39 protein-coding genes, 1 tRNA gene and 1 riboswitch are annotated in these 53,008 nt (G+C 62.6%); of the genes, 22 read left to right on the plus strand and 18 right to left on the minus strand.

The window, feature by feature from the left end; translation table 11 throughout:
* The 5 genes from GM79_RS14075 to GM79_RS14095 form a co-directional block, all read left to right on the plus strand.
* A partial coding sequence (locus GM79_RS14075; protein ID WP_035564937.1) for a SusC/RagA family TonB-linked outer membrane protein occupies positions 1-1,859 on the plus strand: 1,859 nt, incomplete at its 5' end.
* Between the two features lie 135 nt (positions 1,860-1,994).
* Positions 1,995-3,623: a RagB/SusD family nutrient uptake outer membrane protein gene (locus GM79_RS14080; protein WP_035564938.1), complete on the plus strand. Its 1,629-nt coding sequence runs from the start codon at positions 1,995-1,997 to the stop codon at positions 3,621-3,623.
* A 421-nt stretch (positions 3,624-4,044) separates the two neighbouring features.
* Complete coding sequence (locus tag GM79_RS14085; RefSeq protein WP_035564940.1) at positions 4,045-5,202, plus strand: T9SS type A sorting domain-containing protein; 1,158 nt, start codon at positions 4,045-4,047, stop codon at positions 5,200-5,202.
* Positions 5,203-5,262: 60 nt separating this feature from the next.
* Positions 5,263-7,374, plus strand: a complete 2,112-nt coding sequence (locus tag GM79_RS14090) for a glycoside hydrolase family 97 protein (RefSeq protein ID WP_035564942.1) — start codon at positions 5,263-5,265, stop codon at positions 7,372-7,374.
* A 199-nt stretch (positions 7,375-7,573) separates the two neighbouring features.
* Entirely contained in the window at positions 7,574-8,989 is a 1,416-nt protein-coding gene (locus tag GM79_RS14095; protein WP_235184067.1) for an alpha-amylase family glycosyl hydrolase, read from the plus strand.
* A gap of 135 nt (positions 8,990-9,124) precedes the next feature.
* Here GM79_RS14095 and GM79_RS14100 read toward each other — a convergent pair.
* Positions 9,125-9,197 (minus strand) — tRNA-Gly (locus GM79_RS14100).
* Between the two features lie 99 nt (positions 9,198-9,296).
* Between GM79_RS14100 and GM79_RS14105 the strand changes: the two genes are divergently transcribed.
* Genes GM79_RS14105 through GM79_RS14115 form a run of 3 tightly spaced genes read left to right on the plus strand, consistent with a single transcriptional unit; the run spans position 9,297 to position 11,232 of the window.
* On the plus strand, positions 9,297-9,572 hold the full coding sequence (locus GM79_RS14105; RefSeq protein WP_152559997.1) for a hypothetical protein: 276 nt from the start codon (positions 9,297-9,299) through the stop codon (positions 9,570-9,572).
* Positions 9,573-9,601: 29 nt separating this feature from the next.
* Entirely contained in the window at positions 9,602-10,147 is a 546-nt protein-coding gene (locus GM79_RS14110; RefSeq protein WP_051718904.1) for a GNAT family N-acetyltransferase, read from the plus strand.
* 23 nt (positions 10,148-10,170) lie between these two features.
* Positions 10,171-11,232: a hypothetical protein gene (locus tag GM79_RS14115; protein ID WP_152559998.1), complete on the plus strand. Its 1,062-nt coding sequence runs from the start codon at positions 10,171-10,173 to the stop codon at positions 11,230-11,232.
* Positions 11,233-11,392: 160 nt separating this feature from the next.
* Here GM79_RS14115 and GM79_RS14120 read toward each other — a convergent pair whose 3' ends face one another.
* Entirely contained in the window at positions 11,393-13,702 is a 2,310-nt protein-coding gene (locus tag GM79_RS14120; RefSeq protein WP_035564952.1) for a B12-binding domain-containing radical SAM protein, read from the minus strand.
* A 229-nt stretch (positions 13,703-13,931) separates the two neighbouring features.
* On the opposite strand from GM79_RS14120, the gene GM79_RS14125 reads away from it, so the two are divergent.
* Positions 13,932-14,285 carry a four-helix bundle copper-binding protein gene (locus tag GM79_RS14125; RefSeq protein WP_051718905.1) on the plus strand — a complete coding sequence of 118 codons (354 nt, stop codon included), beginning with the start codon at positions 13,932-13,934 and terminating at the stop codon, positions 14,283-14,285.
* A gap of 80 nt (positions 14,286-14,365) precedes the next feature.
* On the opposite strand, the gene GM79_RS14130 is transcribed toward GM79_RS14125, so the two are convergent.
* Genes GM79_RS14130 through GM79_RS14135 form a run of 3 tightly spaced genes read right to left on the minus strand, consistent with a single transcriptional unit; the run spans position 14,366 to position 15,960 of the window.
* Positions 14,366-14,938, minus strand: a complete 573-nt coding sequence (locus GM79_RS14130; RefSeq protein WP_035565005.1) for a helix-turn-helix domain-containing protein — start codon at positions 14,936-14,938, stop codon at positions 14,366-14,368.
* Between the two features lie 5 nt (positions 14,939-14,943).
* Entirely contained in the window at positions 14,944-15,303 is a 360-nt protein-coding gene (locus GM79_RS24945) for a hypothetical protein (RefSeq protein WP_152559999.1), read from the minus strand.
* A gap of 54 nt (positions 15,304-15,357) precedes the next feature.
* Positions 15,358-15,960 (minus strand): thioredoxin family protein, encoded by a 603-nt coding sequence (locus GM79_RS14135; protein WP_035564955.1) that lies wholly within the window; start codon positions 15,958-15,960, stop codon positions 15,358-15,360.
* Positions 15,961-16,117: 157 nt separating this feature from the next.
* On the opposite strand from GM79_RS14135, the gene GM79_RS14140 reads away from it, so the two are divergent.
* Positions 16,118-16,396, plus strand: a complete 279-nt coding sequence (locus GM79_RS14140) for a hypothetical protein (RefSeq protein WP_152560000.1) — start codon at positions 16,118-16,120, stop codon at positions 16,394-16,396.
* A 280-nt stretch (positions 16,397-16,676) separates the two neighbouring features.
* Here GM79_RS14140 and GM79_RS14145 read toward each other — a convergent pair whose 3' ends face one another.
* From GM79_RS14145 to GM79_RS14160, 4 genes are all read right to left on the minus strand, one after another.
* Entirely contained in the window at positions 16,677-17,750 is a 1,074-nt protein-coding gene (locus tag GM79_RS14145) for a DUF5074 domain-containing protein (protein WP_035564960.1), read from the minus strand.
* A 196-nt stretch (positions 17,751-17,946) separates the two neighbouring features.
* Positions 17,947-19,956 carry a TonB-dependent receptor gene (locus tag GM79_RS14150; RefSeq protein ID WP_035564963.1) on the minus strand — a complete coding sequence of 670 codons (2,010 nt, stop codon included), beginning with the start codon at positions 19,954-19,956 and terminating at the stop codon, positions 17,947-17,949.
* A 159-nt stretch (positions 19,957-20,115) separates the two neighbouring features.
* Positions 20,116-20,340, minus strand: a riboswitch (cobalamin riboswitch).
* A gap of 67 nt (positions 20,341-20,407) precedes the next feature.
* On the minus strand, positions 20,408-21,262 hold the full coding sequence (locus GM79_RS14155) for a transporter (protein ID WP_161787183.1): 855 nt from the start codon (positions 21,260-21,262) through the stop codon (positions 20,408-20,410).
* A gap of 246 nt (positions 21,263-21,508) precedes the next feature.
* Positions 21,509-22,876, minus strand: a complete 1,368-nt coding sequence (locus tag GM79_RS14160; protein ID WP_235184068.1) for an Nramp family divalent metal transporter — start codon at positions 22,874-22,876, stop codon at positions 21,509-21,511.
* A 398-nt stretch (positions 22,877-23,274) separates the two neighbouring features.
* On the opposite strand from GM79_RS14160, the gene GM79_RS14165 reads away from it, so the two are divergent.
* The gene (locus tag GM79_RS14165) at positions 23,275-24,267 is read left to right on the plus strand and encodes a cation diffusion facilitator family transporter (RefSeq protein ID WP_035564968.1); all 993 of its coding nucleotides are present in this window, start codon (positions 23,275-23,277) and stop codon (positions 24,265-24,267) included.
* Between the two features lie 25 nt (positions 24,268-24,292).
* Here GM79_RS14165 and GM79_RS14170 read toward each other — a convergent pair whose 3' ends face one another.
* The gene (locus GM79_RS14170) at positions 24,293-25,669 is read right to left on the minus strand and encodes a PQQ-dependent sugar dehydrogenase (protein ID WP_081867770.1); all 1,377 of its coding nucleotides are present in this window, start codon (positions 25,667-25,669) and stop codon (positions 24,293-24,295) included.
* Positions 25,670-25,867: 198 nt separating this feature from the next.
* Between GM79_RS14170 and GM79_RS14175 the strand changes: the two genes are divergently transcribed.
* The 3 genes from GM79_RS14175 to GM79_RS14185 all read left to right on the plus strand — a co-directional run bounded on the left by GM79_RS14175 (position 25,868) and on the right by GM79_RS14185 (position 28,484).
* On the plus strand, positions 25,868-26,320 hold the full coding sequence (locus GM79_RS14175; protein WP_035564971.1) for a GNAT family N-acetyltransferase: 453 nt from the start codon (positions 25,868-25,870) through the stop codon (positions 26,318-26,320).
* A 335-nt stretch (positions 26,321-26,655) separates the two neighbouring features.
* Positions 26,656-27,597: a DUF808 domain-containing protein gene (locus tag GM79_RS14180; RefSeq protein ID WP_035564972.1), complete on the plus strand. Its 942-nt coding sequence runs from the start codon at positions 26,656-26,658 to the stop codon at positions 27,595-27,597.
* A gap of 509 nt (positions 27,598-28,106) precedes the next feature.
* Positions 28,107-28,484, plus strand: a complete 378-nt coding sequence (locus tag GM79_RS14185; protein WP_152560001.1) for a hypothetical protein — start codon at positions 28,107-28,109, stop codon at positions 28,482-28,484.
* A 244-nt stretch (positions 28,485-28,728) separates the two neighbouring features.
* Here the strand turns inward: GM79_RS14185 and GM79_RS14190 are convergent, their stop codons facing one another.
* Positions 28,729-29,340, minus strand: coding sequence for a DNA-3-methyladenine glycosylase (locus tag GM79_RS14190; RefSeq protein ID WP_035564977.1), 612 nt, complete (start codon positions 29,338-29,340; stop codon positions 28,729-28,731).
* Between the two features lie 36 nt (positions 29,341-29,376).
* Entirely contained in the window at positions 29,377-30,378 is a 1,002-nt protein-coding gene (locus tag GM79_RS14195; protein WP_035564980.1) for an aspartate-semialdehyde dehydrogenase, read from the minus strand.
* A 228-nt stretch (positions 30,379-30,606) separates the two neighbouring features.
* Here GM79_RS14195 and GM79_RS14200 point away from each other — a divergent pair, with 228 nt between their 5' ends.
* The 4 genes from GM79_RS14200 to GM79_RS14215 all read left to right on the plus strand — a co-directional run bounded on the left by GM79_RS14200 (position 30,607) and on the right by GM79_RS14215 (position 37,295).
* The gene (locus tag GM79_RS14200) at positions 30,607-33,201 is read left to right on the plus strand and encodes a lamin tail domain-containing protein (RefSeq protein ID WP_051718907.1); all 2,595 of its coding nucleotides are present in this window, start codon (positions 30,607-30,609) and stop codon (positions 33,199-33,201) included.
* 216 nt (positions 33,202-33,417) lie between these two features.
* Positions 33,418-34,926, plus strand: coding sequence for a DUF1800 family protein (locus GM79_RS14205; RefSeq protein WP_035564982.1), 1,509 nt, complete (start codon positions 33,418-33,420; stop codon positions 34,924-34,926).
* A gap of 226 nt (positions 34,927-35,152) precedes the next feature.
* A complete protein-coding gene (locus tag GM79_RS14210; RefSeq protein ID WP_035564985.1) occupies positions 35,153-36,370 on the plus strand; it encodes a DUF1501 domain-containing protein in 1,218 nt (405 codons plus the stop codon).
* Between the two features lie 109 nt (positions 36,371-36,479).
* A complete protein-coding gene (locus GM79_RS14215) occupies positions 36,480-37,295 on the plus strand; it encodes an energy transducer TonB (RefSeq protein ID WP_035564987.1) in 816 nt (271 codons plus the stop codon).
* A 14-nt stretch (positions 37,296-37,309) separates the two neighbouring features.
* On the opposite strand, the gene GM79_RS14220 is transcribed toward GM79_RS14215, so the two are convergent.
* Positions 37,310-38,074: an alpha/beta fold hydrolase gene (locus GM79_RS14220; protein WP_035564990.1), complete on the minus strand. Its 765-nt coding sequence runs from the start codon at positions 38,072-38,074 to the stop codon at positions 37,310-37,312.
* A 106-nt stretch (positions 38,075-38,180) separates the two neighbouring features.
* On the opposite strand from GM79_RS14220, the gene GM79_RS14225 reads away from it, so the two are divergent.
* A complete protein-coding gene (locus GM79_RS14225) occupies positions 38,181-39,176 on the plus strand; it encodes a hypothetical protein (protein WP_051718909.1) in 996 nt (331 codons plus the stop codon).
* Positions 39,177-39,194: 18 nt separating this feature from the next.
* Here GM79_RS14225 and GM79_RS14230 read toward each other — a convergent pair whose 3' ends face one another.
* On the minus strand, positions 39,195-40,262 hold the full coding sequence (locus tag GM79_RS14230) for a LacI family DNA-binding transcriptional regulator (protein ID WP_051718910.1): 1,068 nt from the start codon (positions 40,260-40,262) through the stop codon (positions 39,195-39,197).
* A gap of 333 nt (positions 40,263-40,595) precedes the next feature.
* Between GM79_RS14230 and GM79_RS14235 the strand changes: the two genes are divergently transcribed.
* The 3 genes from GM79_RS14235 (at position 40,596) to GM79_RS14245 (ending at position 45,670) form a co-directional block, all read left to right on the plus strand.
* The gene (locus GM79_RS14235; RefSeq protein WP_235184069.1) at positions 40,596-41,633 is read left to right on the plus strand and encodes an arabinan endo-1,5-alpha-L-arabinosidase; all 1,038 of its coding nucleotides are present in this window, start codon (positions 40,596-40,598) and stop codon (positions 41,631-41,633) included.
* 96 nt (positions 41,634-41,729) lie between these two features.
* The gene (locus GM79_RS14240; protein ID WP_035564995.1) at positions 41,730-44,555 is read left to right on the plus strand and encodes a bifunctional transaldolase/phosoglucose isomerase; all 2,826 of its coding nucleotides are present in this window, start codon (positions 41,730-41,732) and stop codon (positions 44,553-44,555) included.
* 83 nt (positions 44,556-44,638) lie between these two features.
* On the plus strand, positions 44,639-45,670 hold the full coding sequence (locus tag GM79_RS14245) for a glycoside hydrolase family 43 protein (protein WP_235184070.1): 1,032 nt from the start codon (positions 44,639-44,641) through the stop codon (positions 45,668-45,670).
* Between the two features lie 177 nt (positions 45,671-45,847).
* Here GM79_RS14245 and GM79_RS14250 read toward each other — a convergent pair whose 3' ends face one another.
* From GM79_RS14250 to GM79_RS14265, 4 genes are all read right to left on the minus strand, one after another.
* Entirely contained in the window at positions 45,848-47,176 is a 1,329-nt protein-coding gene (locus GM79_RS14250) for a DASH family cryptochrome (RefSeq protein WP_051718911.1), read from the minus strand.
* Positions 47,177-47,405: 229 nt separating this feature from the next.
* Positions 47,406-49,454 carry a glycoside hydrolase family 127 protein gene (locus GM79_RS14255; RefSeq protein ID WP_035564997.1) on the minus strand — a complete coding sequence of 683 codons (2,049 nt, stop codon included), beginning with the start codon at positions 49,452-49,454 and terminating at the stop codon, positions 47,406-47,408.
* Between the two features lie 251 nt (positions 49,455-49,705).
* Entirely contained in the window at positions 49,706-51,778 is a 2,073-nt protein-coding gene (locus tag GM79_RS14260; RefSeq protein WP_035564999.1) for an alpha-L-arabinofuranosidase C-terminal domain-containing protein, read from the minus strand.
* Between the two features lie 33 nt (positions 51,779-51,811).
* Positions 51,812-52,924, minus strand: a complete 1,113-nt coding sequence (locus GM79_RS14265) for an IS4 family transposase (RefSeq protein ID WP_035560846.1) — start codon at positions 52,922-52,924, stop codon at positions 51,812-51,814.
* Positions 52,925-53,008 lie beyond the last annotated feature (84 nt).

Here is a 53,008-nt window from a genome sequence, read left to right on the forward strand (position 1 = left end):
CCGCGCGCTTCAACCCTACGCAGCCCATTCGCAGCGGCAACGACGCCCTGAACGGCTATTTTGAGTGGCTGGACCCGGCCGATGGCGCCACGCCGTATTCGCTGGCCGACCGCAACCCGGTGGCCCGCCTCAACGACAAGCGCGACCGCAGCACGGTGCTCCGCAGCATCGGCAACGTGCAGCTCGATTACTCGCTGCACTTCCTGCCCGACCTGCACGCCAACGTGAACCTGGGCTACGACATTTCGCGCAGCGCCGGCACGGTAGACATTCCGGCCTCGTCGTCGCTGGCCTACGTGGCCGACCCGTTGCTGCGGGGCGAAATGCGCCAGTACCAGCAAGAAAAAAACAACAAGCTGCTCGAAACCTACCTCAACTACACCAAGCAAATCGGCGACCACCGGATAGAGGCGCTGGCGGGCTACTCGTACCAGGACTTTTACACCTACAGCCCGTTCTACTTCACGCTCACGGCGGCGGGCACGCGGCGCGACCCTACGGCCCCGGCCGGCAACCCTTTCAAGACGCAGTACACGCTGCTCTCTTATTACGGGCGGGTGAATTACAACTTCAAGAGCAAATACCTGCTCACGGGTACGCTGCGGGCTGACGCTTCGTCGCGCTTCAGCCCCGAAACGCGCTGGGGCTACTTCCCGGCGGGCTCGGCGGCCTGGCGCATCAACCAGGAAGATTTTCTGGTCGATTCCAAAACCGTATCGGACCTGAAGCTGCGCGTGAGCTACGGCATCACGGGACAGCAGGACGTGGCGGGCGTGGCCGGCGACTACCCTTACCTGGGTGGCTACAAGCAGGAGGGCGGCTCGGTGCGGCAAATTCTCGGCAACGACACCATTTTCACGCTACGCCCCGCGCCCTACGACCGCAACCTGAAATGGGAGGAAACCACGACCTACGACGCGGGCGTCGATTTCGGCTTGTTCAGCAACCGCCTCACCGGCTCGGTGGACGTGTACCTGCGCAAAACCAACGACCTGCTGGCCGTGATTCCCATCAGCGTGGGCACCAACTTCAGCAACACGCTGCTCACCAACATCGGCAACCTGGAAAACCGGGGCGTGGAGCTGGCCCTGAACTACGACGTGCTGCGCGGCGAGCGCCTGAGCTGGTCGGTGAATTTCAACGCGACCATGAACCGCAGCAAAATCACGAAGCTGACCCAGGTGGAAGACCCCGCCTACCAAGGCACGCCCATCGGCAACGTGGGTAACTTCCAGTTTGTGCAGATAAATACCGTGGGGTACGCGCCCAACACCTTCTTCCTGTATAAGCAGAAGTACGACGACAACGGCCGGCCGGTGCAAGGCCCCACCAACAGCGCCAGCCCCCTGCAATATGAGGACCTGAACGGCGACGGCGAGATTAACGAGCGCGACCGGGTGCGCTCGGAGTCGCCCGCTCCGAAAGCCATTCTCGGCTTTAGCTCGAACCTGAGCTACGGCAAAGCCACGCTGGCCTTCACGCTGCGCTCCAACCTCGGCGGCTTCGTGTACAACAACGTGGACGCCGGCCAGGGCAACTACTACGGCCTGAACACCGGCCTGGGCTACTCGGCCAACGTGGTGCCCAACATCTACCTGAGCGGCTTCCGCGCCGGGCAGCCCTACAGCGACTTCTACCTGCAAAATGCCTCCTTCGCGCGCCTCCAGAACGTGACGCTGGGCTACGATTTCGGCAGCCTGGTGAAAGCCGGCTCCAACCTCCAGGTAACGCTGGCCGGCACCAACCTGCTGGTGCTCACCAAATACACCGGCCTCGACCCGGAGCGCGCCTTCGGCATCGACAGCAACTTTTACCCGCTGCCCCGCACCCTCACGCTGGGCGTCAACCTGGGCTTCTAGGTCAGTTGCTGGTTGTTAGTTGCCAGTTGTTAGATATTGATTGTCAGAATATTCAATCAATATAAGCTCAATGACTAACAACCGCTAACTAGCAACTGACAACTAAAAACCGACAACTAAAAACTAACCACTATCATGAAATCCCACCCCATCCTGCGCCGCACCGGCCTGGCCGTAGCCCTGGCAGCGGCCGCGCTCACGGGCGGCCTGGCCTCCTGCACCAAGGACCTCGACCGTCTGCCTTTCTACGACCTTAATACCGAGTCGGTGTACCGCGACCCGGCCAACCACATTCGGGTGCTGGCCAAGCTCTACGCCGGCTTCAACCTCTCGGGCGACCCCGGCCAGCCCGACGTGTTTGCCGGGCAGGGCAAGGACGAGGGCGAAACCTCCTACCTGCGGGCCTACTGGTACCTGCAGGAGCTGGTGAGCGACGAGGCCGTGGTGGCCTGGAACAGCGTGCCTTTGCAGGAGCTGAACCGCACCACCTGGTCGTCGAGCAACGACCTTATCAACAACAGCTACACCCGCATTTTTTACGAAATCACGCTCTGCAACGAGTTTATTCGCGAAACCAGCGACGACAAGCTCAGCACCCGCGGCATTACCGGCGTTGATGCTGAAAAAGCCCGCACCTTCCGGGCCGAGGCGCGGTTTCTGCGAGCCCTGGCCTACTACCACGCCCTCGACCTGTACGGCAATGTGCCCTTCGTGACCGAGGCCGACGAGCCCGGCAAGAACCTGCCCAGGCAAACCACCCGCGCGGCCCTCTTTGCCTACCTCGAAACCGAGCTAAAGAGCATGGAAGCCGGGCTGCTGCCGGCCCACTCGGCGCCCTACGGCCGCGCCGACCAGGGTGCCGCCTGGGCGCTGCTGGCTAAAATGTACCTCAATGCCGAGGTGTACACCGGCACGGCCCGCTACACCGACTGCCTCACCTACTGCAACAAGCTCACGGCCGGCAACTACGCGCTGGCCCCGCAATACCGGCTGCTGTTTCTGGCCGATAACAACGTGACGGCGGCCTCGGAAATCATCTTTCCCATCACCAGCGACGGGCGCGCTTCCCAGAGCTACGGCGGCACCACCTACCTCGTGCACGCCGCCATTGGCGGGCGCATGCTGGGCAGCGCCTTTGGCGTGAACAGCGGCTGGGCCGGCAACCGCACCCGCAAAAACCTGCCCCAGCTTTTCCCCGGCGTTCCGGGCCAGTTTGATACCCGCGCCATGTTCTTCACCAACGGTCAGAACCTGGAAATCAACGACCTGACCCTCTTTACCGATGGCTACGGCGTGACGAAGTGGCGGAATAAAACCTCCACCGGCGCCGACGGCTCGGACCCCGGCGGCACATTTGTGGACACGGATTTCCCGCTCTTCCGCCTCGGCGACGTGTACCTGATGTATGCCGAAGCCGTGCTGCGCGGCGGCACCGGCGGCAGCCCCGCACAGGCGCTAACCTACGTGAACGCCCTGCGCGACCGCGCCTACGGCAACACCGGCGGCGCCACGGCCGGCCGCATCACCGCCGCCGAGCTGACGACTGATTTCATGCTCGCCGAGCGCGGCCGGGAGCTGTACTGGGAAGGCTCGCGCCGCACCGACCTGGTGCGTTTTGGCAAGTTCACGAGTGGCAATTACGTGTGGCCCTGGAAAGGCGGCGTACGCGACGGCCAGGGCATCGACCCCAAATTCAACCTGTACCCGCTGCCTTCGGCTGACATCGTGGCCAACCCCACGCTGGTGCAAAACCCAGGCTACTAAGCGGTAGTGCAAAAGTAATCGCAGCAAAAAAGGGGTCATGCTGAGCTTGTCGAAGCATCTCTACCGCACCGTTGAAACCGTCCAATGTTGCGGTAGAGATGCTTCGGCTGCGCTCAGCATGACAACAGACAACTAGCAATCAGCAACTACCTCCCCCAAATAGCTACTTCCGGTTCAGGACTTAGGGCTGGCCCTCCACGGGTGGGAAACCGGGTGGGAACCTCGGATGGCACTGGTACTGCCAGCTTCTGGAGGCCCGCCAGTTCCTAAGTTCTGAACCGGAGAAGGCGGCTAAAATCAGCCGGCCAATCAATCAAAGTCTTCTTAATTTTTTTGATTTTCAACCACCTAATCAATGGCTATCAGCTCAAGGCTGACGGCTAATTCCGCACTCATCATCACCCTTTCACTTTTTTAAACCATGAAAAAAACCACTACCCTCGCCCTCGCTGCTGCCCTCACGGCGGCTACGCTCAGCGCTCAGGCGCAGATTACCCTGGACGGCGTTATTACGGCCGCCGAAATTGGCGCTACGCCGGGCAAGTACGCCTCGCTGGGCGCATTCACGACGCCACACGTGGGCGACAAGGGCTTTGGCTTTGCCGGTCTGCTGCGCCTATACGGCGCCAACAGCAGCGGCAAGCTCTATATCGGCCTAGCCGGCACCATCGAGAACGGGGGCAACAACTTCCAGCTTTACATGGATTTGCCCGGCAAAAGTGGGGTGCCCGTGGGCACGGGCCTGCCCGCCATCGCGGGCACCAGTACGGTATTTGGCACCTTTGAAAAGGGCGGCATCGGCGGCACTAAGCTGGAGTTGGAAGCCGATGCGGCCATTGCCACCACCGGCAACGGCGACGTGCAGGCCGCCATCTACACGGCCACGACGGGCGTGGCCAAGTCGCTCGGCGACGGCCTGAGCACCGCAATTACCAAAGACGGCGTGCCCAGCACCGTGGACGGCGCCCAGACCACCGGCGCCTACAGCCTGTTTGCGGGCACCCGCGTGGCCTACCTGGCTCCCACGGGCAACATCACCACTAACCCTGGCAACGATAATGGGGGCGGCGCCGGCTCCTACGCGCTGGAATACGAGTTTGACCGCGCCGCGCTGGGCCTGCCCTCGGGCGCATCCATCGTGCGCGTGTTCGCAGCATATGTGAGCGGCGACGCCTTCTGGTCGTCGGATGTGATTCCCGAAATTCCCGGCAACGGCAACAACAACCTAGAATTCAGCCCCGATTTCACGGCCTTAGCCGGCACCCAGGCCGCTACCGTGAACGTGACCGTGCTCAGCAACCGCAAAGCCGATGAGGCCGTGGTGGCCCTGAGCGTGTTCCCGAACCCCTCGCAGGGCGAATCCACGGTGGTTTACCAGGTGCAGGGTAGCGCCCAGAACGTGGTAGTGCGCGTCACTGATTTGGTGGGCCGCGAGGTGCGCACCTTCGTGGAGGCCCGGCAGCGGGTGGGCTTTCACGAGTTGAAGGTGGCCACCGGCGACCTGGCCGTGGGCGCCTACCTGGTGAAGGTGCAGGTGGGCGACAAAGTAGCTACCCGGCGCCTGGCGGTAACCCGTTAGAATAGTGAGCAGTGAGCAGTGAGCAATTAACTGTTAATTAGAATCCGATTTATCGCAATTATGAGAAACTACCTGCTGCTAATGCTGCTTACGGCCGGCCACCTGGTCCAGGCGCAGGCCGTCGGGCCGCTGACTGCCCGCCTGGACCAGGTGCGCCTGACGTTTGCCCTGGGAGCGGATGGGCGGCCCGGCTACGCCATTTCGTTCGGCACGAAGCCCGTGATTGCGCCCTCGCACCTGGGCCTTTCCTTTGCCGATGGCCAGGGTTTTGACGGGCCGCTGGTAGTGACGGGCAGCGAAACGAAGAACGTGGACGAAACCTGGCAGCCGGTCTGGGGCGAGGTGAAGAGCATTCGCAACCACTACCAGCAGCTTACGGTGCACCTGCGCCAGCCGGCGGCGCCCGGCCGCTTGCTCGACGTGGTGTTTCGGGTGTTTGCCGATGGCGTGGGCTTCCGCTACGAGCTTCCGGCGCAGCCCAACCTGGCCTATTTCACGGTGCAGGACGAGCACACCGAGTTCAACCTGCCCGCCAACCACAAAGCGTTCTGGATTCCGGGCGACTACGATTCCAACGAATATACCTACACCACCAGCCGCCTGAGCGCGGTGAACACCACGCCCATTGAGGCCATTCAGCAGAAGGCGGCGCCCCACCGGGTGCAAACCCCGCTCCTACTCAAGTCCGATGACGGGCTGTACGTCAACATTCACGAAGCCGCGCTGGTGAACTACCCGGCCCTGATGCTGAACGTAGACCCGCAAACCTTCTGCCTCAGCAGCCAGCTCGTGCCCGATGCCACGGGCGCCAAAGCCTACCTGCAGGCGCCGGAGCACACGCCCTGGCGCACCGTGGTAGTGGCCGACAACGCGCCCGCCCTGCTCACCAGCAAGCTGATTCTGAACCTCAACGAGCCCAGCAAGCTCTCCGAAACCAGCTGGATTCAGCCCCAGAAATTTGTGGGCGTGTGGTGGGAAATGCACGTGAACCGCGCCACCTGGAACTACGCCGACACCAGCAACATCAAGCTGGCCGGCACCAACTGGGCCGGCCTGAAAGCCAACGGCCGCCACGGCGCCAACACCGCCAACGTGAAGCGCTACATCGACTTTGCCGCGCAGCACCACATTCAGGGCGTGCTGGTGGAGGGCTGGAACGTGGGCTGGGAGGACTGGGCCAATAACTGGAAGGAGGAGGTGTTTGACTTCGTGACGCCGTATCCGGATTTCGACGTGAGCGAATTGCAGCGCTACGCCGCCGGCAAGGGCGTCAAGCTCATCATGCACCACGAAACCAGCAGCTCGGTTACCAACTACGAGCGCCGCCAGCCCGCCGCCTACCAATTCATGAAACAGTACGGCTATGACGCCGTGAAAACCGGCTACGTGGGCCGCATCATTCCGCGCGGCGAGCACCACGACGGGCAGTGGATGGTGAACCACTACAACCGCACGGCCCAGCTCACGGCCGACAACCACATTATGGTGGACATGCACGAGGCCGTGCGCCCCACCGGCCTGCACCGCACCTACCCCAACTGGATGGCCAGCGAGGCCGCCCGCGGCAACGAGTTCAACGCCTGGAGCAGCGGCAACCCGCCCGAGCACGAAACCATCCTGCCCTTCACCCGCCTCATGGGCGGCCCGATGGACTACACGCCCGGCATCTTCCAAATCAAGCTCGATGACTGGAACCCGGCCCGCAATCAGGGCAAGCAGGTGCACACCACCCTGGCCAAGCAGCTGGCCCTGTACGTGACCCTGTATTCGCCCCTGCAAATGGCCGCCGACCTGCCCGAAGCCTACGAAAAACACCCCGACGCCTTTCGCTTCATCGAAGACGTGGCCGTGGACTGGGACGACACCCGCGTGCTGGCCGCCGAGCCGGGCGACTACCTCACCACCGTGCGCAAGGCCAAGGGCAAAGACGAGTGGTACCTAGGCAGCATCACCGACGAAAACGCCCGCACCCAACCCATCAAGCTGAATTTTCTCACGCCCGGCCAGCGTTACGAAGCCACCATCTACGCCGATGGCAAGGGCGCCGACTGGCAGAAGAACCCGATGGCCTACCGCATCAGCCGGCAGGTGGTCACCAGCAAATCGGCCCTCACGCTGCGGCTGGCGCCCGGCGGCGGCACGGCAATCAGCTTCAAGCCGCTGAAAAAGTAGGGTTGGAAGCTTTTTTCAAGACTCATACACTACTTTTTTATCCGTTTTTCTCGCAGAGGCCCGCAGAGGGGAAAACGCAGAGGTTCGCAGAGTTTCAACGGCCACCTCTGCGGACCTCTGCGGTTTTTCCTCTGCGGACCTCTGCGAGAAATACGCATCCAGTTACCTCCCCTAAGTTTCGCCAAATCATCCCTTTAATATGATGTCCTTCCGTCGTATTCTATTCAACAATTGCCTGGCCCTGCTCGCAGCCGGCAGCCTGCTCACGGGCTGCAAAGCCGACGTTCCGAAGCCGCCGCCCGTGGTGGTGACGCCCCCGCCGACCCCCGACGCGACGCCGCCCCAGTACGGCACGCCCTTCGCTGGGGTGCCCGACCGCGCCGACGCGGTGATGTATCAGGTAAACATGCGGGCCTTCAGCCAAACCGCCAACTTTGCCGGCGTCACGGCCCGGCTCGATTCCATTAAGGACGTGGGCGTGAATGTGCTTTACCTTATGCCCATTTACCCCGTGGGCCAGTTGCGCGGGGTGAACTCGCCCTACGCCGTGCGCGACTACCGGGCCGTGAACCCGGAGTTTGGCAACCTGGCCGACCTGCGCACGCTGGTGGACGCCGCCCACGCCCGCGGCCTGACCGTGATGTTGGACTGGGTGGCCAATCACACCGCCTTCGACCATTCTTGGATTACGGAGCACCCCGACTGGTACCAGAAAAACGCGGCCGGCGCCATCATCTCGCCCTCCAACAACGGCATCACTTACAACGACGTGGCTCAGCTGAATTTCGACAGCCGGCCCATGCGCCTGGAGATGATTTCGGCGATGAAATCCTGGGTGTACACGGCCAACGTGGACGGCTTCCGCTTCGATTACAGCGACTTCCAGCCCAACGACTTCTGGAAGCAGGCCACCGACACGCTCCGCAGCATCAAAACCCACAAGCTGCTGCTGCTGGCCGAAGGTACCCGCGCCTCCAACTTCGCGTCGGGCTTCGACTACAACTTCGGATTCGGGTTCTACGGCGGCATCTACAACGTGTACCGCAACGGTGCGCCGGCCAGCACCTTCGACGCCCTCAATACCAGCGAGTACGTGGGCGCCACGGGCACCCAGCAAGTAGTACGCTACACCACCAACCACGACGTGAACGGCTCGGACGGCACGCCGCCCGCCCTGTTTGGCGGCAAGGCGGGCGCCATGTCGGCCTTCGTCATCGCCGCGCTCTACAAGGGCGTACCAATGGTTTACAACGGCCAGGAAGCCGGCATGACCACGGCCATCCCCTTCCCTTTCACCTCCGTGAAAGTGCAGTGGGGCGCCAACCCCGACGTGAAGCGCGCCTACCAGCAGCTACTGGCGGCCCGCGCGGCCAGCCCCGCCCTGCGCCGGGGCACGCCCACGCCCTACAGCACGACCAGCGTGTGCGCCTTCACCAAAACTGCCGGCACCGAGCAAGCCCTCGTACTGGTGAATGTGCGCAATGCGGGCACCGTTTACACCCTGCCCGCAGCCTTGGCCAACTCTACGTGGACCAATGCCTTGCAAGGCAACACTGTTTCGCTCGGCACCGAGGTTGTGCTGCCCGCCTACGGCTATCTGGTGCTGAGGAAGTAAGCTGATATCAACGCCAATGCCGAATGGATTGGCTGTCGTCATGTCCCCGAAGCAACATACTCCAGTGCTTTGGCCAACCGGCAGTACTCAAAACCAAAACAGCCACCCCGTTTCGGAGTGGCTGTTTTGGTTTTGAGCGAGAAACGAGGCTCGAACTCGCGACCCTCAGCTTGGGAAGCTGATGCTCTACCAACTGAGCTACTCTCGCGGGGTGACTTGGTAGCACGAAATTACGCCAAAGAACCGGATAAGCAACCCGCTTCGAGCGCGGCCCCAACTCCCTACGGCGACGGCCCGTATGCTCAACATGTCCAAAGCCACTCGCCCCCTTGCCCCGTCTACCCGCCGCCTGGTGGGCCTGCTGCTGCTGCTAAGCGGGGCGCTCATGGGCCTGGGGCTGCTGCTCAAGGTGGGCATTGCCGTGTATAGCTGGAGCGCCCTGGGCTCGGACAGCCCGGACGCCACCAAGCTGTCCCTCAACCTGGTAGGGCTGCTGGCCAGCGGACTGTTGATGCGTATGGGCCTGCGGATGCGCCGCCGCCTCACCCCCAGCCAGGAACGCGAAGCCAACGAAATAGTGTAAATCGGCGGGCGCTGTTCGACCTTTGTGTTATGTCATCACCCCTGCGCATTTCCCTGGCCAAGGCCAACCCCGTTACCGCCGCCCAACTCGCTGACCTGGGCCGGCGCACGTTTCAGGATACCTTTGCGGCCACCAATACTCCAGCCGACATGGCTACCTACCTGGGCCAGACCTTCGGGCCGGATATCCAGCTGGCGGAGCTACAGGACCGCGAAAATACCTTTTTGCTGGCTCATATGCAGGCCGAGCTGGTGGGCTACGCCAAGCTGCGCGATAACTCCGCCCTGGGCCTGACTGACGGGCAGGACCCCGCCGGCCGCCTCGAGATTGAGCGCCTGTACGTGCGCGACGACTGGCAAGGCACCGGCCTGGGCGCGGCACTCATGCGGGGCATTCTGGCCCTGGCCGAGCAGCTGCACTGCGCCGCCGTGGTGCTGGGCGTGTGGGAAAAGAACGAGCGGGCCCGTGCTTTCTACCAGCGCTTCGGCTTTCGCGAAATCGGGCAGCACGAATTTCGGTTGGGCCAGGACCTTCAGAACGACCTTATTCTGCGCAAAGGCCTGGCCGGGCGCTAAACCGGCTACTTTTGGAAATGCCTATGCCTGCATTGATGCGTTTGATGAGTACTTATGGCGGCCGACTGGCCCGGTTTGCAGCCCTGCTGGGCTTGGGCGGACAGCTAGCCGGCTGCCAGTCCCAACCAGACGCTGAGGCTGCTTCTCCCCCGCCCGTCGGGCACTACGAGGGCAGCCTTACGGTAGCCGGCCAGCCCGAAATCCGCGCTGCGCTCGACATCCGGCATCCCAGTCCCGGCCACTACGAAGCCGAGCTGACCGTGCCCGCCCTCGGCACCCTCAGCTTCGTGGCCGACACCATCTTCTTTCGCGATAAGCAATTACAGCTCAAGCGGCCGGCGCGGCCCGGCCAGGTGCTCACCCTGACGCGGGAAGGCGACTTCTGGCGTGGCTCCCTGCAACTGGATTCCACCAGGGCCGAGGTTATTCTGCTGAAGCGTGGGGCGCCCACACCCAGCACCTACCGCGTCGAGGAGCTCCCCCAGGACAACGGTTCGGCCTGGCTCTATGCTCCTTCCGATACCGGCACGCCGGGGGCCGCCCTGCTGCTCCTGCCCGATGCGGCCACCGCCCCGGCCGCGCCGCTGTGGGCCGATGCCCTGGCCCGTGAGGGTTTTATCGTACTGGTGCTGCCGGCCGCCGACTCGGCCGCGGCACCGGCCGAAACCCCGCGCCTGCAAACAGCCCTACAGTTGCTTCGCGACACGCCCGGCGCCGATACCGCCAGCATTGGCGTGTGGGCGGCTGGCGGCCGGGCGGCAGTGATGGCGCAGGTATTGGCCACGCCGGATGGCCAGCGCCCGGCCTTTTTCGTCGCGCAGAATGCCACCGTTGACGCGGCCGGGCGGGAGGCTTTCCGAGCGCTAAAGCAGCGCAAGCTGCCCGTGCTGGGCTTGTACGGCGGTTCGGCTGCGACCCAGCAAATGGTCGCGCTCCGCAACGCCCTGGGCGGGCGCCGGGCCACTGTGCATACCTACCGCGCCACCGGCCCCGACCTGCTGGTTGCCGGAAGTATCAGCCCTGGTTTCGGCCCCGGCCTACCCACCGAAATAGTGGAATGGCTGCGCGGTGCCACGGCGCAGTAGCCACGGCATCGCCTCGGATTGGCCCGTTCCTTTCAAGCTGACAGTCTATACCGCTCCGACAGAAACTCGCAGCCCTGTAGCAGCCAAACTCTGCGAACCTCTGCGTTTTCTCCTCTGCGTGCCTCTGCGGGAAATCCGCCCGCAAGGCACGGCAGGCACGTCAAATAAGCAGCAAGCCTTTTTCCCGCAGCAGCTGCCACGCCGGGCCTGGCAAAAATGCCTCGAAGGAGCCTTCGCCAGCCGGAAAAGTAGCGCTGGCTTCTTTCAGCAGCATTTTGGTGTCGTAGTCGCAGCTGAGCTGGGTGAGGAGCTGATGCAGCCAACGGCCAACCGCTTCGGTGGTTTTCACTTCAAAATCCTCGGCCTGCTCGTAGCAGGTGAGCACGGCGCGCGGCGCCTTTTTGCCGGGTTCGATACGGATTTCCGGCGCGTTGCCGAGCCAGAAGAGGCGTTGGTTTTGCCGGGCAAAGTCAGGTTTTTCGGGGGCTTGCAGGGCCTGCTGCACGAGGTGACGCGGGGTGGTTGGCCGGGGCGTTTTGAAGTCGAACCAGCGGGCCAGCGGTTCGTCCAGCGCCACGGCGTGCAGGTAGTTGTAGAGCGACTTGGCCAGGCCGGGACCGAAGGCTTCGTGGTCGGCGCCCAACGGGTCGTCGTGCCACAGGTCGTTCCAGGCGAAGCCGGCGGGCTCGGGGCCAATGGCGGCCACTTGGTACTTGGCCGGGTTCTTCCCCACGGGCGAGTGGGCCGTCATCGAAAATCGGTGCCAGTAGCCGCTTTGCACTACGCCAGCGGCAAAGAGCTGGCGCACCACTTCGAGGCTGTCCACGGTTTCCTGCGCGGTTTGGGTGGGGAAGCCGTACATCAGATAGGCGTGCACCATGATGCCGGCCTGCGTGAAACCGTCGGCCACGCGGGCCACCTGCGCAATGGTTACGCCCTTTTCCATGAGCGCCAAAAGCCGGTCTGAAGCCACTTCCAGGCCGCCCGAAATGGCAATGCAGCCCGAGGCGGCCAGCAACCGGCAAAGGTCGGGCGAGAAGGTTTTTTCAAACCGGATATTGCCCCACCAGGTGATGGCTACGCGGCGCTTGAGCAGCTCCACGGCCAGGTCGCGCAGGGCCAGGGGCGGCGCAGCTTCATCCACGAAATGGAAACCGGTTTGGCCAGTTTGCTTAATAATCTGCTCGATGCGGTCCACCAGCAAAGTGCTGGGCGCGGTTTCGTAGCGGGAAATGTAGTCCAAGGTGACATCGCAGAACGAGCAGCGCTTCCAATAGCAGCCGTGGGCCACAGTGAGCTTATTCCAGCGGCCGTCGCTCCAGAGGCGGTGCATGGGGTTCAGCACCTCCAGCACCGAGAGGTACTCGGTCAGCGGCAAATCGGAGTAGTCGGGCGTGCCCACTTCGTGGTGCGGCACATCGGGGTGCGGGTGGTTGATGTACTGAATTTGGCCGGATTCGTCGCGCAGAAAGGTGCGCTGAAGGAGCAGCGCTTCTGGTCGGTCATGCTGAGCTTGCCGAAGCATCTCTACCGGGGGAGTAATCAAATCCCCATTCCGACGAAGCGGTAGAGATGCTTCGGCAAGCTCAGCATGACGGGATTTTTCCCAGTTCGAACCACTCAAATAATCCAACAAACGCAGCCATGGGCCTTCGCCATCGTCCAGGGTCAGGTAATCGATATAATCGAAAAACCGGGGCTCCTGAATGGTGCGCAACTCCGTGTTGGGGTAGCCGCCGCCCATAATGGTGACGGTGGCGGGGCTGGTTTGCTTGATGCGCTGAGCCAGTCGCAGGGCACCGTAGAGGTTGCCGGGAAAGGGCACCGTGAAGCCCACCACGTCGGGCTGCACGCGGGCCAGCAGGGCGTCCAGCTCCTCCAGCAGCAGACGGTCGAGCAGGTTGGGGGCGGCGGCCAGGGCTTCGTGCAGGGGCTCGAAGCTGGTGGCGGAAAGGGCCAGCTTTTCGGCGTAGCGCGAGAAGCCGAAGTGCGGCCCCACGGTTTCCTTGATGAGGTCGGCGAGGTCTTCGAGGTAGAGCGTGGCCAGGTGCCGGGCCTGGTCGGTGAGGCCCATCGTGCCGAAGGCGGTTTCCAGGTCGGCCACGTTGTCGAAGCGGCTGGCTTCGGGCAAAAAGCGGCCGTGGCAGATACGCGGGGCCAGCGTGAGGTCCTTGTTTTGCAAAAACCGGATAACCGGCGTAATGGTGGACAAGTAGCGGTTTTGCAGGCGCAGCATACGCTTGGCATTATCGCTCAGGTCGAAACCACCGGCTTCAATTTCAGCAAAAACCTGCTTCAGACCATCCGTCGAAAACAGCCGCAGCACCAGCTGCAAGCCCATATCGGCCTGCGTTACCTGGTAGCCGCGCCCGCCCAGAAACCCCTTGATGTAGGCCGTGGCCGGGTACGGGGTGTTGAGCTGCGTGAGCGGCGGCGTGAGGAGCAGGATGCGGGGCGAGACAGTGGACACGGCAGCAACTAACCCGGCAAGGGGGGCCGGGGTTCATTTCGGGCAAATGTCGGGCATAGTTGATGGTATGGCGCGGGGGCCATGCCCAAAACCGGCCGCAATACGGCCACTTCCGCATGCCAATGACTAAATTCTGTTGGGTCACGGCGCAAATTCTGTATATCCCGTCTGCTACCCTGTCCGTAAAACATTGGATAACAATTACTTTTTTTCACCGAACCCTTTCCAGATGAATCATCCCGCTGCTTCCCCCCGCACCCGCAAAGACAACCGCGCCGTGATTGACGCCCTCAGCCGCTGCATCGCGGCCTGCGAAATGTGTGCCGACGCCTGCCTCGACGAGAACGATACCAAGATGATGGTGCCCTGCATCCGCCTCGACCGCGACTGCGCCGACATCTGCCGCCTCACGGCCGCTTTCATCGCCCGCGGCTCCGACCACGCGCAGCACGTGCTCAAGGAGTGCATGGAGATTTGTCAGAAATGCCACGACGAGTGCTCCCAGCACCAGCACGACCACTGCCAGCAGTGCGCGGCCGCCTGCAAAGCCTGCCTCGAAGCCTGCCGCGCCTACGCCGCCTAAGCTTTTATCGGGCAGAAAAACAAAAAAAGGCGACCCTGTACAGGGTCGCCTTTTTTGCGTTCAAATTTGCTGGAATAAGCCTACGCAATGGCGTCGAGCGACACGCGCTCGGGCAGCATCAGGCGGCGAAATTCGCTTACCGAATAACCTGTTACCTGCCGGAACTGATTGCTCAGGTGCTGGCCCGAGCTGTAGCGCATCTGGTCAGCTATCTGGTTCAGCGTCAGCTCGCCGTAGCTGAGCAGCTCCTTCACTCGCTCGATTTTGAGGCGAATCAAGTACTTCTCGATGGTGAGGTGGGCGGTGCGCGAAAACACCTTGCTCAGGTGCGAGTAGGTGGCCGCAAACCGGTCGGTAAGAAAGGCCGACGTGGTGAGGGGCGAGCGCGCCGTGCGCAGGTGCTCCAGGTAGTCGGCCAGCACGGTTTTTATTTGTTCGGTGAGCTGCTCGGCCCGACCCAGTAGCAGTTCGAAGCCGGCGGCGTGCAGCAGCGAAGCCAGGACTTCGGGGTTGGCGGGGGCAGCTTCGTCAAGCTCGGCCACGCCCAGGGTCACGGCTTTGGGATGGTAGCCGGCGCGTTCCAACAAGTTTTGCACGGCTTCGACGCACCGGGGGCACACCATATTTTTGATATGCAGTAGGTTGTTTTTCAAGGTCTTTAACGTGTTTCGGGCCGCCGTGAGGGGGCCGGTGAAGAAAAAGAGCGATTTGCCGGAGAGCCACTGCCCGTCCGGCGCGGACGCGGCACCGGCGAAGAAGCCTCCGCCCAACCACGCCCAAACCAGTGCTCAGTAGCCCAGGTTACGAAAGGCACCACGGCCAGAAACGTAACCGCGAGCAGCCAGAACAGTACGAGAAACGCAGAAAAAAGTCGACTAAAGAAGTAGTCACTCACCCCAAACAAGTAAACGACCAGCATTAGTGCCAATAGCAGGCTGATGCCAGCCAATACCGCCACCCGCGACCATTGCCAGGCGGCAATGCTTTTTTGAATACGCTGGGGGAAGGAAACGGGCATCAGTTGAAAATTGGGAAGGTGAAAATAGGAAATAAAATTGATTGATTCCGCATGCTACCCCAGCAAAGCCAGCAGCTCCTGCTGCACCGCCTGCCCATTACTGGTGGTGTACCATTCGTTCATGGTTTTAACTATTTCGTTGGTATGCAGGTCTTTATTGGCGTGCAACTCCTTGGCCAGCTTCTGGGCCTCGGCGGGCCGGGGCCCCCAGTCGCCCAATGTTTCACCGGTGGCTAAGTCGCGCCGAATGAGCTTGGGGATGCTGTTGCCACCGTTGGTTTGGTGTGCGGCCATCAGGTCGGGGTGGTCAGAGCGCAGCACCACGTACAGCGCCACGCGGCCCGCGCTTTCGTCGACCAGGTGCGCCAGGATGGGCAGTACATGAGCGGTGTCGCCGCACCAGGCTTCGGCCAATACCAGCCAGAGCTCGGGTTGGGGCAGATGGGCCAACTGCTGCACCAGGGCGGGCAGCAGCGGCATGGCGTAGGTATTATCGAGGTGGTGCTGGTTCTGCTTGGTGTAGCGGACGAGGCCGGGATTTTGGTCGGGGCCCGTGGTGCGGCCCTCGTCGGAGAGCGTGCCCACCAGCTCGCGAAACTGGGCGTAGGTGTAAGCGGGCGCGGGCACGGTAGCGGGCAGCGGCGACGAATCGGACATAGGAAGCGGAGTTGAAAATAGCCGAACCAGGCGCAACCAAACGCCCGCGGCTGTTGCTACAACCCTACCTCGTACGTAAGGTTCGGGTTGCGCGGCGGCGAGTTATTTTTCTACCTTGCGCCCCCGCTGGCTCTTCACTTCTTCACTTACGCTCTTCATGCAGTTTAAATACCTATTCCGCCCCTTCGCCTTGGCCTGCGCCCTCACCGCCACCCTCAGCGGCTGCAGCTCTGGCACCACCGACGGCGACACCAACGTGGAACGCGGCTCCAACAAGCGGAGGCCCACCACCACCACTGCCCCTGGCACCCCGGCCGGCGATTCGGCCACTTCCGGCCTGAACCGTGAAACCGGCCCCCACCAGCCCACCGGTAAAGAGGTCTACAAAGCCGCCGCCGACGCCAAAGACCGCAACCACGACGGCATTGCCGACTAAAACGACAGGTTCCCGCAGCCCGTCGCCCCACAAAAAAAGGCCCTTACCAAACGGTAAGGGCCTTTCCTTTTTCGCAGAGTTAAGGATGAGGTTGGTAGAAAGAGAATGTGGTAGAAGAGCGGGCGTGGAAACAGGAAGGACTCAGTTATTAGTTGGCAGCTGTTGGTCATCAGGGATTTTTATTTCCCGAAAATCAACAACAATTCACTGATAAACAATCAATTAGTGAATAATTTTACGTAGCGATGGCGCGCGCCAGCCTGTTGGTGCGTAACAGCAGTTAGTAAAACACGAACCCGTTGGGGCCCACCTTCACTTCAAACGAGTCGATGGCCACGCCCGTGGGCTGGTAGCGGATGAAGCGGCCGTTGTTGGTGAAGCTGGGTGTGACGGCGGCAAAAACCGTGTTGTCGCGCGGGTCAATGGCAAAGCCAGTGAAGCTGCGGCGAATGAAGGGCGCGGTGGGCAGGGCCGTGGCGGCGGTGCTCATCTGGTATTCGGCGCTACCGAAAGCGTAGTAGAGCTGGTCTTTGGCCGGGCTGATGCGCAGCTGGCCGGGGCTGCTGGTACCGGGGAAGCTCAGCTTGAACTGGGACGTGGGGTTGCGGGGGTTGAAGCGCACGAGCGCACCGTTCGAAACCCGGGTGAGCGTGTAGGGTGGCACGCTCAGGTAGGTCACGAAGCCGGAGCAGAGCACCCACACGTTGCCGTCCTTATCGACCACCATGCTCGACGGCCCGTCGGGCACCGTGAACGTGGACGTTACTTCGGCCGAGGCTTCGTCCACGATGGAAACGGTGTTATCCAGGCTGTTGGGCACGTAGATGCGGCCATCCAGGGCCAGCAATTGCTCAGGGTTGCGGCCCACCGGCACGCTTTTGATGACGGTATTGGTGGTGAGGTCGAGGATGCTGAGCACGCCCGGTAGGTAGCCGGTGAAGGGCCCGCGCCACTCCGTCACGTAGCCGCGGGTGGCCGAAGTAGAAGTAAAATAGCGCGGCTCACTGAGCCCGGAAATGGTCCCGGCCGTCTTGAAGTCGGGCAGTGTCACCACTTCAATCTTCTTCGAGGCATTCACCACGATGTAGCCGCGGTTGCCCTGCACGCCCATGCTCTGTACCACGTCGCCGAGCTTGGCGCCGTTGTTGGCACTGCCAAAGGCATCCACCGTCAGGCTTTTAGTGGCTTTGTCGAACACGCTCACCGCGCCATCGCCACCGCCAAACTGGCCCTCGCTGAGCACGAAAACGCCCGTAGTAGGCGCAGGCGCCGGCACTACCACATCCGGGCCTTTGGGGTCGCAGGCAGCCAGCAAAGCCAGCCCCGCGAAAAGGAAAAAAAACTGTTTTTTCATGGAAAACGCACCGATTTCAGCCGGCAGAGTAAAGTGGGAAAAGTGAGGTTGATTTTTAAGGCGTGATAGTTTTGAAGCAGTTTAGAATGTCCGCTTTTATCATCCTGAGCATGCTGCGATTCAAGCAGCGACGAAGGATGACAACGTTTTTATAATCAGAATGAAAGCTTGCAGCTTAAAGCCCGTGGCTCAGAGCCTACTTCCAGCTCACCCGCAGGCTGCCGCCCACCGTGCGCGGCGGCGCCGGCCGGCCCGGATAGCTGTCGTAGGCTTGGTTGAGCAGGTTGGCGGCCTGCACCAGCACCAGCAGACTGGTGCAGGCCGGCCCCGGCAGCGTGCGCCCCACCGTGGCCCCGAGCAGCCCGGTGCCGGGCAGAAAATCATCCCCCGAAGCATTGATGTAGCGGAAGCTGGTGAAGGCCAGCGTGCCGCTCAGCAGCCAGTCGCGCCAGCGGTGGTCGGTGCTGAAACTGGCCTGGTGCAGGGGCACAAACGCCAACTGCACGCCCACGGGGTCGGAATCGGCGGCAGTGCCCTGGGTTTTGCGGGTGTCGGTGAGGTGGTAGGCCAGCTGGGCGCCGCCGGTGTAGCGGCCCCGGCGCTGGCGCAGCGCCATGCTGGCTTCCAAGCCCTGGCTGCGTACCTGGCGCAGGTTGCGCGGGCTCCAGATGCCGGTGCCGGTCGCGGGCAGCCACTGCACCCAGTCGTCCACATCCTGCCGGAAGACCGTCAGCTCGGTTTCCAGGGTGGTGGCGCGGCCCCAGCCCAAGCGGTGGCGCAGCCCGGCTTCCGCCCCAAATCCCGACTCGGAGCGTAGGTTGGGGTTGCCGCCCGGCAGCCAGTACCGCTCGTTGAGGGTGGGCGCCCGGTAGCTGCGCGCCGCGCTGGCTTTGGCGGTGAGTGACTGGGTGAGGGAGTAGCTGAGTGAGTCATTATCAGTTCGCAGCAGGTCCCACTCCAGGCCCACTGTGGGCGTGAGCGGGGCCAGGCCAGCGGGCAGGGCGGCCTGGCGCAGGTTCGCCGAAAGGCGCAGGGCCGGTTGGGGGTCGTAGCGCAGCAGGGCGAAGGCAGCGGCCCGGTTCTCGGTGATGGTTTGGGAGCCGTAACCGCCCACCAGGGCGGCAAAGTGCTGGGCTTCGGCGCCCAGGCGCAAGCTACCGCGGGCGCCCAGCGCGGCGGTGTGCTCGGCCTGCATTTGGGTGGTGCGTACGCGCGAATTGCTTGGGGCGCCGCCGTCGCGGTAGTCGATAATGTCTTCGAACCAGGCGCCGCGCACGGCCCATTGCCGGCGGGCGGCCACGTGGCGGTAGCCCAGCACGAGGCGGCGGCTTTGGTCGCGCTCGCGGGCCTGGGTACCCGTCACGTTCACGCCGGACTGGATTTCGCGGTCGGCATCGGTGAGCCAGGCGGCGGCGGTGACCTCGCCGGCCGCGCCCACGCGCCAGGCCACGTCGGGGCTGATGCTCCACTGGTGGCGCAGCGCCGCGTTGCGCAGGGTGTAGCGTACGGGGCCACGGGCTTCGCGCAGCAGGTAGGAGTAGTTATTATGGGCCTGGCGGTAGCTGGCGGCCACCCGCACGGCCACGGTGGGCGTGGCGGCGCGGGCCTCCAGGCTGCCGCCCAGCAGCCCAAAGCTGCCAGCATCCGCCTGCATGCTGCCCCGGACGCCGGGCCGCCAGTCAGGGTCATTGTTGAGGAGCACGGCGCCACCCACGGCCCCGCTGCCGTAGAGCGCGGCCGCCGGCCCAGGCTGCACCGACACGCGCGTATTGGCCCCCACCGGCAGCAGGGCAAAATCGTTCTGGCCCAGGGTGGGCAGCATGATATTCAACCCGTTCCAGAGCACGGCGGTGTGCTGGGCCGAGGTGCCGCGCAGGGCAATGGTGGCCAGCTGGCCGGGGCCGTAGTTTTTCAGAATGAGCGGGGTGCGGGCCTGGAGCACGTCGGCCAGGTTGGCGCCGCGGTACTGGGCCAACACGGCCGAATCCAGCTCGAAGCGGCGGCTGCCCACGGCAAACCGCTCGGGGCCCACGGCGCGCACCCGCACTTCGGCCAGGCGCTGCAGCCGCTGGCTAAGGCGGGCCGAATCGGCGGGCGTGGCCACCGGACCGGGGCGCTGCTGCCCAACGGCCAGACCGGGCACCACCAGCAGCACCCACAGCAGGGCCCGCCGCCAAGCAGCGCGTCCAAGATTAAAAAAATGCATCCGAATCAAATTTTCGATAAAGAAAATTCGATTCAAAACCCGTCGCCGCCGCCTTCAGACGAAGGAAGCCACTGCCGGACCGAGGCCGAAAAACAGTTGTAAAATCAGCGACCCGGAGGCCGCTGCTGCTCTCTTTCTCCATCCGTCCTCCGCGAATGCTGAACCTATGAATGTCCGGGCAGGTCTCCTGGCTTGCTCCGCCGGGTGGGCCGCCTTCCCATTCAGTGCTGGGTTTTCGGAGCGAAAACCAGCGGCGAACAGTGGCGTGTGGGCCCACCCCGATGTGGAGCGTACAGTTGCGGGGACAGCTCCGGCATTGAACCGGATTCCCTTTTCAGCCGCGCCCCGCAATTAGGGTCTGGCACCTTGACGGCCCAAAGGTAGGTCGTAACGGGTACACCGACAGCCTCACTGGGGCGGGGGGCGCGAACAGCAGCGTTCGCACGGCCGCTTAGCGCCGCAGGGTAACGCCCACAAAGTATTCCTGGTCGCTGAGGCGGTTCAGGGCAATGTGGGTGCCGGCGTCCAGCTGCACGTTGGGCGTCAGCTTCAGAAGCGGGGCAATGTTGAAAGAGGCTTCCCACCGACGCTCAAGCGTGCTCCACTGAGCGACGCCTTCGGTGATGAGGCCGAGCTTTTTGGTGATGTCGTAGGCCAGGGCTACGGATGGGAAAAGCTGCAGGTAGTGGCTGGCCTGCTCCCGGTCGTAGTCGAGGTCGCTTGCCATCTGCACGCCTAAGTTGGCCTTGTTACTCAGTTCGATGTCGGTGGTGACCAAAAAGCCGTATTCCGGGCCACCCTGGCCGACGAGGCCGCCGCTGGGCAGGCGCACTAGGCCAATAGCGGCCAGGGCAAATGTGCCGTCCTGCTTGTCGCCCAGGAAGTTGTGCTTGACGCGAAAGGTGAGGTCGCCGAAGGCCGCGTTGCGCTGCTCCCAGGTGCGGGCATCGGCGGGGCGTTGCTTGGCCACGGTGTAGAGGGGCAGTTCCAGCTGCACGTCGGTGCGGCGGCTGAGGCCGAATTTTAGCATGGTGTAGGCCATGCGCCATTCGCGGCTGCGCTCCTCATTGCCCTTGCCGCTATTGCGGAGGCGGAGGGCATCCAGCTCCAGCTGCACATGGCCGGCATCCACGGTAAAAGCGCTTTCGGTGATGCCGGGCCGGTCGGGCTGCAGCTCGCGCAGGAGGTTGCGGGGCACGGGTTTGCGCCAGCTGTAACTAGCCGAGTCGTAGGGCGAGGTCGCGGGCGTTTCCTGAGCGTAAGCACCCAGCGGCAGCAGGTACAAGCACCATAAAATATGTTTCATGCCGCTTCTACGCGCCTGAGTTGAGTTCGGCTGGCCGAGTGCCGGGCTCTGTAGCAGCTTTAGAGTTAAGCCTCTGGAATGAAGCCGCTGCAAAAAAGTTGTCATGCTCATCTGGCGTCCGCTTGTCGAAGTATCTCTACTGCAAGGATTGAATGGCCGTTCAACGGTGCGGTAGAGATGCTTCGGCTGCGCTCAGCATGACAAACGGAATGGGAAACGCTCACCTTTGCACCGCTGCTGCCGCGCCTATTCCGCGAAGGTTTGCCAGAGGAGGAAAACGTTGAGCGCGATAATTATCCCCGATATCACCCAGGCCACGACTTGGACGACAGGCTTGTTCACGAATACGCCCATTTTGGCTTTGCTGCTGGTGAAAAGCACCAGGGGCACCACCGCAAAACTGAGCTGAAACGAGAGGATAACCTGGCTCAGCACCAGGAGCTGGCCGGTGCCTTTTTCGCCGTATAAAATGGTCACAATCAGGGCCGGCACTACGGCGATGGAGCGCGTGATGAGCCGCCGCAGCCAGGGCTTGAGCTTCAGGTCCAGAAAGCCTTCCATCACAATCTGGCCGGCCAGGGTACCGGTCAGTGTCGAGCTTTGGCCCGAGGCCAGCAGCGCCACGGCAAACAGCACGCTGGCCGCGCCCGCGCCCAGCACCGGCGTGAGCAGCTTGTGGGCGTCGGTGATGTCGGCCACGTTTTCGTAGCCGTTGCCGTGGAAGGCGGCGGCGGCCGTGACGAGGATGGCCGCATTCACAAAAAAAGCCAGAAACAGCGCCACCGTCGAGTCGATGGTAGCAAACTTGATGGCCGAGCGTTTGCCGGGCTCGTCCTTGGGGAAGTCCCGCGTTTGCACGATGCTGGAGTGCAAATACAGGTTGTGCGGCATCACAGTGGCGCCCAGAATGCCGATGGCCACGTAGAGCATGGCCGGGTTAGTCACGATTTCGAGGCGGGGCATCAGGCCCTTGCTCAGCGCCAGCCAGTCGGGGTTCGACGCCACGATTTCGTAGAGAAAACACACGAAAATCAGGAAGATAAGCCCCGCCACGATGCTTTCGATAATGCGAAAGCCCTTGTTCTGGAAGTAGAGCACCACCAGCACGTCGAGGGCCGTGAAGACCACGCCCCAGGCCAGCGGCAGCCCAAACAGCAGGTTCAGGGCAATGGCCGAGCCGATGACTTCGGCCAAATCGCAGGCTGCGATGGCAATTTCACACAGCACCCACAGCACCAGACTCACGGGGCGCGAGTAGTGGTCGCGGCACGCCTGGGCCAGGTCACGCCCCGTAACGATGCCCAGCTTGGCCGCCAAATGCTGCAAGAGCATGGCAAACAGGTTGGAAATCAGCACTACCGAGAGCAGCGTGTAGCCGTAGCGGGCGCCACCGGCAATGTCGGTGGCCCAGTTGCCGGGGTCCATGTAGCCCACGGCGATGAGCAGGCCGGGGCCCCAAAAGGCCATCAGCTTGCGCCAGAATGAGGCATCGGCGCCCGGCACGCGAATGCTGGCGTACACTTCGCTCAGCGAATTGTTGCGCCGGGCGCGGCGCCAGCCGGCGTCGGGCGCGGGCGGCTGGGGATTGGTGTCGATAATCGGGGAGGGAGGCAAACCGGTAAGTAGCTGGAATTAAGTGGTAACTGACTTTGCGCCGCCCAGGCGCTAACCTCACCCCCTAGCCCCCTCTCCCCAGGAGAGGGGGAACTAGTTCTAGTTCTAAAAAACTTATTTCTAGTACCCTAATAAATACTAAAAACTAGTTCCCCCTCTCCTGGGGAGAGGGGGCTAGGGGGTGAGGTTGGCGTGAGGGCTGCGAATACAATCCGATTATTCAGCACCGCTGCTAAACGAATTGATTTCTACAAAAATACGCTTTTTTAGGGTGGCCTAAAAATATTTTTTGGCCGACTTAAATACTGGAAATCCTCCAAAAGGTTTTGTAATGGAGCCGGGCGGGCGCGGTGGCGGTTGCCGGCCAGGCCCGACCTTTGGGCCGAAACCCCTTTTGCATGACGCCAACCCAACTCAAACGCCGCCTCGGCCTGCTTTCCCTCGTGGTCAGCATCGGGCTGGTGGCGGTGAAATTCTACGCCTACTACCTGACCCGCTCGCAGGTGGTGCTCACCGATGCGCTGGAAAGCATTATCAACGTGTTTACCAGCGGGTTCGCGCTCTACAGCATCTACCTCGCCAGCCTGCCCAAGGACGAAAACCACCCCTACGGCCACGGCAAAATCGAGAACCTGTCGCTGGGGTTTGAAGGGGGCCTGATTTTCATGGCCGGGGCCTACATTCTTTACAAGGCCAGCCTGGCGCTGTTCGACCCGCAGCCCGTGGCCCGGCCCGACTGGGGCGTGCTGCTGCTGGCCAGCACGGCCGTGGTGAATTTCGGCGTGGGCCTGCTACTGGTCCGCAACGGCAAGAAATTGAATTCGTTGGCCCTGGTGGGCGACGGGCAGCACCTGTACATTGATGCGCTGACGTCCATCGTGTCGTCGGGGGCGCTGCTGCTGGTGGCGGCTACCGATGAAGTGCGTTTCGACGCCGGCGCAGCCTTGTTACTGGGCGGCTTCATTCTGGTGAACGGCGGGCGGATGCTGCGCCGCGCCATTTCGGGCCTCATGGACGAAACCGACACCGCCGTGGTAGCCGAGGTCATTGCCGAGTTGCAGGCCCAACGCCGCGCCCCCTGGATAGACGTGCATAACCTACGCGTGCAGCGCTACGGCGCCAACCTGCACATCGACTGCCACATGCAGATGCCCTACTACTTCACCCTGGAAGAAGTACATACCCAGCTGCACGACATTGAGGAGCTAATCCGGGCGCGCTTCGCGGTGGAAGTGGAGATGTTCGTCCACGCCGACCCCTGCACCTTCGCCGCCTGCTCGCTGTGCCTCATGCCCGACTGCTCCGTGCGCCAGCGGCCCTTCAAACACGAGGTAAAGTGGGACCTGCACAATGCTGTGAAAAACGAGCGGCATTCGCTGGAAGGGGGATAACGGGGCACCCCAACAACCTCCCACCCTACTCCACCACCAGCTGGCGCGTGGCGCTACCCACCGTAGTTTGGGCTTGCAGCACGTACGTGCCGGAGCGCAGGGTGCTCAAGTCCAGCGTGGCGGTAGTGCTAGCGGCGCGCTGCGTGAGTACGGCGCGGCCCAACAGGTCGCGCACGGTGAGCAGGGCGTTGGGCTGGGGCAACCGCACGGTGGCTTGGCGCTGGCTCGGGTTGGGAAACAGGTCGAACGAAAAGTCGGCGGCGGCGCGGGTGCTGGTGGCCACGTAGGCGCGATTTTCGAGCACGATGATGCGGTCGTTGGTGCCGTTGGTAGTGCCCAGGTACACCTTGCCGGCTGGAGAGACGCAGATAGAGCGCAGGCGTCCGAACGTACCGGCCAGAAACTCGTTGCGGGCCGTGATGGCGTCGCCGGCCGGGCTCAGCGGCAGCTGCACCAGCCGCTGGTGTTTCAGGGTAGCCAGCAGCAGGGTGCCGCGCCAGCCGGTAATGGCGGGATGGTCGTAGTAGGTGAGGCCGGCGGGTGCGATGGTGGGCGTCCAGGTCGTGAGGGGTTCGCGCACGTTGTTGGCGGCGCAGAAGGTGGCCTCGTTGGTCAGGTTGCAATTGCCCTCCACATTGGGCCAGCCGTAGTTGCGGCCCGGCTCTATTTTGTTGATTTCGTCGTCGGTGCTGGGGCCGTGCTCCGAGCTGTAGAGGCGGCCATCGGGCAGGCGCACCAGGCCCTGCGGGTTGCGGTGGCCCAGCGTGAACACGAGGCTGCCGGGCGTGGGGTTGTCGGCGGGCACGGAGCCGTCGAGGCTCAGGCGCAGGATTTTGCCGTTGAGGGAGGCCCCGTTCTGAGCTTCGGGCTTGAGTTGGGCATCGCCGGTGGTCATGAGCAGGGTGCGGTCGGGCAGGATGAGCAGGCGCGAACCGCTGTGCGTGGTGGTAGCCGGAATATTGCCCAGCAGCACCAACGGCGCCGTCAGGCTGTTGGCGGCGGCCGAGTACGTGAAGCGCACCAGCTTTTCTTTCAGGTTGCCGGCTTCGGTGTAATTGTACACCACATACACGTAGGGCAGGGTGGCGAAATCGGGGTGGAGCGCCATTCCCAGCAAGCCGCTCTCGCCGGTGGGCGTCATGTCGGGCACGGCCAGCAGGGGCAGCACCTGCCCGGTAGCGGGGTCCACGCGGCTGATGCGGCCGCCCCGCTCGGTCATCCACAAGAAATTATCGGGCCCCCACACCAGCTCCCAGATGTGGCTGCGGCCGGTGGCCAGCGCCGAGGCCGTGACCGTGGTAGTGCCCACGGTGAAAGTGGCGAGGGCCGGGGCCTGGGCGCCGGCCGAAAGGGCTAGTCCAATGGCTCCAAAGGCCAGCATCGAATTGCGTAAAAGTTTCATAGCAAGCAGCGAAAATGTGGAAGAGCAACAACGGTGTTATTCCAACAAACGAAGCCTGGAAAAGTGCGGTTGCCCCGCGCCGGCGGTTGGTTGTCAGTTGTTGGTTGTCAGTTGTTAGTTATCAGTTTTCTAGTTTTGACGCACTATCTGATAACTGACAACCAGCAACCAGCAACTGACAACTGTCAACCAAGAATCATGTCCGATTTCAGCCCCGCCCCCCACCCTGCCGGCTACGTCCTCAGCACCGACCCCGCCCGGCTCGACGTAGCGGCCGTGCACCGCTGGCTGAGCGAGGAGTCGTACTGGGCGCGCAATATTTCACGGGCCACCGTGGAGCGCGCCATTGCCAACTCCCTCAACTTCGGCCTTTACGCCCCCGACGGCCGCCTGGCCGGCTTCTGCCGCGTGGTGACGGACCGCGCCACTTTCGCCTGGCTCTGCGACGTGTTTGTACTGCCCGAGCACCGCGGCCACGGCCTCTCCAAGTGGCTGGTGCATCAGATGCTGGCCCACCCCGACCTGCAAAACCTGCGCCGCCACCTGCTCGCCACCTTCGACGCCCACACCCTCTACCAGCGCTTCGGCTACGAACCCCTGGACCGCCCCGACCGCTGGCTGGAAATCAAGCACCCGAACCCGTACGGGTGAGTTGGGAGTTGCTTATGTCAACGCATTCAGCTGGCCGCTGGCCACAGTCCGCTGGCCACAGTCTAAGCGCAGCGACGACTGCGCGCCAATGGTAAAGCGAGTTTGCAACTCGCCTTGGCGGTAGCCTCCCGGCGGGCGAGTTGCAAACTCGCTTTCATTGACGGCGCGTAGTCGTCGCTACGCTCAGACTACGGCCAGCGTGTGCGACTACAGCCAGCGTGTGGCAGCGTATGGTCAGCGCGTGCTCGTCAAACCGCTTTACCTTGCGGCCCCGTTGCGGAGCAACCCGCGCCCTCCCGTGCCAACGGAATTTTTATCCACCCCAATAACCGCTCATGGCTTCCGGTCTTTTTGCTTTGTTAGACGACGTTTCCGCGTTGGTGAAAGCCAGCGCGGCGAGCCTGGACGACGTGCCGGCGCAGGTGGCCAAAACCACCGGCAAAGTGTCCGGCATTGTCATCGACGACACGGCCGTGACGCCCAAGTACGTGGTGGGCCTCGACCCTTCCCGCGAGCTCTCGATTATTTTCCAGATTGCGAAGAAGTCCCTCATCAACAAACTATTCATCCTGACGCCAGCGGCCCTGGTGCTGGGGTATTTTGCGCCGTGGGCCATCACGCCCATTCTAATGCTGGGCGGGGCGTATTTGTGCTTCGAAGGGTATGAGAAGGTGCATTCCATGTTCAGCAAACACCCCGCGGTGGCTGTAGAAAGCGAGCAGCTCGAAAAAATTACGCCGGAGGAACTGGAACAGCAGCGGGTGAAGGGGGCCGTTCGCACCGACATTATCCTGTCGGCCGAAATCATGGCCATTGCTTACAGCCAGGTAGTGGGGCAGGCAATCGTCAACCAAATTCTCGTCATGCTGGCCGTGGCGGTTTTTATTACCGTGGCCGTGTATGGCTTCGTGGGACTCATTGTGAAGGCCGACGATATTGGCGTACACCTGACGCAGGATAAATACCCCCCCGCGGTGCAGAAATTAGGACGCGGTATCGTGAAATTTATGCCGCGTTTCCTAAGCATCTTAAGCTATGTGGGAACGGTGGCCATGCTCTGGGTCGGGGCCGAAATCATCGCCCACGGCATTCCGGTCACCAGTCATTTGCTGGACGACTTAGCCCGGTCCCTGGCCCACCTGCCGGTAGTGGCCTGGCTGGCGAAGGCGCTGGTCTGCGCCGTGGCCGGATTGGGAATTGGTTTTGTGGTGGAGAAACTGGTGCTGTTGGTAAAGAAGGTAATCCCGGGCAAACAGGATAGTTACAAGGTTGGGTGAGGCAGGCAGTAAGTCAACTTGAGCAGATATTTAAGCTTGTCGCAGTATAAGCGCAGCGGCGACCGTGCGCCGATTGTAAAGCGAGTTTGCACCTTGCCTTGGCGGCAGCCTCCTTGCGGGCGAGTTACAAACTCGCTTTCATTGACGGCATTGCCCCGAAACAGCCGAAAGGCGTTTAACTTGGGACCGTGGCTATTGCAGAACTCAACACCTACGTAATCCGCGATGGTTTCACGGTTTAAATCAAGCTAGAAAGTCCATCCAACGGCCCTTTTACACGCCCAGAGCAGCCCATTGAGGTGGATTGCTCGTTGTTTACTGACTTCTGCAACAGCCACGACCCTTTTCCTGAACGAATGAAACCAGCATACTTTCTACTCTTGGCTGTGGGAGTGTGTGGCTCCTGCAGTTCCAAGGCGACGCGCCCTCCTTATGTCGAGTCTTATCGCTTAACCATCACCCCGCAGGCACGATTAGCGGTAACCCCGCGCCAAAACACGGAAGGGGTCTTGCCCTTTACCTACTACGAATACCAACTAGCTGCGGGGAGCAAACAAGTAGTCGAAATCCGTTACCTACACGGAGACACCATCTTCACCGATGGGTCCACAGTAGAGGCCCTAGTGTTCGAACTCGCCGACACAGCGACGGCCTTTAACCTGCAAGGCCGCAGCTTCGACCACCACAATGCTTTGTATGAGCGGAGTTGCCTGTGCGTTACCCCGGAAGCCAATAAAGCCCGACGGGTGCCGGACTCAGGAAATTCCATTTCGGGCCAACGGCTCACCCCCACGCAGTGGCGCATCCAGTGCGCCGTGGGCGCGATTGATTTTACGGATACGCTGCAAGTGGCTCAGCCGTCCCCGGAGGCCCCTACGCTAATGTGAACAAGGCAAAGGCTTCTTTCTCTGAACCACTGCATGCATGAGTTTGCTGACCCTACAAACTCGCTCAGTATTCCAAGCTGATTTTAATAAACTGGTTCATTAATCAAAGTTTACGAAACATCTCATGGGGATGAGTTTCGTGAACTCCGATACAGGTCGTTTCTAATTCAATTCTAGGGGTCGTAGAGGGGGCAGGATGGCAGAAACATCCACATGCTTCAAGTAAACGAAACGAGAATTTGCCCTACTTCGCCGGGCTGGTCCACGGGTTGTCGCGCAGGCGGAACCGCCACGGCAGGCCCGCGGCTTCCGGGCCGGCGTAGGCGAGGCCCACCCGCGCACTCGCCACCACGTCGGCCGTGGCCACCGCTTCGCCGTGGTCTTCAAACCAGAGCACGTCGCCGGTGACGGGCAAGCCGGTGAGGGCGGGCGTGATGCCCAGGGCCTGGCTCATGACGCCGGGGCCGGCGGTGAGGGCACGTTTGGGCGCAGTCAGGCCGCGGCGGCGCAGCATTTCCGGGATGCCGATGGTGGGCTCCACAGCGCGGATGAGGACGGCGTCGGGGTGGGCGGCGTCGTGGGTGGCGATGTTGAAGAGGGCGTGGCGGTTGTAGACGGTGTAGATGTAGGCGTGGCCGCCGGGTACGTGCAGGCCCTGCGCCTGGTGGCGCTTGCGCTGCAGGTGCAGCGTCAGGGAATGGTCGCCTTCGTGCCGGTAGGCCTCGGTTTCCACCACGCGGCCGGCCGTTACTACGCCCTCCACGCAGGTGTACAGGTGCTTACCCAGCAGCTCGCGGGCAATTTGCAGCACGTCGGGGCGCTGGAAAAAAGTGGCGGGCAGTTTACTGGCGCTCAAGGCAATTGATTGAGGTGCTAAACGGGTAAGCGGACGTTACGCCCCGGCAAGCGCCATTTCGCGCACCAGGTACTCGGCAATTTGCACGGCGTTGGTGGCGGCGCCCTTGCGCAGGTTGTCGGCCACCACCCACAGGTTGAGGGTGCGGGGCTGGGTTTCGTCGCGGCGCAGGCGGCCCACCAGCACGGCGTCGCGGCCGTGGCTGTCTTTGGGCATGGGGTAGCGGTTTTGGGCGGGGTCGTCCACCAGCTCCACGCCGGGCGTGCGGGCCAGAATGGCGCGCACGTCAGCCAGCTCAAACTCGCGGGCAAACTCCACGTTCAGCGCCTCCGAGTGGCCGCCCATCACGGGAATCCGCACGCAAGTGGCCGTGACGCGGATACTGTCGTCGCCCATGATTTTCTTGGTCTCGTTCACCATTTTCATTTCCTCCTTGGTGTAGCCGTTGTCCTCGAACACGTCGATGTGCGGCAGCACGTTCAGGTCGATGGGGTGCGGGTAGGCGGGGTTGCTGGCGGTTTGGCCGGCGCGCTCTTCCAGCAGCTGGTCCACGGCTTTTTTGCCGGTACCGGTCACGCTCTGGTAGGTGCTCACCACAATGCGCTGCACCTGGTACACCTTGTGCAACTCATTGATGGCCACCACCAGCTGAATGGTGGAGCAGTTGGGATTGGCAATAATCTTGTCCTGCGGCGTGAGGGTGTAGGCATTAAGCTCGGGCACCACCAGCTTCTTGGTGGGGTCCATGCGCCAGGCCGAGGAATTGTCGATAACGGTGGTGCCCACGGCGGCAAAGCGCGGGGCGTGCTCCTTGGAAACCGAGCCGCCCGCCGAGAAAATAGCGATATCGGGCCGGGCCGCAATGGCGTCGTCCATGCTCACCACCGGGTATTGCTTGCCCCTGAATTCGACCAGCTGGCCCACCGATTTGGCCGAAGCCACGGGCAGCAATTCGGTGAGGGGGAACTGGCGCTCGGCCAATACTTTCAGCAGCTCGGTGCCCACCAGGCCGGTGGCACCCACAATAGCAAGTTTCATAAAGTCAGGAAAATGATGTGCGCAAACCCAGCGCGCCGCACGCCGCAAAGTTCGCCCACAAACAAGGAGTTTGGCAACCTCCCTCATTTCCGGGCCGGCCATTGGGTGCTACCCACCCAGGCACCAGCTGGCCCGCGCCCCGATGCGCGCCAACGCAACCTATCTACATAGCATAATATCATTAATAAGGGCTTACATTGGGCACTGCTAATACCCGCGCCCCCGTTCATGAAGCGAATTCTTCTACTTCTCATCTTCCTGCCTTTTCTGGCTTCGGCCCAGTTGGCCGACACGTTTACCGACGGGGATTTCACCGCCAATCCTGCCTGGCGCGGCGACGACGCGAGTTTTCAGGTGGCCAACCAACAACTGCAAAGCAACGGCCCGGCCGTGACCGGCACCGCCCTGCAGCTCAGCACGCCAAGCCAAGCCAGCACGGGCACCGTGTGGGAGTTTTGGGCCAACCTGCGCCTGGCTACCAGCTCCGGCAACCTGGCCGACGTGTGGCTGATGGCCTCGCAGGAAGACCTGCGCAGCTCCCGAAATTCGGGCTACTACGTGCGCCTCGGCGGCACGGCCGACGAGGTGAGCCTGTTCCGCAAGGACTCGACCCGCGCCGCCGTACTGGTTATCGACGGGCTGGACGGCACGCTCGCCAGCGCCACCAACAACCTGGTGCGCGTGCGCGTGACCCGCACCACCGACAGCCGCTGGACCCTGGAGCGCGACCTTACCGGCGGCCGCAATTTCGTGGCCGAAGCCGCGCAGCCCTTCGACGCCACTTACCAGCGCAGCGCGGCCATGGGCGTGGCGCTGCTCTATTCTTCGGCCAACAGCCGCAGCTTTTTCTTCGACGACTTTGCCGTGACCGACGCCACCCCGCCGCTGCTGCTGCGGGCCGTGCCGCTCAGCGCCCGCCAGCTCGACGCCGGCTTCAACGAAGCCGTGGACCCGACCAGCGCTACCAACCCGGCCAACTACCGGCTGCAAAGCGGCGCCGTGCCCGTTTCGGCCGAAGTGCTGGCTAGCAATCCGGCCGTGATTCGCCTCACGTTTGCCGACGATGTGGCCGCCCAAAACGTACTTGAAGTACGCAACGTAGCCGATTTGTACGGCAACGTGGCCGTAGGTCCGCTCAGCGCCGCCTTTTCGGCCCCGCCCGCCGCACCCCGGTTTGGGGAGCTGATTATCACCGAAATATTTGCCGACGAAACGCCCCAGGTGGGGCTGCCGCTCTCCGAGTACGTGGAAATCTACAACCGCACTACCAAGGTCATCAGCCTGGGTGGCGTGCGCCTGAGCAAGCCGGGGAGCAGCTCGGCCGCTATTTTGCCCGATACCGCCCGACTGCTGCCCGGCCAGTACGCCATTGTGTGCGGCAGCACGCGGGTGCCGCAGTTTGCCGGCTTGGGCAAGGTGTACGGCCCCACCAATTTCCCGGCTCTCAGCAATGGCGGCGACCAGCTGGTACTGCGCGGGCGCGACGGCCGCACCCTGTTTGAAGTCACGTACTCGGATAGCTGGTACCGCGACGCGCAGAAGAAGGAAGGCGGCTGGAGCCTGGAAATGCTGGACCCAGACAACTTCTGCGGCGGGGCCGATAACTGGCTGGCCAGCACCGACCCCAGCGGTGGCACGCCCGGCAAGGCCAACGCCGTGCGCGCCGCCCGGCCCGACGCCACGCCGCCCGCCCTGCTCCGCGCCGTGGCTCTGAGCGCCACCACCGTACGGGCCTATTTCTCGGAGAAGCTCGACAGCGCGGCGGCGGCCGTCGTGAGCCGCTACTCGCTGGGCACGGGTGGGCCGGCCATCGTACGGGCAGCGCCGGTAGCGCCCGATTTCCGGCAGGTCGACCTCACGCTGGACGCTCCGCTGGGGGCCAGCCGCGCCGCCACCCTGGCCGTGCAAACTGCCACCGACTGCGTGGGCAATGCCAGCGGACCGTTGCAGTCGGCCACCTTCGCCCTACCCGAGGCGGCCGCGAGCGGCGATGTCGTCATCAACGAGTTGCTATTCAACCCCCGCGTGAGCGCCGTGCGCTTCGTGGAATTGCTGAATCGCAGCGCCAAGTTTATCGACCTGCAAGGCTGGCAAATTGCCAACCTGAAACCCGACGGCAGCGTGGACGCCGACATTCTCAGCAGCGGGCCGCTGGTGCTGGCGCCGGGCCAGCTGCTGGCCTTCAGCACCAGCAGCGACAACCTGCTGCTGCAATACCCGACCAGCACCACTACCGCCAACCTGGTGCAGCTGAGCAGCTTTCCCACGTTTCCGGACGAGAGCACGGCCCTGTTATTCAACAGTCGCGGCCTCGAAATCGACCAGTTCGTGTACAGCGACAAGCTGCACCTGAGCCTGCTGGCCACCCAGGACGGGGTTTCGCTGGAGCGCATTCGGGCGGCCGGCCCCACAGCGGGCAGCAATTTCCACTCGGCTGCCGGGGCGGTGGGCTACGCCACGCCCGGCAGCCCCAATTCGCAGGCCCAGGACGCGCCCGGCGGCAACCAGGAGCTGACCGTGACGCCCGAAGTATTCACGCCCGACGACGACGGCCAGCAGGATTTCGCCACCCTCAACTTTCACCTCGACCAGCCCGGCTACGTCGCCTCCGTAACGGTGTACGACGCCCTGGGCCGCCTCACCCGCCGCCTGGTACGCAACGAAACAGTGCCCACCACCGGCTTTTTCCAGTGGGATGGCATCGACGAAAAAGGCCGCAAAGCCGCCGTGGGCTACTATATTCTGCACGTAGAGCTGTTCCGCCCCAGCGGCGGCGAGAAGCGCGAGTACAAGAAGACGGTGGTGCTGGGCGCGCGGTTTTAGTTGCTGGTTGTCGGTTGTTAAGTATTGTATTCTATTCCGTTGGTCATGCTGAGCTTGTCGAAGCATCTCTACCGCACCGTTGGACGGCTTCAACGGTGCGGTAGAGATGCTTCGACAAGCTCAGCATGACCAAATTTTGGTTACGGTGATTTTTGCATGAATACACATGCGACAACCAGTATTAAACCATCACCGCTCTTTCGCATCAGAAGGGGCATGAATAGCAATCAGCAACTTCAGCATTTGTATTGGCGGGCGGGTTTTGGGCCGCGCCCCCAGGACGTGACCGCCGGCCTGAGCCCGCGCAAAGCCCTGCGGCAACTGTTGCAGGACGCGGCCAAGTACGAGCCCCTGGCCGGTGCCGCCCTGGAATACCGCGAGCCCCAAGCCGCCCTGATGGCCGAGCCCGCCACCATGAAAAAGCCGGTGCCCGACGGCACCGTAACCACCCCGCCCGACCAGCCGCTACGTCCGCAGGCAGGCGCGTCGCGCCCGCGCCGGGCGGCCCTCACCCCGGAGCAGCGCAAGATGCAGAACGCGGGCCTGCGCGATGCTTTCGCCAACATGAGCACGGCCTGGATGAGCCGCATGGCCACCTCGCCGGCCCAGCTACGCGAGAAGATGACGCTCTTTTGGCACGGGCACTTTGCCTGCCGGGTGCGCCAGCCGGGCCCGGCTCTGAGTTTGCACAATACCACCCGCCGCCTCGCCCTGGGCAAATTTCCCGACCTGCTGCTGGCCGTGAGCCGGGAGCCGGCCATGCTGCAGTTCCTTAACAACCAGCAGAACCGCAAGGCCAGTCCCAACGAAAACTTCGCCCGCGAAGTGATGGAGCTGTTCACGCTGGGCCGGGGCAACTACTCCGAGCAGGACGTGAAGGAAGCCGCCCGCGCCTTCACCGGCTGGGGCTACGACGGCGAGGGCAACTTCCGGTTTCGGGAGCGCGACCACGACGCGGGCTCCAAAACGTTTCTGGGCCGCACCGGCAACTTCACGGGCGAGGACGTGCTGCGGATTATTCTGGAGCAGCCAGCGGCGGCCACGTTTCTGGTCACCAAAGTGTACCGCTTTTTCGTGAACGAGGTGCCCAATACCGGCCACATCGAACCCCTGGCCGTGGCCTTTCGCCGGAGCGGCTACGACCTGGCCGACCTGATGGAGCGCGTGTTTTCGGCCGACTGGTTTTACGAGCCGGCCAACGTGGGCACGCACCTCAAGTCGCCGGTGGAGCTACTGGCCGGCCTGCGCCGCACGCTGAATCTGACCATCGACAATGACAAGGCGCTGCTGGGCTTCCAAAAGGCCCTGGGCCAAACGCTATTTCAGCCGCCGAACGTGGCTGGCTGGCCCGGCGGCCGCAGCTGGATAGATTCGTCGTCGCTGCTGCTGCGCCTGCAGCTGCCCGCCGTGCTGTTTCGCAACGCCGAGTTTGCCGTGGCCCTCAAGCAGGACGAAAACGACATTGCCCCCAACCTTAGCAAGGCCGAGCGCACCCTGCGGCCCGGCGTAGGCGCCCACCTGCCGCTTGCCCCGCTGCAACAGCTGCTGGGCCTCACACCGCCCGCCCAGCAACCCGAGAAGCTCAGCACCTTCCTGCTGCAAGCCCCCCTGCGCCCCGAAAACCTGCGGCTGGTGCAGGAGGCCACCCAACAAAAAGAACCCACCGAGGCCCTGCGCACCACGCTGGTCAGCCTGCTCAGCCTGCCCGAATACCAGTTGGCGTAGCAGAAAAAAACTCCCCTCCTTACCAAGGAGGGGATGTTTCAGCCTTTGGCTGAAACTGGGGTGGTTGTGGCGTTGGAGTAGCGTTGAGCTGAGGTAGGATGGCGGTCAAAGGGTCAGTGTTCCAGCCGCCATCTAACGCCACCAACCACCCCAGTTGCCGCTTCGCGCCAACGTCCCCTCCTTGGTAAGGAGGGGAGTTTTTTCTCCTCTTATTATCCCTATCGTTATGGCTACTACTCGGCGTGATTTTCTTCGTAATTCGGCTTTGGCCAGCTCGTTGCTGCTGGTGCCTAAGTTTCTGCATGCCCTGGACCGGGGGCCGGGGCTGGCCCGCCTGGGCGAGGCGCCGGGCGCGCGTCGCCTGATTGTGGTGCAGCTCAGCGGCGGCAATGATGGCCTGAACACCATTATTCCCTACAAAAACGACTTGTACTACCAGGCTCGGCCCACGCTGGGCATTCGGGAAGCGCAGGGAATTCTGGCGATGGAAAAAGACCTGGGCCTGCACCCGGCCCTGAAAGGACTGAAGGGACTGTATGACCAGGGCCACCTGGCGGTGCTCAACTCGGTGGGCTACCCCAATCCCGACCGGTCGCACTTCCGCTCGATGGACATCTGGCAGAGCGGCTCGGGCGCCGACCAGGCCGTGAGCACCGGCTGGCTGGGCCGCTACCTCGACTCGAACTGCCCCGACTGCCAGCACCCCTACAACGCCCTGGAAATCGACGACACGCTGAGCCTGGCGCTGAAGGGCAGCGCCCGCAAAGGGCTGGCCCTGAAAAATCCCGCCAAGCTGCACCAGCTCACCCAAAACCGCCTGCTGGCCAAGGTGAGCCAGCAGGCCGCGCCCGCCCACCACGACCAAGTGGACTACCTCTACAAGACGCTGGCCGAAACCGCGTCCTCGGCCGATTACCTGTACGAGAAGTCCAAGATTTACCGGTCGGCGGTGGCCTACCCCAACTCAGACTTCGGCAAAAACCTGAAGACCACGGCCGAGCTCATTACGTCCGGCGTGGAGTCGCGGGTGTACTACCTGGCCTTGTCGGGCTTCGACACGCACGTGCGCCAGCAGGAGCAGCAGCAGCGCCTGCTCGGCGACCTGGGCAACGGCTTGGCCGCCCTGGCCCAGGACCTGCAACAAAACAGCCAGTGGAGCAACACGCTGGTGCTGGTGTTCTCAGAATTTGGCCGCCGCGTGGGCCAGAACGCCAGCAACGGCACCGACCACGGCACCGCCAACAACGTGCTGCTGCTGGGCGGCGGCCTGCGAAAAAAAGGCGTGCTCAACGCCGCCCCCGACCTGGCCAACCTCGACCAGGGCGACCTGCGCCACCAAATCGATTTCCGCAGCATCTACGCCAGCATTCTGAAGGACTGGCTGGGAGCCGACGACACGGCCATACTGGGCACGGGCTTCGAACGCCTGGCGGGTTTGGTGTAGCGCCGCCATAATGCCCGACAAGAAAAGCCTAGTTTCCGCATGGACGCCGGGCTTTTCCTGCCGGGCATTATGGCCATATCTTGCGCCGTCAACCCCGCATCTGCCACCCATGAAATTCCCTCTACTCATTCTTGTCGCCGCCATTGCCCTCCAATTGGGCGCGCCCCCCACATCCCAGGCCCAAACCACCGCGCCCGCGGCGGCCTACACCGGCCCGCGCTACCCCGGCGGGCCGGATTCGTTGCGCGCTCTGGTGTATCGTAGCACCCGAACAACTACGCCCGCACCGGCCGGCCGTATGCTGGTTCAATTTGAGTTGCAGTCCGACGGCAAAGCCTACAACCTCACGATGGTGCGGCCGCCCGACCCCATAAATCCGGAATTGGTGAAAGCAACAGCCGCGGCTCTCGACTACCTGGAGGCCCACATGCTGCCCTGGCTGCTTGGCAGCACCCGTTTGGCGGAAGCGGTTGGCAAACCACCAAAAATCAGCTTGGTGATGGACTTCGCAACGCCTCCCGCAGCATGGGCTTATAATTATGGCGACCAACAGCCGGTATTTGCAGCTGCATTGGAAGTCATGCGAACCAGATTCAGTAAAATGCAGCAGCAGCCAGAAGACTCCGTGCAACAATCTCTATTCGCGTCCTCTTCCAGAACCCTGATATCTTACATTCAATTGCAGGTAAAGTACCCGCCCAATGCCTTACGTTACCAGCAGCAGGGCCAAGTGTACATCTATTTTGAGGTAGCTGAAAGCGGCGCCATTGAGAACCCCCAAGTGGTGGGCACGGCCGGCAAGTACCTCGACGACGAAACCTTGAAGATTGTGAGAAAGCTTCCCGCTGCCAATGTCGCAGCGCAGTTGCGGGGTCAACCGGTGCGCGTGTACTACGCTTTGCCCATTACCTTCAAAATTATGTAAGTTGCCACTGCCGATTAACCCCCGAACACCGCTGCGGCCAGCGCCAGCACGGCGGCGCGGGTTGGCTCGGGCTGCTCCAGGTACGCCTGGTGGCCGCTGCCTTCCAGAAACAGGGCGTGGGCCTCGGCGGGCAGGGCGGCCTGGCGCACGGCGTCTTCAAAATGCACGGCCACGTCGTGCTTGCCGGCGACCGTGAGCACCGGAAATTTGGCGTTGCGGAGCAGGGCGGTGCGGTCGGGGCGGGCAGCCATGCCGCGCATCGCGCCCGTGATGGTGGTTTCGGGCGTGGCTTTGCCGATTTCCTCTAGCAGGGCGCGGGCCTCGGTGAGGCGGTCGCGGTTGACGGGCGCGAAAAGCGGGCGCACGAACGACTCCATGAACTTGGCCACGCCGTGGCGCTCCACGAAGCCGATGTTTTTCTCGCGGTTCTGGCTTTTTTCCTCCGTATCGGCCAGGGCCGAGGAGTTGATGAGCGCCAGGCCGGCCACGCGCTGGGGCCAGCGCTCGGCCAGGGCCAGGGCCACGTAGCCGCCCATGCTGTGGCACACCAGCAGCACGGGGCCGGAGCAATTTTTCTGCGCCAAGTAGTCGATAACGTAGCGGGCCTGGGCCTCCATCGAGAAGTCGGGTACGGGCGCCAGGTTGGTGCCGTGGCCGGGCAGGTTGGGCGTGAGCAGCCGGTAGCCGTCGGGGAAGGCGCGGGTGAAGGCCGTCCAGACCTCTCGGCTTTCGGCAAAGCCGTGGAGGAAGACGATGGTGGGCAAAGGGGCGGTACTCATGCGGGAATTACCTTGCGAAGCAACGGGTGCGCTCGCGACTTTATAGGAACTATCAGGCGGCTTTCGGCCTCGGGGCATCAGCCTTTCACTTCGGCCAAAATTACTCATGAAGATTGCACGGCAGCGCTACCCTTTTCTATTGGCCATTGGCGTGGGCTTGGTTTACGCCTTCGCCGCCCGTTTTTTCTTCGTCGCAGGCACTTTCCGCACCATCTTCGATTTCGGGCTGCTGAGTTGGGGATTCCTATTGCTGATGCCGATGGCTTTGGGCGCCATTACGGCCTATTTCATCCCCGCCACGGCCTCAAAAATGTGGCGAATGCTCTGGGCTCCGTATTTGGTAGTTTTTTGTTTTTTATTGAGCGCCCTACTGTTCCATTTAGAGGGAATGATATGCGTGCTAATCATCACGCCGTTGTACCTGGTAATGTCTTTCCTTGGCGCGCTCTTCTATATTAACCTGACGAAAAAATCTCCCAAACGAGACAACAAAACCCTGGTGGTCGCCGCCTTCGCCCTCCTGCCCTTCGTCGCCGGACCGCTCGAAAACCAGCTCACCAACCCCGACGATTTCCGGCAGGTCGAAAACACCATTCTCATCAACGCACCGGCCGCCGTGGTCTGGCAGCACATCATTCGAGTGGCCCCCATTCAGGCCCAGGATTTGGGTCACAGCATCATCGACGACATCGGGTTTCCGCGGCCCGTTGAGGCCACGCTCACCCGCGAGGGCGTGGGCGGGGTGCGCCACGCCACCTTCGAGCGCGGCGTCGAGTTCATCGAAACCGTGTACGAATGGGTGCCACTGCAACGGCTCTCGTTCAGCATCGTGCCCAATACGGCCACCATTCCGCCCACCACTTTTGATGAGCACGTCATCGTGGGCGGCCGGTTCTTCGACGTGCTGCGCGGCACCTACGAATTGCAGCCCGCCAGCCCCGGCCGCACGCGCCTCGTGCTGCACAGCCGGCAGCGCCTCAGCACCCACCTCAACTGGTACGCCGGGCTATGGACCCGCTTCGTGATGAGCGAAATTCAAGGCCGCATCCTCACCGTGCTCAAGCGCCGCTGCGAAGCGCCCCGCCCGGTAGCCACGCAGTAGCCGCGCCGCATGGTTGCGCTAAATCGTGTCCTTGCGCAACGACGACGCCCGCACGAACAGCTGCGGCTGAAGCACCACCTGCCGCTGTGAAAACGCCGTGCCCTCGGCCGAAAGCAGCTCGGTGAACAGGCGGAAGGCGGCCTGGCCCATTTCCTCGGTGCGCTGGTCCACGGAGGTGAGCATGGGCTCGGCCACTTGCGTAAGGGCCTCGTTGCTGAAGCCGGCCAGGGCCACGTCCTGCGGCACCCGGAGGCCACGGCTTTTCAGCAGCTGCAACGCGCCCAGAATGGCCGTGTCGCCGGCCGCAAACACGGCATCAGGCGGGTTGGGCAGCGCCAGCAGGTCGGCCATGCACTGGGCGCCGCTTTCCAGGGTCATGTTGGAATCCCGGATGAGGCTGTCGTCGGGCGCGATGCCGTAGCGCTGCAGGGCATCGAGGTAGCCCTGGCGGCGGTTTTTGTAGATGTTGAGGTGCTGCGTGCCGCAGATGTGCGCCACGCGGCGGCATCCTTGCTCCAGCAAATGGCTCGTGGCCTGGTAGCCGCCTTCGCGGTCGTTGAGCACCACGGCGTTCACGTGGTCGCCTTCCAGCAGGCGGTCGAAAAACACCAGCGGCACGCCGTGCTTGCGCACTTTTTCGAAGTGCTTAAAGTCGAGCGTGTTCAGCGACACGGATATCAGAATACCCGCAACCTGGGCGCTGAGCAGGGTTTCCAGGTTTTTGCGCTCGTGTTCCACGTCCTCACCCGACTGGCAGATGATGACGCTGAAGCCCGCCTTGCTGGCCGCCGTTTCGATGCCGTGCACCACGGAGGCAAAGAAGCGGCCTTCGATGTAGGGCACAATCACGCCGATGAGCTTGCTCTTGCCTTTGCGCAGGGCCGCGGCCAGGTGGTTAGGCTGGTAGTTCAGCTTTTTGGCCAGCTTGAGCACCGCCTGCTTAGTAGCCGGCCCAATGCTGTGGTGGTCGCTCAGGGCCCGCGAAATCGTGGTCATGGACACGCCCAGCTCCCGAGCCAAATCGGCCATGGAAACCGGGCTGCCGGACGCACTGGTTTCTTTGGACGGAGTACGGCGAGTGGCCATTTTACTTGCAATAATGAATACGAAATGTAGGACGAAGGTACAGCGGGTTGCGGGGAAGCCCGACCGTATGCCGTGGCAATAGCGCGGCCCCTTGCGCCGGCCCCGGCATTCGGCAGAAGCCCCCGCTGGAAGCGGCGCACCGGAGCGTTTTTTTGGCGGATGGCAGCCACTCCCCGACTATGCTCCAGGCTCGAAAAGATGTGCATCTTTTTAATCGTTGGAAGAGAGAAGAAAATAATTTACACAAACGATTGTGAAATCATTTAACTTTGGTGCAACCAAAATGCTTACTCGTCAATTCCCAGATTACACAATCGATAATTCAATTTCCGAATGAACGTGACCCGAATTCTGTTGGCGCTGCTATTGATGACCAGTCTGGGCGCCGCCGCGCAAATGGTGCCGCCACCCGCTACACCCGGCCCGGCCCCGCGCCCCGCCCTGGGCCCAATGGCCAGCCCGCCGGCCCACGACCCGGTGATGATTCGCCAGAACGGGACGTACTACATGTTCTGTACCGGCAACGGTATTGCGGTGTGGTCGTCGCCCGACATGAAAATCTGGACGCAGCAGCCCCCGGTGTTTGCCGCGCCGCCCGCCTGGGCCGTGGCCGCCATCCCCGGCTTCAAGGGCCACATCTGGGCGCCGGATATTTCCTTTGCCAACGGCCAGTACAGCCTGTTTTATTCGGTATCGGCGTTTGGCAAGAACACCTCGGCCATCGGTCTGGCCACCAATAAAACCCTGGACCCGAAGTCGCCCGACTTCAAGTGGGTGGACCACGGCAAGGTTATTCAGTCGGTGCCGGGCCGCGACATGTGGAACGCCATCGACCCCAACCTGGCCCGCGACAACGCTGGCGTGCCCTGGCTCACCTTCGGCTCGTTCTGGAGCGGTATGAAGCTGGTGCAGCTCCGGCCCGACCTCACCGCGCCCGCCCAACCCGAGCAGTGGCGCACCGTGGCCCGCCGCCCCCGCGACCCCAAGCTGAACGACTCGCTGCCCGGCGACGGCGCCATTGAAGCGCCCTTCCTGTTCAAGAAAGACGGTTTTTATTACCTTTTCACCTCGTTTGACTACTGCTGCCGCGGCCCCCAAAGCACCTACAAAATGGTGGTGGGCCGCGCCAAGGAAATCACCGGGCCCTACGTGGACCGCGCGGGCCTGCTCCTGGAGCAGGGCGGCGGCACGCTGGTGCTGGCCGGCGACAGCAAGTGGTTTGGCGTGGGCCACAACTCGGTGTACACCTTCGATAAAGCCGACTACCTGGTCTTCCACGGTTACGACGCCTCGGACCGTGGCCGGCCGAAACTGCGGATTGAGAAGCTGGCCTGGAACAAGGAAGGGTGGCCGAGAGTGGCGGCTCAGTAGCCGTTAGCACCTCGTCCGGCGGCAACCTCACATTTTTTTTATTGAAAACAACGCGCTTCTTTCCGGACCTTTGGCGCTCAGACTAACTGCATTTCTATGAACCCTCTCGTTGCCATCCGCCAGTTTGACCAAAGCCTTTGGCTGGACTTTATCAGCCGCCCCATTCTGATTAACGGCAAATTGCAGCGCCGCATCACCGACGAAGCCCTGCGCGGCGTGACGTCGAACCCCGCCATTTTTGCCAAGTCCATTGGCGACAGCAGCGACTACGATTCGGCCATTCAGGCGCTGGCCCTGCAAGGCAAAACCACTGACGAAATCTACACCAACCTGGCCGTGGCCGACGTGCAGGCCGCCTGCGACCTGTTCCGGCCCCTCTACGACGACGAGCATACCAGCAGCGATGGCTACGTGAGCCTGGAAGTATCGCCCACGCTGGTGAACGACACCGAGGGCACCATTGAGGAGGGCCTGCGCCTGTGGCACACCGTGGACCGCCCCAACGTGATGATAAAAGTGCCGGCCACGCTCGAAGGCCTGCCCGCCATCCGCCGCCTCATTGCCGAAGGTGTGAACGTGAACGTGACCCTGATTTTTGGGCTGGAGCGCTACCGTTTGGTCACCGAAGCCTTTTTGGCGGGCCTCGAAGACCGTGCGCAGGCCGGCCTGCCGCTGGCGCGCATCGACTCGGTGGCTAGCTTCTTCCTGAGCCGCATCGACGTGCTGATAGACCCGCTGCTGGAGAAAATTGCGGCCGAAGGCGGCGAGCAAGGCGCGCTGGCGCAATCTATGGTGGGCGAAGTGGCCCTGGCCAGCGCCAAGCAGGCCTACCAGCTATACAAGGAGATTTTTGCGGGGCCGCGTTGGGCCACGCTGGAGGCGCAGGGTGCCGCTACGCAGCGCCTGCTGTGGGCCAGCACCGGCAACAAAAACCCCAAATACGACGACCTGAAGTACGTCGAAAACCTCATTGGTCCGAAAACGGTGAACACCGTACCGGTGGAAACGCTGGACATTTTCCGCGAGCGCGGCCAGCCCGCCAGCCGCCTCGAAGACGGCATTGAGCAGGCCCGCGAAGTGCTGCGCCGCCTGCCCGAGCTGGGCATCGACTTGGAAGAGCGCACCAACTTCCTGGAAGTGGACGGCGCCAAGAAATTCAATGAGCCCTTCAGCAAGCTGATGCTTTCGCTGGATATGAAGCGCAAGCACGCCCTCGACCTGCAAGTGGTGCCCGTGGCCATGCGCCTGGGCGGCTACCAGGCGGCCGTAGATAAGCAGATTGACGAGCTGAACGACCAGGATTTCACCGAAGGATTCTGGGCAAAAAAGGCCGAGCTTTGGGTGCAGGACGAGGCCGGGCAGCAGAGCATCCGCAGCTTCATGGGCTGGCTGCGCGTGGCCGAAACGATGGTGGGCCGGGTGTCCGAAATCGAGCAGTTCGTGCACGAGGTGAAAGCCGCCGGGTTCAAGCACGTGGTGGTGATGGGCATGGGCGGCAGCACCATGGCGCCCATCGTGTTCAAGGCCGCGTTTGAGCAGGGCGAGAACGGCCTGCCCATGTCGGTGCTAGACACCACCGACCCCGGCACGGTGCGCCAGATTGAAGCCTCCGTGCCGCTGGCTGACACGCTGTTCATTGTGGCCAGCAAGTCCGGGACTACGGCCGAGCCGCTGGCCTTCGGTGACTATTTCTACGCCAAACTGAAGGAGCTAAAGGGCGATAAGGCCGGCGAAAACTTCGTGGCCATCACCGACCCGGGCTCCAAGTTCGTGACCTCGGCCACGGCGCAGGGCTACCGCCGCATTTTCCTGAATTTCTCGGAAGTAGGCGGCCGGTTCTCGGCCCTCACCTATTTCGGATTGGTGCCGGCCGCCTTGTACGGCCTACCCATCGGCGAGCTGTTGGCCCGTGCCATTCGCATGATGCGCGCCTGCGGAGCCTACGGCGACGCCAAGCGCAACCCCGGCCTCGACCTGGGCGCCGCGCTGGGCACGCTCGCGCAGCTGGGCCGCGACAAGCTGACGCTGGTAGTGCCCGAAAAACTAAGCGACCTGGGCCTGTGGCTGGAGCAGCTGCTGGCCGAGAGCACCGGCAAGGAAGGCAAAGGCATCCTGCCCGTAGCCGGCGAGCCGCTGGCCGACCCTAGCTTGTATGGCCAGGACCGGGTGTTTGTGTACGTGGGCTACAAAGGCCAGGCCGATGAAGCCAACCAGACCAAGCTGAAGGCGCTGGAGCAGGCCGGCCACCCCACCATCAGCATTTTCATGGACGAGGCGCTGGACCTGGGCCAGGAGTTCTTCCGCTGGGAGGTGGCCACGGCCGTGGCCAGCGCCGTGCTCGGCATCAACCCCTTCGACCAGCCCAACGTGCAGGCCGCCAAAACCGCCACCGACGGCCTGATGAAGGTGGTGGAAGAGCAGGGCAGCCTGCCAGAAAAAACCCAGCCCGTAGCCCGCGAAAACGGCGTGGCCTACTACTCCGCCGTATCGGGCGAAGGCGCCACCGAGGTGCTGAAAGCATTTTTTGACCAGGCCCGCCCCGGCGATTTCCTCTGCCTGCAAGCCTACCTGACTGAGAACCCCGCCGTGAGCAAGAGCCTGCAGGAGCTGCGGGCCCGTGTGCAGGCCCGGTACCACATTGCCACCACGTCGGGCTACGGCCCGCGCTTCCTGCACTCCACCGGCCAGTACCACAAGGGCGGGCCCGACACGGGCCTGTTTGTGCAGTTCACCGACGACAACCCGCAGGACCTGGCGCTGCCGGGCCGCTCCTACACCTTCGGCACCTTCAAAAATGCCCAGGCTCTGGGCGACTTGGAGGCGCTGCACAGCTACCACCGCCGCACCCTGCGCGTACACCTCGGCGCCGATGCCGAGAAGGGGCTGAAAAAAATGCTGGCAGCGCTGGATTTGAAGGCGTAAGGGCAGGAAAAGGAGTGGCGAATCAAGGTCCGCCACTCCTTTTTTAATTCAGTTTACACAATCGATAATCTAATTCTCAGACGATGAAAACCACTCACTCTGAATCTCCTGCCACTACCTGGGCCATGTGCCGGAACGGGCTGGCCGCACTGGTTATCGTGGCCGGGGCTGCTACTGCGGCCCTTGCCCAAACTGCCCCGATGGCCCCGCCGGTACTGGGCGCCACGGTTGGCGGCAACCCCGTCATCAAAAGCAAATACACGGCCGACCCCGCCGCCATGGTGCAAAAGGGCACGGTGTACCTCTACACCGGCCACGACGAAGCGCCCGCCCGCCAGGAGCGCTACGTGATGAACGAATGGCTGTGCTTTTCCTCCACCGACATGGTGAGCTGGACCGAGCATCCGGTGCCCCTAAAGGTGTCGGATTTTGCCTGGGCCAAGGGCGATGCCTGGGCCTCGCAGGTGATTGCGCGCAACGGGAAGTTCTACTGGTACGCGGCGGTGGAGCACGGCACCATTCCGGGCAAATCCATTGGCGTGGCGGTGGCTGACAACCCCACCGGGCCGTTCAAGGACGCGCGCGGCACGGCCCTGATTGCCAATAATATGACCACCGACGACAAGCACCCGTGGGACGACATTGACCCCAGCGTTTTCATTGATGCCAACGGCCAAGCCTACCTCTTCTGGGGCAACGTGACGTGCTACTACGCCAAACTCAAACCCAACATGACGGAGCTGGACGGCCCCATTCAAACCGTGAAGCTGCCGCAGTTCACGGAGGCGCCCTGGGTGCACCAGCGCAACGGCTGGTACTACCTGAGCTACGCCGCGCAGTTCCCCGAGAAAATAGTGTACGCCATGAGCCGCAGCATTGAGGGGCCGTGGGAATACAAGGGCATTCTGAACGAGCTGGCCGGCAATTCCAACACCAACCACCAAGCCATTATCGACTTCAAAGGCCAGTCCTACTTCATTTACCACAACGGCGGCCTCAACCCGGATGGCGGCAGCTTCCGCCGCTCGGTCTGCATCGATTACCTGTACTACAACAAGGACGGCACGATGAAGCGCGTGGTGATGACGACGGAGGGCGTGAAGGCGGCGAAGTGAGCCTGATTATTAGTTTTAGATAGAACGGCCGTTTGCAAAGCAAAAGAGAACGTCATGCTGAGCGCAGCCGAAGCATCTCTACCGCAATACTAACCAATTTTAGTACTGAGGTAGAGATGCTTCGACAAGCTCAGCATGACGTTCTGATTTAAGGTGAGCTTTTTCGGACCTTCTCCCTCACCGCATCCACGTGCGGACGTAGCTCCCTTTGGGGTCGTAGCGCTTGGCTTGCTGGGCCACGTCGAAGGCCGTGTCGCGCACGTCGGTGCCGGTGCCGGCGATGTACTTCCAGTTGCCCCAGTTGGAGGCTGGGTCGTGGTCGATGAGCTGGTGCTCGAACCAGGCGGCGCCCCAGCGCCAGTCCTGGTGCAGGTCGTGGATGAGGTAGCTGGCGGCGTTTTGGCGGCCGCGGTTGCTCATGAAGCCGGTGGCGGCCAGCTCACGCATGTTGGCGTCGACGAAGGCGTTGCCGGTGCGGCCCTGGGTCCAGCGGTCAAACGCGGCGCGGTCGGGCGCGGATGCTTTGGGCTGTTGTTCGCGCAGGCCGCGCCACCGAAAAAAGTCCGGCCCGGTGCGCTCGGCCAGCAGCCGGAAGTAGTCGCGCCAGAGCAGCTCCAGCCGCAGCTGCATGGCGCCCTTGCTGCGGGCGCCGTGCACCGCGTCGTAGGCATCAATGGCTGCCCACACCTGCCGGGCCGACAAGCTGCCGTTGGCCAGCCAAGGCGAAAACTTGGTGCTGAAGGCCTCGCCCAGCAGCTCGTTGCGGGTGTCGTCGTAGCGCCCGATGAGGTGGCGGTCGACGGCATAGTCATGCAGACGGGCCAGGGCGGCGGTTTCGCCCCCGCCCAGCGCGGGCAGGGCCGAGCGGCGGTCGGGTACGGGCCGGGTCGGCACCGGCAGGTCCAGGGCCACGGCCAGCGCCTCAGCAGTAGGCAGCGGGGCGGGCGCGAAGCCCGTCGGCAGCGACGGCAGCCGCGACGGGACCGGCAGCGGCGCCCGCGGCACTGCCTTGCTGGCCACGTCGAACCGAAACTTGCTGAATGAGAGCGGCAGGTTGCGCACGGCAATGGGCAGGTCGGCGGGGTGCAGTAGCGTCAGCGTCTCGAAGCGGCGCAGCGGCACAGGCGGGCCGGGCAAGGCAGTCAGAGCTCCGGTCAGGACGTCTTCGGCTTCTTCTTCCTCGGTGGTGTGCTCGGTGCTGGTCCACACGGCGCCCAGGTCCAGCTGCTGCACCAGGACCGGCAGCACGTCTTCGGGCCGGCCAATGGCGAAGTGCACGCCGCTGCCCAGCGCGGCGTAGCGCCGCTGCAGGTCGGCCAGGCTGTCGAGCAGGAAAGGCAGACGGTGCGGGCCGGTGCGGGGCAGGCCCAGGTAGGGGTCGGGGCCCAGGGCCACGGGGTCGAAGCAATAAACGGGCAGCAGGGCTTCGGTGTGCGCGGGCAGGGCCGCCAGCACTTCGTTGTCGTGCAGGCGCAGGTCGTTGCGCAGCCAGTACAGGATTTTCATGCGGGTTGTGTCAATGATTTTGTCTTCGACACAACGCTCAGTCAAAAGCAATGTTTGGGATGTTGTTGGCAGACGAGCAGCAGCAGGAATGCGGCTCTTTACAGAACGGTGTTTAGAGTTATTCGAAAATCACCCGCTACCATAAAATAGCACGTCATGCTTCGGCAAGCTCAGCATGACGTGCTATTTTATTTTTCGACCTCATTCTTCTTGATGATGCTCCGGGCACCTACTTCAAGTGCGGCGCTTCGGCCGCCTGGCGCGTCACCAAATCCACGTCCAGCACGCGCTGCGGGAACCAGACGGTCATTTCGCCCTTGCCGCGGTTGGCCCAGGCGTAGTACGGGATGGCCGTCAGGGTCTGGCGCACGGTGCTGATGGTGTTGGTGGCGGCGTCCACCTGCACTACGGGCACGGTAGCGGTTAGCGCCGTGATGCCGTTCAGCACGTCGGGCCGGAAGGTTGCGGTGAAGATGGTGCCGTTGGGCACGGTGATGTTGGTGGCTTTGCCGTTGTTGTCCTTCCACTCGGCGCAATAGATGACCGGGCCGCGCTGCAGGGCCACCTTGCCCACGTTGTCCTGCACGTTGGGGTGCGCTGCTACGGTGCGGGTTTCCATGGGCAAGCTCACTTCTACCACGTCGTTTTTGCGCCACTTGCGGGCCAGCACGGCGTAGCCGTTTTTCAGGGTGTATTGCACCGGCTTGCCGTTTACTTTGATGGTCACCTTCGCCGCCGAGGGCTGCGCGAAGCGGTATAAATCCGACGGAATAGCCTCCTCCCGCGCCCAGCCAGGAATGCGCACCAGCAGGTTGAAATCAGAAGTGGCAGCCTGGTCGATGGTGAATTTCAGGTCGCCGTTCCAGGGGTAGTTGTTGGCTTGGGTGAGGCGCACGGGCTTTTTCTGCACGGTCAAATCGGCGCTGCCGCTCACGAACAGGTTCACGTAAATGTCCTTGCCGTTTTGGCCGTACACGTAGCCGGGCAGCGCGGGAAACAGGCGCGCCAGGTTGGTGGGGCAGCACGAACACTCAAACCAGCCCGCCCGCGCCGGCTCGGTCTGGGCGAAGCTGGCCGAGTTTTTAATCTGCATGGCGTTGGAGTAGAAGAACGACTTACCATCGAGGCCCACGCCCGAAAGCAGGCCGTTGTAGAGCACCTTCTCCATGAGGTCGGCGTACTTGGCGTGGCCGTGCAGCTGGAACATGCGCTGGTTCCAGTAGATGTTGGCCACCGAGGCGCAGGTTTCGTTGTAGGCCGTGGCGTTGGGCAGTTCGTAGTTGCGGCCAAACCGCTCGCCGCCGGGCACTGCGCCGGTGCCGCCCGTCACGTAGATTTTGCGGGAAGCCATGTTGTTCCAGATGCTGTCCACGGCGGTTAGCAGCTGCTTATCGCCGGTGAGGGCCGCCACATCGGCCATCGCCGAATACAGGTATTCGGCGCGCACGGCGTGGCCCACGGCTTCGGTTTGGGCCGCCACGGGCTTGTGGTCCTGCCAGTAAGAGCCGTTGCGGAACGGGTCGGGACTCTTGGGGTCATAGCCCTTGTACTGGCCGCGGGCTTCGATGAAAAACTTGGCCGTGCTCAGGTATTCGGGCTTGCCGGTCACGCGGTAGAGCTTCACGAGGCCCATTTCCACGATTTCGTGGCCGGGCGCCACGGTGCGCTTGCCGGGCCCGAACACCGAGCACACTAGGTCGGCATTTTTGAGGGCGATGTTGAGCAGGGTTTTCTTGCCGGTAGCCTGGTAGTGGGCCACGGCGGCTTCGTAGAGATGGCCGGAGTTGTAGAGCTCGTGGCTCATTTCGCGCTCGTTCACCCAGCGCTCCGGGCCGGCCCAGGGGTGCGGGTGGGCGGGGTCGATGGTGCGGGCGGTGTAGAGGTAGCCGTCAGGTTCCTGGGCGGCGGCTACTTTGGCAATCAGCGCATCCATGTAAGCTTCTTGGTTCTTGTCGGGGTGCAGGCTCAGCGAGTAGGAAGCCCCTTCGAGGGTCTTGTAGATGTCCGTGTCATCAAAGGGAAACACGGTGGCAAACTTGCCCGACTTAGCCGCCGCCATCTCAAAGTTCTTCACCCGATTGGTGGCCTCGCAGCGCTGAAACGAAGCCGGAATGGTGACGTCGGTGTTGGTTTTGAGGCGCGGCTGCCAGAAGTCATCCGCCAGCGTCACCTTCGTGAAGGGCACCGCCTGAATGGGGTAGTCAGCGCGCTGCTGGGCCGTGGCCGACAGGCTGGCGGCCAGACCAAGGACAAGCAGGAATGAAGTGGGTGTGGGCATGGCAAATAACTGTTTTGGTATAGAGGCCCAACATTTTGCGGTTCGACCTCGTGCTATTTTTAGGACTTAAAATGCAGTACAGCAGATTTATAGAATGTCAGCATTGTTTGAAGAAGCAAAAAAAAGAACGTCATGCGGAGCGCTGCCGAAGCATCTCGCGTGTGGTAGCAACTCAGTCGATTGGTTTACTTACTGCACGCGAGATACTTCGGCTACGCCCAGCAAGACGTTCTGTGGTGTTCAGCCTACCCCTACTTCTTGCCCGGTATGCGCAGCACCGTGAAGGAGTTGGGGGCCAGCGTGTAGCTCACCGTGGAGCCCGACACGGCGAACTTCTCCTCTTTCGGCGTGAGCCTGGTGGGCTCCGCAATGGTGTTCATGGTGCTCAGGTCGTCGCTGGCCATCACCTGAGCCGTGCCGGATTTGCCTACTTTTTTGGCGCCGGCCAGGTTCACTTTCACGGCGCGGGGGGTGGTGGCGTAGTTCACCAGCTTTACGATGACGTCGCCGGTGGGGGCGTCGGCCACGGCGCTGGCGAAGAGGTTATCGGTACCGTTTTTGGCGTTGGCGGGCATGGTTACGGGCAGCACGCTGGTGCCTTTGTTGAGGGCGTACAGCTTCTGCACGTAGTAGTTCACGGTGCCGTAGGAGGTCAGGTTATCGAACCAAATCATGTTTGGCGTCCACTGCCAGGCGTCTACGTGGGCGAGTATGGGGGCGTAGGAAGCCATGGTTACCACGCCGGCGTTGCGCTCCAGGCCGGTCATAAACGCGGCTTCTGAGATGGCGCAATCCCAGCTGTTTTTGTTGTCGGGGCTGCCGATGGCCACGCTCTGGGCGGCGTACTCGCCGGCGAAGACTTTGGGGCCGGTGCGGGGGTAGTTGTCGTAGCGGTCGGCGTGCTGGCGGAACCACTCGGGCTTGGCGTAGTAGTGCTCGTCGATGAATTCGGCCTTCAGCTCGCGCATTTTCAACGTGGCTTTGTCAAACAACTCGCCGTCGGGCGACGGGCCCACGCTGCTCACAATCTGCATGTTGGGGTACTTCGCCTTCACGGCCTTGGCAAACGGCTCGTAGCGCTCCAGGTATTGCGGGCCCCACTGCTCGTTGCCGATGCCAATCATCTTCATGTTGAAGGGGGCGGGGTGGCCCATGGCCACGCGCTTGGCGCCCCAGGGGCTGCTGGCCGGGCCGTTGGCAAACTCAATCAGGTCGATGGCGTCCTGAATATATGTTTCCAGCGAAGGCTCGTCGCCCTGGCCGGCCGCGTTCGGCCCCTTGGCGCTGCTGGTGATGGGCGCCAGCTCGGCCGAGTTGAACTGGCAGGCCATGCCCACGTTCAGAATCGGCAGTGGCTCGGCACCGATGTCTTCCGAGAGCTGAAAATACTCGAAAAAGCCCAGGCCAAACGACTGGTAGTAATCGGGGGTGAATTTGTGGATAAACTCGGTGTTCCAGCGGTTCACCAGCGGGCGGCGCGAGGCCACGTCGCCGATGGTTTCCTTCCACTGGTAGCGCTGGGCCAGCGTGCGGCCCTCCACAATGCAGCCGCCGGGGAAGCGCAGGAAGCCGGGCTTCATGTCCTTGAGCAGCTGCACGAGGTCGGGGCGCAGGCCGTTTTCGCGGTTCATGTAGGTGTCTTTCGGGAACAGCGACACCACGTCAACGTCCAGGGTGCCGGTGCCTTCCACGGCCAGCTTCAGGCGGGCTTTGGCCGCCGTGGCCGAAGGCTTCATCGCCACGCTGTACTTTTTCCACTCGCTGGTGAGGCCGGTGATTTTCACTTGCGCCAGGGCCGGGCCCGACGCCGCAGTCTCGGGCCCGCGGCCTAGGCCGGCTTCTTCCAGCGTCACGGTCACGCCGGCCACGTTGCCGGGGCCTTTGCGGGCATAGAAGGAGAAGGTGTACTCGGCGCCGGCCTTCACGCCCATGCCGCGGAAGCCTTCGTTCACGAATGCCGCGTCGGGGCCGGCGGTTTTCACGCTCAGACGCAGGAAGTGGTTGTTGGCGTTGCTGATGGGTCGGTCGGTAGATATCAGGTAGCTCTCCAGCCCGGCCGCGCCCCGCACCGCTTTCCAGCCAATGAGCTGGTCGTCGGTTTCGAACGACTTGTTCTTCACCAGCTCGGGGTACAGGCCCCCGTCGGCCGCGAAGTTGATGTCCTCGAAAAAGAGGCCGTACATGTTTTTCGCAACCGGGGCCACGGGCTTGTTCACCTGCACGGTGATGGTGGCGGGCGCGGCCGACTGGGCCAGCGCGGCGGTACCGGGCAGCAGGCCCAGCAGGGCTAGGGCGGATAGGCGAAGGGCGGGATTAGTGGTCATGAGCGGGAATATCAAGTGTTGATTTTAAGCACTCTACCCTACTATTTTAGGGATTTGATAATAAGTAAGTTGCCGAATAAACCAGTCTAGCAGGGCCATGATTTTACGGGCCACCGGCTCTTGTGGCTGGGCGTGGGGCCGCGTGAGCTGGCGCAACAGATTCAGTCCGTAGCGGCTCAGGCTTGTGGCCCGGCAGCCGTGATTTTTGCGTGGAATGGCCTTGATTTTGCCGTGGGCCATCGTGCCCACGCCCAGACATAGCGCGTAGGCCAGGCTGACCAGAGCCACGAGCTTGCGCAGCTTCTGGTGGCAGCATAAGTGGGTGGCTTCCAGGTTAAAGCCGCGTCCTTTCAGGTTCTGAAAGCACTGCTCAATCGTCCAGCGGCTGGCGTAGAGGCCGCCCAGGTTGCGCAAGCCGGGCGCGGCGAAGAGAAACAGAAACTCCGTGTCGGCCAGCCGCTTGACCCAGACCTGTCCCCAGACCCCAGCCACTTGGCAATGCAGAAAATGCCGCTGCTGCCCTACGGCAAGGCCCAGGGCCGTGACGGCCTGCCGTCGGCCACTAGCAAAGGTGATTTGGTGGTGCTTGGGCAGGCGCATTACAAAAGGCAATTTATTCTTCCGTAGCCAGTTAAGCCAGACATGGCCCACAAACTCCCGGTCCCCCACCACCAGCCCGATGCGGTCGCGGCCCAGCACCTGTACGCAGATTTTGAGCAGGGCAATACGGTCGGCCGCACTGGAGTTCCCGCTGCGGTTGTCGAGCAGTTCCCAATAGAGCGGCAGTTGAAAGTCGCCTCGGCCTACGGTCACGAGCAGGATATTGACCTGGCAGCGGCCGAAGTCCCATTCGGTGCGGTCCAGGCACAGGCGCAGTTTGCCCGTGGCGGGCAGCAAGCGCAGCAGCAGGTGGGCCAGCACCAGATAATTCAGGTCCACCTGCCGAAAAAAGTCCTGAATGCGGGTTTCATTCGAAGCGATTTTCACCGCGTCATTCAGGTGCTGGGCTACCTCGCAAAATTGGACGTTGCGGCTTTTGAGCAGGGCGATAACAAACTGGCTGACAAACTTTTGCCGGGACAGATGGGGCACTAGCTGGACGCGACGCAAAAGCGTCGTAATTTTGGCAATGAGGCTTGGCTTCACGGGGCAGGACGGACAATGGTGTGTAGGAACCCCAAAGGTCGGACTGCCCCGTTTTTATGCCCTAAAGTTTAGTAGGGTAGAGTG

Source organism: Hymenobacter sp. IS2118 (assembly GCF_000715495.1).
In the GTDB taxonomy this organism is placed as follows: Bacteria; Bacteroidota; Bacteroidia; order Cytophagales; family Hymenobacteraceae; genus Hymenobacter.

What these genes read in the sequence shown, in the direction of transcription:
- GM79_RS14260 (WP_035564999.1), bottom strand. Translation starts at nt 51,778, where the DNA reads ATGACCACTAATCCCGCCCTTCGCCTATCCGCCCTAGCCCTGCTGGGC.
- GM79_RS14085 (WP_035564940.1), top strand. Translation starts at nt 4,045, where the DNA reads ATGAAAAAAACCACTACCCTCGCCCTCGCTGCTGCCCTCACGGCGGCT.
- GM79_RS14080 (WP_035564938.1), top strand. Translation starts at nt 1,995, where the DNA reads ATGAAATCCCACCCCATCCTGCGCCGCACCGGCCTGGCCGTAGCCCTG.
- GM79_RS14140 (WP_152560000.1), top strand. Translation starts at nt 16,118, where the DNA reads ATGCAGTTTAAATACCTATTCCGCCCCTTCGCCTTGGCCTGCGCCCTC.
- GM79_RS14180 (WP_035564972.1), top strand. Translation starts at nt 26,656, where the DNA reads ATGGCTTCCGGTCTTTTTGCTTTGTTAGACGACGTTTCCGCGTTGGTG.
- GM79_RS14135 (WP_035564955.1), bottom strand. Translation starts at nt 15,960, where the DNA reads ATGTCCGATTCGTCGCCGCTGCCCGCTACCGTGCCCGCGCCCGCTTAC.
- GM79_RS14110 (WP_051718904.1), top strand. Translation starts at nt 9,602, where the DNA reads ATGTCATCACCCCTGCGCATTTCCCTGGCCAAGGCCAACCCCGTTACC.
- GM79_RS14195 (WP_035564980.1), bottom strand. Translation starts at nt 30,378, where the DNA reads ATGAAACTTGCTATTGTGGGTGCCACCGGCCTGGTGGGCACCGAGCTG.
- GM79_RS14205 (WP_035564982.1), top strand. Translation starts at nt 33,418, where the DNA reads ATGAATAGCAATCAGCAACTTCAGCATTTGTATTGGCGGGCGGGTTTT.
- GM79_RS14095 (WP_235184067.1), top strand. Translation starts at nt 7,574, where the DNA reads ATGATGTCCTTCCGTCGTATTCTATTCAACAATTGCCTGGCCCTGCTC.
- GM79_RS14250 (WP_051718911.1), bottom strand. Translation starts at nt 47,176, where the DNA reads ATGAAAATCCTGTACTGGCTGCGCAACGACCTGCGCCTGCACGACAAC.
- GM79_RS14220 (WP_035564990.1), bottom strand. Translation starts at nt 38,074, where the DNA reads ATGAGTACCGCCCCTTTGCCCACCATCGTCTTCCTCCACGGCTTTGCC.
- GM79_RS14215 (WP_035564987.1), top strand. Translation starts at nt 36,480, where the DNA reads ATGAAATTCCCTCTACTCATTCTTGTCGCCGCCATTGCCCTCCAATTG.
- GM79_RS14165 (WP_035564968.1), top strand. Translation starts at nt 23,275, where the DNA reads ATGACGCCAACCCAACTCAAACGCCGCCTCGGCCTGCTTTCCCTCGTG.
- GM79_RS14090 (WP_035564942.1), top strand. Translation starts at nt 5,263, where the DNA reads ATGAGAAACTACCTGCTGCTAATGCTGCTTACGGCCGGCCACCTGGTC.
- GM79_RS14245 (WP_235184070.1), top strand. Translation starts at nt 44,639, where the DNA reads ATGAAAACCACTCACTCTGAATCTCCTGCCACTACCTGGGCCATGTGC.
- GM79_RS14230 (WP_051718910.1), bottom strand. Translation starts at nt 40,262, where the DNA reads ATGGCCACTCGCCGTACTCCGTCCAAAGAAACCAGTGCGTCCGGCAGC.
- GM79_RS14125 (WP_051718905.1), top strand. Translation starts at nt 13,932, where the DNA reads ATGAATCATCCCGCTGCTTCCCCCCGCACCCGCAAAGACAACCGCGCC.
- GM79_RS14170 (WP_081867770.1), bottom strand. Translation starts at nt 25,669, where the DNA reads ATGAAACTTTTACGCAATTCGATGCTGGCCTTTGGAGCCATTGGACTA.
- GM79_RS14150 (WP_035564963.1), bottom strand. Translation starts at nt 19,956, where the DNA reads ATGCATTTTTTTAATCTTGGACGCGCTGCTTGGCGGCGGGCCCTGCTG.
- GM79_RS14145 (WP_035564960.1), bottom strand. Translation starts at nt 17,750, where the DNA reads ATGAAAAAACAGTTTTTTTTCCTTTTCGCGGGGCTGGCTTTGCTGGCT.
- GM79_RS14175 (WP_035564971.1), top strand. Translation starts at nt 25,868, where the DNA reads ATGTCCGATTTCAGCCCCGCCCCCCACCCTGCCGGCTACGTCCTCAGC.
- GM79_RS14210 (WP_035564985.1), top strand. Translation starts at nt 35,153, where the DNA reads ATGGCTACTACTCGGCGTGATTTTCTTCGTAATTCGGCTTTGGCCAGC.
- GM79_RS14105 (WP_152559997.1), top strand. Translation starts at nt 9,297, where the DNA reads ATGTCCAAAGCCACTCGCCCCCTTGCCCCGTCTACCCGCCGCCTGGTG.
- GM79_RS14255 (WP_035564997.1), bottom strand. Translation starts at nt 49,454, where the DNA reads ATGCCCACACCCACTTCATTCCTGCTTGTCCTTGGTCTGGCCGCCAGC.
- GM79_RS24945 (WP_152559999.1), bottom strand. Translation starts at nt 15,303, where the DNA reads ATGCCCGTTTCCTTCCCCCAGCGTATTCAAAAAAGCATTGCCGCCTGG.
- GM79_RS14240 (WP_035564995.1), top strand. Translation starts at nt 41,730, where the DNA reads ATGAACCCTCTCGTTGCCATCCGCCAGTTTGACCAAAGCCTTTGGCTG.
- GM79_RS14200 (WP_051718907.1), top strand. Translation starts at nt 30,607, where the DNA reads ATGAAGCGAATTCTTCTACTTCTCATCTTCCTGCCTTTTCTGGCTTCG.
- GM79_RS14115 (WP_152559998.1), top strand. Translation starts at nt 10,171, where the DNA reads ATGCCTGCATTGATGCGTTTGATGAGTACTTATGGCGGCCGACTGGCC.
- GM79_RS14155 (WP_161787183.1), bottom strand. Translation starts at nt 21,262, where the DNA reads ATGAAACATATTTTATGGTGCTTGTACCTGCTGCCGCTGGGTGCTTAC.
- GM79_RS14235 (WP_235184069.1), top strand. Translation starts at nt 40,596, where the DNA reads ATGAACGTGACCCGAATTCTGTTGGCGCTGCTATTGATGACCAGTCTG.
- GM79_RS14225 (WP_051718909.1), top strand. Translation starts at nt 38,181, where the DNA reads ATGAAGATTGCACGGCAGCGCTACCCTTTTCTATTGGCCATTGGCGTG.